The organism is Pseudomonas sp. TE6288, assembly GCF_054062095.1.
On sequence record NZ_JBSSEW010000023.1, the window covers coordinates 1 to 56,043 of the forward strand.

At 66.3% G+C, this 56,043-nt stretch carries 53 protein-coding genes and 2 pseudogenes (1 of these 55 only partly in view); 26 read left to right on the plus strand and 29 right to left on the minus strand.

Annotation, left to right across the window (positions count from 1 at the left end):
* Positions 1–206: 206 nt before the first annotated feature.
* Positions 207–1,700: a CoA-acylating methylmalonate-semialdehyde dehydrogenase gene (locus ACVWY1_RS21730; protein ID WP_457378743.1), complete on the minus strand. Its 1,494-nt coding sequence runs from the start codon at positions 1,698–1,700 to the stop codon at positions 207–209.
* Positions 1,701–1,771: 71 nt separating this feature from the next.
* Entirely contained in the window at positions 1,772–3,118 is a 1,347-nt protein-coding gene (locus ACVWY1_RS21735; protein WP_046854153.1) for an aspartate aminotransferase family protein, read from the minus strand.
* 119 nt (positions 3,119–3,237) lie between these two features.
* On the opposite strand from ACVWY1_RS21735, the gene ACVWY1_RS21740 reads away from it, so the two are divergent.
* The 5 genes from ACVWY1_RS21740 (at position 3,238) to ACVWY1_RS21760 (ending at position 7,669) form a co-directional block, all read left to right on the plus strand.
* Entirely contained in the window at positions 3,238–4,155 is a 918-nt protein-coding gene (locus ACVWY1_RS21740; protein WP_110703785.1) for a LysR family transcriptional regulator, read from the plus strand.
* A gap of 85 nt (positions 4,156–4,240) precedes the next feature.
* The gene (locus tag ACVWY1_RS21745; protein ID WP_102684830.1) at positions 4,241–4,903 is read left to right on the plus strand and encodes a TetR/AcrR family transcriptional regulator; all 663 of its coding nucleotides are present in this window, start codon (positions 4,241–4,243) and stop codon (positions 4,901–4,903) included.
* A gap of 9 nt (positions 4,904–4,912) precedes the next feature.
* Positions 4,913–5,497: an IMPACT family protein gene (locus tag ACVWY1_RS21750; protein ID WP_102684829.1), complete on the plus strand. Its 585-nt coding sequence runs from the start codon at positions 4,913–4,915 to the stop codon at positions 5,495–5,497.
* Between the two features lie 447 nt (positions 5,498–5,944).
* Complete coding sequence (locus ACVWY1_RS21755; protein ID WP_111533376.1) at positions 5,945–6,631, plus strand: SDR family oxidoreductase; 687 nt, start codon at positions 5,945–5,947, stop codon at positions 6,629–6,631.
* Positions 6,632–6,718: 87 nt separating this feature from the next.
* A complete protein-coding gene (locus tag ACVWY1_RS21760) occupies positions 6,719–7,669 on the plus strand; it encodes an adenosine deaminase (protein ID WP_102684827.1) in 951 nt (316 codons plus the stop codon).
* On the opposite strand, the gene ACVWY1_RS21765 is transcribed toward ACVWY1_RS21760, so the two are convergent.
* From ACVWY1_RS21765 to ACVWY1_RS21775, 3 genes are all read right to left on the minus strand, one after another.
* Positions 7,666–8,376, minus strand: a complete 711-nt coding sequence (locus tag ACVWY1_RS21765; protein ID WP_457378744.1) for a transcriptional regulator — start codon at positions 8,374–8,376, stop codon at positions 7,666–7,668. The two genes, ACVWY1_RS21760 and ACVWY1_RS21765, sit on opposite strands and share 4 nt — an antisense overlap.
* A gap of 640 nt (positions 8,377–9,016) precedes the next feature.
* Positions 9,017–10,198, minus strand: a complete 1,182-nt coding sequence (locus tag ACVWY1_RS21770; RefSeq protein ID WP_139668455.1) for a multidrug effflux MFS transporter — start codon at positions 10,196–10,198, stop codon at positions 9,017–9,019.
* A 158-nt stretch (positions 10,199–10,356) separates the two neighbouring features.
* The gene (locus ACVWY1_RS21775) at positions 10,357–10,554 is read right to left on the minus strand and encodes a heavy-metal-associated domain-containing protein (RefSeq protein ID WP_023632213.1); all 198 of its coding nucleotides are present in this window, start codon (positions 10,552–10,554) and stop codon (positions 10,357–10,359) included.
* A gap of 146 nt (positions 10,555–10,700) precedes the next feature.
* On the opposite strand from ACVWY1_RS21775, the gene ACVWY1_RS21780 reads away from it, so the two are divergent.
* From ACVWY1_RS21780 to ACVWY1_RS21800, 5 genes and pseudogenes are all read left to right on the plus strand, one after another.
* Positions 10,701–11,087 carry a hypothetical protein gene (locus ACVWY1_RS21780; protein ID WP_102690719.1) on the plus strand — a complete coding sequence of 129 codons (387 nt, stop codon included), beginning with the start codon at positions 10,701–10,703 and terminating at the stop codon, positions 11,085–11,087.
* Positions 11,088–11,141: 54 nt separating this feature from the next.
* Positions 11,142–13,541, plus strand: coding sequence for a heavy metal translocating P-type ATPase (locus tag ACVWY1_RS21785; protein WP_457378745.1), 2,400 nt, complete (start codon positions 11,142–11,144; stop codon positions 13,539–13,541).
* Positions 13,538–13,942 carry a Cu(I)-responsive transcriptional regulator gene (gene cueR, locus ACVWY1_RS21790; protein ID WP_023631307.1) on the plus strand — a complete coding sequence of 135 codons (405 nt, stop codon included), beginning with the start codon at positions 13,538–13,540 and terminating at the stop codon, positions 13,940–13,942. Before ACVWY1_RS21785 ends, cueR begins: the two co-directional genes overlap by 4 nt.
* A gap of 353 nt (positions 13,943–14,295) precedes the next feature.
* Positions 14,296–15,228: pseudogene (locus ACVWY1_RS21795) on the plus strand (HAMP domain-containing protein); the annotation flags it as partial.
* Between the two features lie 129 nt (positions 15,229–15,357).
* On the plus strand, positions 15,358–16,086 hold the full coding sequence (locus ACVWY1_RS21800) for a methyl-accepting chemotaxis protein (RefSeq protein WP_371918152.1): 729 nt from the start codon (positions 15,358–15,360) through the stop codon (positions 16,084–16,086).
* Positions 16,087–16,152: 66 nt separating this feature from the next.
* Here ACVWY1_RS21800 and ACVWY1_RS21805 read toward each other — a convergent pair whose 3' ends face one another.
* Together ACVWY1_RS21805 and ACVWY1_RS21810 are read right to left on the minus strand one after the other, a co-directional pair.
* Complete coding sequence (locus ACVWY1_RS21805) at positions 16,153–16,929, minus strand: AraC family transcriptional regulator (RefSeq protein ID WP_102684820.1); 777 nt, start codon at positions 16,927–16,929, stop codon at positions 16,153–16,155.
* A 59-nt stretch (positions 16,930–16,988) separates the two neighbouring features.
* Complete coding sequence (locus ACVWY1_RS21810; protein WP_046854143.1) at positions 16,989–18,266, minus strand: acetyl-CoA C-acetyltransferase; 1,278 nt, start codon at positions 18,264–18,266, stop codon at positions 16,989–16,991.
* A 115-nt stretch (positions 18,267–18,381) separates the two neighbouring features.
* On the opposite strand from ACVWY1_RS21810, the gene ACVWY1_RS21815 reads away from it, so the two are divergent.
* The 7 genes from ACVWY1_RS21815 (at position 18,382) to ACVWY1_RS21845 (ending at position 25,034) form a co-directional block, all read left to right on the plus strand.
* On the plus strand, positions 18,382–19,734 hold the full coding sequence (locus ACVWY1_RS21815; protein ID WP_457378746.1) for a 3-oxoacyl-ACP reductase: 1,353 nt from the start codon (positions 18,382–18,384) through the stop codon (positions 19,732–19,734).
* A gap of 2 nt (positions 19,735–19,736) precedes the next feature.
* Positions 19,737–20,588: a MaoC family dehydratase gene (locus tag ACVWY1_RS21820; RefSeq protein ID WP_198754753.1), complete on the plus strand. Its 852-nt coding sequence runs from the start codon at positions 19,737–19,739 to the stop codon at positions 20,586–20,588.
* Positions 20,589–20,644: 56 nt separating this feature from the next.
* Positions 20,645–20,950, plus strand: a complete 306-nt coding sequence (locus ACVWY1_RS21825) for a MazG-like family protein (protein ID WP_102684835.1) — start codon at positions 20,645–20,647, stop codon at positions 20,948–20,950.
* Positions 20,947–21,696 carry a methyltransferase domain-containing protein gene (locus ACVWY1_RS21830; protein WP_102684816.1) on the plus strand — a complete coding sequence of 250 codons (750 nt, stop codon included), beginning with the start codon at positions 20,947–20,949 and terminating at the stop codon, positions 21,694–21,696. The genes ACVWY1_RS21825 and ACVWY1_RS21830 overlap by 4 nt, the downstream gene beginning before the upstream one ends.
* 20 nt (positions 21,697–21,716) lie before the next feature.
* A complete protein-coding gene (locus ACVWY1_RS21835; protein ID WP_110703760.1) occupies positions 21,717–22,349 on the plus strand; it encodes a DUF4136 domain-containing protein in 633 nt (210 codons plus the stop codon).
* 19 nt (positions 22,350–22,368) lie between these two features.
* A complete protein-coding gene (locus ACVWY1_RS21840) occupies positions 22,369–22,929 on the plus strand; it encodes a DUF4136 domain-containing protein (RefSeq protein ID WP_023630953.1) in 561 nt (186 codons plus the stop codon).
* 149 nt (positions 22,930–23,078) lie between these two features.
* Positions 23,079–25,034: a pilus assembly protein TadG-related protein gene (locus tag ACVWY1_RS21845; protein ID WP_457378747.1), complete on the plus strand. Its 1,956-nt coding sequence runs from the start codon at positions 23,079–23,081 to the stop codon at positions 25,032–25,034.
* Here the strand turns inward: ACVWY1_RS21845 and ACVWY1_RS21850 are convergent.
* Entirely contained in the window at positions 25,019–27,655 is a 2,637-nt protein-coding gene (locus ACVWY1_RS21850; RefSeq protein ID WP_457378748.1) for an ATP-binding protein, read from the minus strand. The two genes, ACVWY1_RS21845 and ACVWY1_RS21850, sit on opposite strands and share 16 nt — an antisense overlap.
* Positions 27,652–28,095, minus strand: a complete 444-nt coding sequence (locus ACVWY1_RS21855; protein WP_023632045.1) for a TadE family protein — start codon at positions 28,093–28,095, stop codon at positions 27,652–27,654. Before ACVWY1_RS21855 ends, ACVWY1_RS21850 begins: the two co-directional genes overlap by 4 nt.
* A gap of 75 nt (positions 28,096–28,170) precedes the next feature.
* Between ACVWY1_RS21855 and ACVWY1_RS21860 the strand changes: the two genes are divergently transcribed.
* The gene (locus ACVWY1_RS21860) at positions 28,171–28,641 is read left to right on the plus strand and encodes an A24 family peptidase (RefSeq protein WP_038706832.1); all 471 of its coding nucleotides are present in this window, start codon (positions 28,171–28,173) and stop codon (positions 28,639–28,641) included.
* 113 nt (positions 28,642–28,754) lie between these two features.
* On the plus strand, positions 28,755–29,537 hold the full coding sequence (locus ACVWY1_RS21865; protein WP_431196981.1) for a response regulator: 783 nt from the start codon (positions 28,755–28,757) through the stop codon (positions 29,535–29,537).
* 180 nt (positions 29,538–29,717) lie between these two features.
* On the opposite strand, the gene ACVWY1_RS21870 is transcribed toward ACVWY1_RS21865, so the two are convergent.
* From ACVWY1_RS21870 to cpaB, 8 genes are read right to left on the minus strand one after another with little or no spacing between them, the layout of a single operon-like run.
* Positions 29,718–29,978, minus strand: a complete 261-nt coding sequence (locus ACVWY1_RS21870; RefSeq protein ID WP_430944507.1) for a DUF3613 domain-containing protein — start codon at positions 29,976–29,978, stop codon at positions 29,718–29,720.
* A 12-nt stretch (positions 29,979–29,990) separates the two neighbouring features.
* Positions 29,991–30,692, minus strand: a complete 702-nt coding sequence (locus ACVWY1_RS21875; protein ID WP_102684813.1) for a tetratricopeptide repeat protein — start codon at positions 30,690–30,692, stop codon at positions 29,991–29,993.
* A 37-nt stretch (positions 30,693–30,729) separates the two neighbouring features.
* Positions 30,730–31,617, minus strand: coding sequence for a type II secretion system F family protein (locus ACVWY1_RS21880; RefSeq protein ID WP_102684812.1), 888 nt, complete (start codon positions 31,615–31,617; stop codon positions 30,730–30,732).
* A gap of 2 nt (positions 31,618–31,619) precedes the next feature.
* Positions 31,620–32,501 carry a type II secretion system F family protein gene (locus tag ACVWY1_RS21885; RefSeq protein WP_198754750.1) on the minus strand — a complete coding sequence of 294 codons (882 nt, stop codon included), beginning with the start codon at positions 32,499–32,501 and terminating at the stop codon, positions 31,620–31,622.
* The gene (locus tag ACVWY1_RS21890) at positions 32,498–33,754 is read right to left on the minus strand and encodes a CpaF family protein (RefSeq protein ID WP_038706838.1); all 1,257 of its coding nucleotides are present in this window, start codon (positions 33,752–33,754) and stop codon (positions 32,498–32,500) included. The genes ACVWY1_RS21885 and ACVWY1_RS21890 overlap by 4 nt, the downstream gene beginning before the upstream one ends.
* A complete protein-coding gene (locus tag ACVWY1_RS21895; RefSeq protein WP_102684810.1) occupies positions 33,751–34,941 on the minus strand; it encodes a pilus assembly protein in 1,191 nt (396 codons plus the stop codon). The genes ACVWY1_RS21890 and ACVWY1_RS21895 overlap by 4 nt, the downstream gene beginning before the upstream one ends.
* The gene (locus tag ACVWY1_RS21900) at positions 34,938–36,230 is read right to left on the minus strand and encodes a type II and III secretion system protein family protein (RefSeq protein WP_139668429.1); all 1,293 of its coding nucleotides are present in this window, start codon (positions 36,228–36,230) and stop codon (positions 34,938–34,940) included. Before ACVWY1_RS21900 ends, ACVWY1_RS21895 begins: the two co-directional genes overlap by 4 nt.
* A 19-nt stretch (positions 36,231–36,249) precedes the next feature.
* Positions 36,250–37,197 (minus strand): Flp pilus assembly protein CpaB, encoded by a 948-nt coding sequence (cpaB, locus tag ACVWY1_RS21905; protein WP_457378749.1) that lies wholly within the window; start codon positions 37,195–37,197, stop codon positions 36,250–36,252.
* 289 nt (positions 37,198–37,486) lie between these two features.
* Between cpaB and ACVWY1_RS21910 the strand changes: the two genes are divergently transcribed.
* On the plus strand, positions 37,487–37,669 hold the full coding sequence (locus ACVWY1_RS21910) for a Flp family type IVb pilin (protein WP_111533356.1): 183 nt from the start codon (positions 37,487–37,489) through the stop codon (positions 37,667–37,669).
* A gap of 47 nt (positions 37,670–37,716) precedes the next feature.
* Entirely contained in the window at positions 37,717–38,124 is a 408-nt protein-coding gene (locus ACVWY1_RS21915; protein WP_046854132.1) for a response regulator, read from the plus strand.
* Between the two features lie 157 nt (positions 38,125–38,281).
* Here ACVWY1_RS21915 and ACVWY1_RS21920 read toward each other — a convergent pair whose 3' ends face one another.
* The 4 genes from ACVWY1_RS21920 to pcaH all read right to left on the minus strand — a co-directional run bounded on the left by ACVWY1_RS21920 (position 38,282) and on the right by pcaH (position 43,164).
* Positions 38,282–39,952 carry a ShlB/FhaC/HecB family hemolysin secretion/activation protein gene (locus tag ACVWY1_RS21920; RefSeq protein WP_457378750.1) on the minus strand — a complete coding sequence of 557 codons (1,671 nt, stop codon included), beginning with the start codon at positions 39,950–39,952 and terminating at the stop codon, positions 38,282–38,284.
* 91 nt (positions 39,953–40,043) lie between these two features.
* Entirely contained in the window at positions 40,044–41,585 is a 1,542-nt protein-coding gene (locus ACVWY1_RS21925; RefSeq protein ID WP_457378751.1) for a collagen-like triple helix repeat-containing protein, read from the minus strand.
* 242 nt (positions 41,586–41,827) lie between these two features.
* Positions 41,828–42,433 (minus strand): protocatechuate 3,4-dioxygenase subunit alpha, encoded by a 606-nt coding sequence (gene pcaG, locus ACVWY1_RS21930; RefSeq protein WP_102684466.1) that lies wholly within the window; start codon positions 42,431–42,433, stop codon positions 41,828–41,830.
* Between the two features lie 11 nt (positions 42,434–42,444).
* Positions 42,445–43,164 (minus strand): protocatechuate 3,4-dioxygenase subunit beta, encoded by a 720-nt coding sequence (gene pcaH, locus ACVWY1_RS21935; RefSeq protein WP_457378752.1) that lies wholly within the window; start codon positions 43,162–43,164, stop codon positions 42,445–42,447.
* 199 nt (positions 43,165–43,363) lie between these two features.
* On the opposite strand from pcaH, the gene ypfJ reads away from it, so the two are divergent.
* From ypfJ to ACVWY1_RS21950, 3 genes and pseudogenes are all read left to right on the plus strand, one after another.
* Positions 43,364–44,248 (plus strand): KPN_02809 family neutral zinc metallopeptidase, encoded by an 885-nt coding sequence (gene ypfJ, locus ACVWY1_RS21940; protein ID WP_457378753.1) that lies wholly within the window; start codon positions 43,364–43,366, stop codon positions 44,246–44,248.
* 360 nt (positions 44,249–44,608) lie between these two features.
* Positions 44,609–45,490, plus strand: a pseudogene (locus ACVWY1_RS21945) (methyl-accepting chemotaxis protein); the annotation flags it as partial.
* Between the two features lie 198 nt (positions 45,491–45,688).
* Positions 45,689–46,393 (plus strand): methyl-accepting chemotaxis protein, encoded by a 705-nt coding sequence (locus ACVWY1_RS21950; RefSeq protein WP_371918342.1) that lies wholly within the window; start codon positions 45,689–45,691, stop codon positions 46,391–46,393.
* A gap of 235 nt (positions 46,394–46,628) precedes the next feature.
* Here ACVWY1_RS21950 and ggt read toward each other — a convergent pair whose 3' ends face one another.
* The 3 genes from ggt to ACVWY1_RS21965 all read right to left on the minus strand — a co-directional run bounded on the left by ggt (position 46,629) and on the right by ACVWY1_RS21965 (position 50,101).
* Positions 46,629–48,296, minus strand: coding sequence for a gamma-glutamyltransferase (gene ggt, locus ACVWY1_RS21955; protein WP_139668418.1), 1,668 nt, complete (start codon positions 48,294–48,296; stop codon positions 46,629–46,631).
* Between the two features lie 118 nt (positions 48,297–48,414).
* Positions 48,415–49,311 carry a LysR family transcriptional regulator gene (locus ACVWY1_RS21960; RefSeq protein WP_046854125.1) on the minus strand — a complete coding sequence of 299 codons (897 nt, stop codon included), beginning with the start codon at positions 49,309–49,311 and terminating at the stop codon, positions 48,415–48,417.
* Between the two features lie 199 nt (positions 49,312–49,510).
* Entirely contained in the window at positions 49,511–50,101 is a 591-nt protein-coding gene (locus ACVWY1_RS21965) for an NAD(P)H-dependent oxidoreductase (RefSeq protein ID WP_457378754.1), read from the minus strand.
* 157 nt (positions 50,102–50,258) lie between these two features.
* Between ACVWY1_RS21965 and ACVWY1_RS21970 the strand changes: the two genes are divergently transcribed.
* Positions 50,259–50,573 carry a putative quinol monooxygenase gene (locus ACVWY1_RS21970; protein ID WP_457378755.1) on the plus strand — a complete coding sequence of 105 codons (315 nt, stop codon included), beginning with the start codon at positions 50,259–50,261 and terminating at the stop codon, positions 50,571–50,573.
* Here ACVWY1_RS21970 and ACVWY1_RS21975 read toward each other — a convergent pair.
* Positions 50,563–51,327 (minus strand): sulfite exporter TauE/SafE family protein, encoded by a 765-nt coding sequence (locus ACVWY1_RS21975; protein ID WP_110703727.1) that lies wholly within the window; start codon positions 51,325–51,327, stop codon positions 50,563–50,565. The two genes, ACVWY1_RS21970 and ACVWY1_RS21975, sit on opposite strands and share 11 nt — an antisense overlap.
* Positions 51,328–51,405: 78 nt before the next feature.
* On the opposite strand from ACVWY1_RS21975, the gene ACVWY1_RS21980 reads away from it, so the two are divergent.
* Positions 51,406–52,293, plus strand: coding sequence for a LysR substrate-binding domain-containing protein (locus tag ACVWY1_RS21980; RefSeq protein ID WP_457378756.1), 888 nt, complete (start codon positions 51,406–51,408; stop codon positions 52,291–52,293).
* A gap of 97 nt (positions 52,294–52,390) precedes the next feature.
* Here the strand turns inward: ACVWY1_RS21980 and speA are convergent, their stop codons facing one another.
* From speA to ACVWY1_RS22000, 4 genes are all read right to left on the minus strand, one after another.
* The gene (gene speA, locus ACVWY1_RS21985; protein WP_023631655.1) at positions 52,391–54,304 is read right to left on the minus strand and encodes an arginine decarboxylase; all 1,914 of its coding nucleotides are present in this window, start codon (positions 54,302–54,304) and stop codon (positions 52,391–52,393) included.
* Between the two features lie 152 nt (positions 54,305–54,456).
* Positions 54,457–54,828, minus strand: coding sequence for a translation initiation factor Sui1 (locus ACVWY1_RS21990; protein ID WP_023631654.1), 372 nt, complete (start codon positions 54,826–54,828; stop codon positions 54,457–54,459).
* A gap of 184 nt (positions 54,829–55,012) precedes the next feature.
* Complete coding sequence (locus tag ACVWY1_RS21995; RefSeq protein ID WP_102684473.1) at positions 55,013–55,549, minus strand: NUDIX hydrolase; 537 nt, start codon at positions 55,547–55,549, stop codon at positions 55,013–55,015.
* A gap of 1 nt (position 55,550) precedes the next feature.
* Positions 55,551–56,043, minus strand: partial view of a DUF2333 family protein gene (locus ACVWY1_RS22000; protein ID WP_102684474.1) — the 3' portion only. 575 nt of this gene lie beyond the right edge of the window; the window shows 493 of its 1,068 coding nt (coding positions 576–1,068); the start codon falls outside the window, past its right edge; it ends in the stop codon at positions 55,551–55,553.

A 56,043-nucleotide genomic window follows, 5' to 3' on the forward strand; every position in this document is an offset into this window, starting at 1 on the left:
GCCGATCAGATGACCGAAGCACTTCCGGAACCTTTCCAAACAATCAACTCTTTGATATTCAAGGAGTTTTTCGTTCCGATGTCGCTGGAAGTGGGCGCATTATAAGGGGATCTGAAACCCCGTCAACCTTTATTTCAGTTATATAAAGCAAAACCTCAAAACAAAGCGGGGCGGCCTCTCGGCCGCCCCGCTTTCATCCCTGCGCCTTACAAGCTAGGGAAGGCAAACTGCGACGCCTCATGGCTGGCCCGCTGCGGCCAACGCTGGGTGATCGCCTTGCGACGGGTATAGAAACGCACACCGTCCGGCCCGTACGCATGCAGGTCACCAAACAGCGAACGCTTCCAGCCACCGAAGCTGTGATACGCCACCGGCACCGGCAGCGGCACGTTGACGCCAACCATGCCCACTTCGATCTCGTCGCAGAACAGCCGCGCCGCCTCACCGTCACGGGTGAAGATGCAGGTACCGTTGCCGTACTCATGCTCGTTGATCAACTGCATGGCCTGCTCCAGGCTGTTCACCCGCACCACGCACAGCACCGGCCCGAAAATCTCTTCCTTATAGATGCGCATTTCGGGGGTGACCTTGTCGAACAAGGTGCCACCAACGAAATAGCCATCTTCATTACCGGGCACACGGAAACCGCGCCCATCGACCACCAGCTTGGCGCCAGCGGCAACGCCGTCGTCAATGTAACCCACCACCTTGTCACGGGCAGCGGCAGTCACCAGCGGGCCCATATCCAGGCCGCAGGACGTACCGGCACCGATCTTCAGCGCCTTGATCTGCGGCTCCAGCTTGGCAATCAGCGCATCGGCCACCTGGTCGCCGACACACACCGCCACCGAAATGGCCATGCAGCGCTCGCCGCAAGAACCATAGGCGGCGCCCATCAGCGCGCTGACCGCGTTGTCCAGGTCGGCATCAGGCATCAACACCGCGTGGTTCTTCGCGCCGCCCAATGCCTGCACGCGCTTGCCGCGCTTGGTGCCTTCGGCATAGATGTATTCGGCGATCGGGGTCGAGCCGACGAAGCTCAGGGCCTTGACCTCTGGCGCCTCGATCAGCGCGTCAACCGCTTCCTTGTCGCCATGCACCACGTTGAGGATGCCCTTCGGCAGGCCGGCCTCCAGCAGCAACTGGGCGATATAGAGGGTCGAGCTGGGATCACGCTCGGACGGTTTGAGAATGAATGCGTTGCCGCAGGCGATGGCCAGCGGGTACATCCACAGCGGCACCATGGCCGGGAAGTTGAACGGGGTGATACCGGCGACGATGCCCAGCGGCTGGAAATCGGACCAGGCGTCGATGTTCGGGCCGACGTTGCGGCTGTATTCACCCTTGAGCAGCTCCGGGGCGCCGCAGGCGAACTCGACGTTCTCGATGCCACGCTTGAGTTCGCCCGCAGCGTCCTCCACGGTCTTGCCGTGTTCCTCGCTGATCATCTGCGAGATTTTCGCTTCGTTCTGCTCAAGCAGCTGCTTGAAGCGGAACATCACCTGGGCGCGCTTGGCTGGCGGGGTATTGCGCCAGGCCGGGAAGGCGGCCTTGGCCGAATCGATGGCCTGCTGGATGGTGGCGCGGCTGGCCAGCTCGACCTTGCGCACGGCCTGGCCGGTCGACGGGTTGAAGACATCGGCGGTGCGCTCGCCCTTGCTGACCAGCTCGCCGTGGATCAGGTGCTGAACAATGCTCATGCATAACTCCAGATAAAGAAGGTAGAGACAGGCGCGTGGTACTCACACGCCCGACGTCAAAATCGGAAAAATCAGTCGACCTTGTTCAGGGCTTCGCCCACGGCGTCGAACAGACGGTCCAGCTCTTGTGGCTGGGTGTTGAAGGTCGGCCCAAATTGCAGGGTGTCGCCACCGAAGCGTACATAGAAGCCGGCTTGCCACAGCTTCATGGCCGCCTCGTACGGACGGACGATGGCATCACCGTCGCGCGCGGCAATCTGGATCGCGCCGGCAAGGCCGTAGTTGCGGATGTCGACGACGTTCTTGGTGCCCTTGACACCGTGCAGCAGCTTCTCGAAGTGCGGCGCCAGCTCGGCGGCGGACTGCACCAGGTTTTCCTTCTGCAGCAGGTCCAGCGCGGCGATGCCGGCGGCGCAGGCCACCGGGTGCGCCGAATAGGTGTAGCCGTGGGGGAATTCCACCGCGTACTCAGGGGTCGGCTGGTTCATGAAGGTCTGGTAGATCTCGCCGGTGGCGATCACCGCGCCCATCGGGATGGCGCCGTTGGTGACCTGCTTGGCGATGCACATCAGGTCCGGGGTCACACCGAAGGCTTCAGCACCGGTCATGGCGCCCATGCGGCCGAAGCCGGTGATCACTTCGTCGAAGATCAGCAGGATGTTGTGCTGGCTGCAGATCTCGCGCAGGCGCTTGAGGTAGCCCTTCGGCGGCGGCAGCACACCGGCGGAACCAGCCAGCGGCTCGACGATCACCGCGGCGATGTTCGAGGCGTCATGCAGCTCGATCAGCTTGAGCATCTCGTCGGCCAGGGCGATACCGCCCTCTTCCGGCATGCCCTTGCTGAACACGTTGGCCGGCAGCACGGTGTGGGGCAGGTGATCGACGTCCAGCAACTGACCGAACAGCTTGCGGTTGCCGTTGACGCCACCCAGGCTGGTGCCGGCGATGTTGACCCCGTGATAGCCACGGGCACGGCCGATGATCTTGGTCTTGGTGGCCTGGCCTTTCAGGCGCCAGTAGGCACGAACCATTTTCAGCGCGGTGTCGGCGCACTCGGAGCCGGAGTTGGTGAAGAACACGTGGTTCAGGTCGCCCGGTACCAGGTTGGCGATCTTCTCGGCCAGCTGGAACGACAGCGGATGGCCGAACTGGAAGGCCGGCGAGTAGTCGAGGGTGGCGACCTGGCGAGCCACTGCCTCGCTGATCTCCTTGCGGGTATGCCCGGCGCCGCAGGTCCACAGGCCCGACAGGGCGTCGAACACCTTGCGGCCCTTGTCGTCGACCAGGTAGTTGCCTTCGGCCGCCACGATCAGCCGCGGGTCGCGCTGGAAGTTGCGGTTGGCGGTGTACGGCATCCAGTGAGCGTCCAGCTTGAGCTGGCTGGCCAGGCCGGCTTGAGCGGATTCGGGCATGTTCATCGGGCGGTTCCTCGAAAGACGATTAGGCAACGATGGGTGTTGTTGCAGCTAAGTTGTCACGGCGATAAAGTTCGAAAAACCCAGCTTTTCTAACCTTCAGTCAGCGGATAACTAAACTAATGAGCCGACGCCCCGATCCCCTCGCCCAGGTCAGCGATTTTGACATTCGCCTATTGAAGATCTACCGCAGCGTGGTCGAGTGCGGCGGCTTTTCAGCGGCGGAAAACGTCCTGGGCATCGGCCGCTCGGCCATCAGCCAGCAGATGAACGACCTCGAGCAACGCCTGGGGCTGCGCCTGTGCCAACGCGGCCGGGCGGGTTTTTCGCTGACCGAGGAGGGGCGCGAGGTCTACCACTCGGCGCTGCAACTGCTCAGCGCCCTGGAGTCGTTCCGCACCGAGGTCAATGGCCTGCACCAGCACCTGCGCGGTGAGCTGAACATCGGCCTCACCGACAACCTGGTCACCCTGCCGCACATGCGCATCACCCACGCTCTGGCCGAACTCAAGGACCGCGGCCCCGATGTGCGCATCCAGATCCGCATGATCGCCCCCAGCCAGGTCGAGCAGGGCGTGCTCGACGGCAGCCTGCACGTGGGCGTGGTGCCGCAGACCAGCCCGCTGTCGGGGCTTGAGTACCAGCCGCTGTACAGCGAGCGCTCCCTGCTCTATTGCGCGGTCGGCCACCCGCTGTTCTACGCCGACGACCTGCAGATCGATGACGATCGCCTCAACGCCCAGGACGCGATCGCCCCGACCTTCCGCCTGCCCGCCGACATCCAGGCGCACTACCAGGCCCTGCACTGCACAGCCAGCGCCTCGGATCGCGAAGGCATGGCCTTCCTGATCCTGACGGGGCGCTACATCGGCTACCTGCCCGACCACTACGCCAGCTTCTGGGTGCAGCAAGGTCGCCTGCGCGCGCTGAAGCCCACCCAGCGCTTCTATGACCTGGGCCTGAGCTGGGTGACGCGCAAGGGCCGGCGGCCGAACCTGGTGCTGGAAAGCTTCCTCGAGAGCCTGGCTGCGACACGCTGATGCCTGTCCCTGACGCTAATGCTTGTCACTTCGCCACAGGCAGGTAATCTGTCGGACATCCGTAACGACCCGCCCGGAATCGTCCATGACCCTAGAAGTCCCTGCGCATCGCTCCCCCACCTCGGGCAAGCCCGCCGGCCGCATCCGCCAGAAGAACGAACAGGCCATCATCCAGGCCGCCGAGGACGAGTTCGCCCGCCACGGCTACAAGGGCACGAGCATGAACACCATCGCGCTCAAGGCCGGGCTGCCCAAGGCCAACCTGCATTATTACTTCACCAACAAGCTGGGCCTGTACATCGCGGTGCTGAGCAACATCATCGAACTGTGGGACAGCACCTTCAACGCCCTGAGCGTGGAGGACGACCCGGCCGAGGCGCTCAGCCAGTACATCCGCACCAAGATGGAGTTCTCCCGGCGCAACCCGCAGGCCTCGCGGATCTTCGCCATGGAAGTGATCAGCGGCGGCGAGTGCCTGAGCGAGTACTTCAGCGCCGACTACCGCGAATGGTTCCGTGGCCGCGCCGCGGTGTTCCAGGCCTGGATGGACGCCGGCAAGATGGACCAGGTAGATCCGGTGCACCTGATCTTCCTGCTCTGGGGCAGCACCCAGCACTATGCCGACTTCGCCACCCAGATCTGCCAGGTCACCGGCCGCAGCCGCCTGACCAAGCAGGACATGGAAGACGCCAGCAACAATCTTATCCACATCATTCTCAAAGGCTGCGGCATCAGCACGCCTGCCTGACCCGGACTTATGCCTTCTACCCTGCTCGAGCTCTGCGAATGGCGCGAAGAAATCCGCAAGAGCCGCTTCATCACCCTCGCCGGCCCGATCGACAGCCCCGCCGAGGCCATGGCCTTCATCGAACGCCACAGCGACCTGGCGGCCACCCACAACTGCTGGGCCTGGAAGCTCGGCGCCCAGTACCGCAGCAGCGATGACGGCGAACCGGGCGGCACGGCCGGGCGACCGATCCTCGCCGCCATCGAAGCCCAGGACTGCGACCAGGTGGTGGTGTTGGTGATCCGCTGGTACGGCGGCATCCAGCTGGGCACCGGTGGACTGGCCCGGGCCTACGGCGGCGGCGCCAACAAATGCCTGCAGCAGGCACCCAAGCGTGTGCTGGTGCAGCGCAGCGCGTTCAGTTGCAGTTGCACCTTCAGCGAACTGGCGCTGCTCAAGCTGCGCCTGGCTGAGGTGGACGGCGTGGTGCTGGACGAGCAGTTCACCGCTAACGGCGTCGACCTGCGCATCGCCCTGGGTGAGATCCACCTCGCGTCACTGCAGCAGCAACTCGCCGACCTGAGCCGCGGTCGCATTCTGCTGGAAAGAGAGTGAGCGTTGCCCACAACTACTGTGGGCCTGCCTGTGGATAAGCTTTGGGCAAGCTGATACAGGCCTTGTGCGACAAGGCCTGCGAAGCATTGAGCATATTTTGATCACATTCGTGTGACACCGGCACAAGTGACTGAAAGACTGTGAGTTATCCCCAGCTTTCAATGTAAGCCCGCCCCCAAACCACCATTTTCAGGCCCGCTGCGCTTGCACACAATTACTGTGGAGCGGCTTGTGGATAACCCGTGAACTACAGCGCCAGGCCCAGCCCCCACAGGCTTTCCAGGCAATCGATCGTTTTTTGATCAGTCTCCACAAGGCGAGCGCCAGGTACCTGGTTTATGCTCGTCACCCAGGCCTTTCCCGGTGGAGGGCAATCACCCCGTTGTCGCGCGGCGAGCGAAACTATGCACAACAGCGCTCGCCCAGCCTTTGATATGGAGTATCGCAATGACCGCAAACAAGAACGCCCTGATCATCGGCGCCTCCCGAGGCCTTGGCCTGGGGCTGGTGCAACGCCTGCAGGAAGACGGCTGGAATGTCGTCGCCACCGTGCGCGACCCGCAACAGCCAGGCGCTCTGCGCGAGGTTTCCGGTGTGCGTATCGAGCGCCTGGAGATGAACGACACCGCCCAGCTCGACGGGCTCAAGCAGCGCCTGCAGGGTGAAGTGTTCGACCTGGTGTTCGTCAACGCCGGCGTGATGGGCCCGCTGCCGCAGGACCTGGAAAGCGTGCAGGTACAGCAGATTGGCGAGCTGTTCATGACCAACGCCGTGGCGCCGATCCGCGTGGCCCGGCGCCTGGCCGAACTCATCCGCAAAGACAGCGGCGTGCTGGCGTTCATGAGCTCGATCCTGGGTAGCGTGACCATCCCCGACGGCGGTGAGATCTGCCTGTACAAGGCCAGCAAGGCCGCCCTCAACTCGATGATCAACAGCTTCGTGGTCGAGCTGCAGCGCCCCGACCTTGCCGTGCTGGCCATGCACCCGGGCTGGGTGAAGACCGACATGGGCGGCGAGAATGCCGAGATCGACGTGCTCACCAGCACCCGTGGCATGCTCGAGCAGATCAAGGCGCAGAGCGGCAACGGCGGCCTGCGCTTCATCAACTACAAGGGCGAGCCGCTCACCTGGTGATCCAGGGCCTTGCGGGCCTGGGTGGGCGCATTGCCCGGCCAGGCCCTGTAGAATGGCGGCCAACCGTACCTGATCGAGATTGCACACATGTATGACTGGCTGAACGCCTTGCCCAAGGCGGAACTGCACATGCACCTGGAGGGCTCGCTGGAGCCCGAACTGCTGTTCGCCCTGGCCGAGCGCAACAAGGTTGCGCTGCCCTGGGCCGATGTCGAAACCCTGCGCGGCGCCTATGCCTTCAACAACCTGCAGGAATTCCTCGACCTCTACTACCAGGGCGCTGGCGTCCTGCGTACCGAGCAGGATTTCTACGACCTGACCTGGGCTTACCTGCAACGCTGCAAGGCGCAGAACGTTATCCACACCGAGCCGTTCTTCGACCCCCAGACCCACACCGACCGGGGCATCCCGTTCGAGGTGGTGCTCAATGGCATCACCGGCGCACTCAAGGATGGCCGTGAACAGCTGGGCATCTCCAGTGGTTTGATCCTCAGCTTCCTGCGCCACCTGAGCGAGGACGAGGCGCAACAGACCCTCGACCAGGCCCTGCCCTTCCGTGAGGCGTTCGTCGCCGTAGGCCTGGACAGCTCGGAAAAAGGCCATCCGCCCAGCAAGTTCCAGCGCGTCTTCGACCGCGCCCGCAGCGAAGGCTTCCTGACCGTGGCCCATGCCGGCGAGGAAGGCCCGCCCGAATACATCTGGGAGGCACTCGACCTGCTCAAGATCCAGCGTATCGACCACGGCGTGCGCGCCATCGAGGACGAACGCCTGATGCAGCGCATCATCGACGAGCAGATCCCGCTGACTGTCTGCCCGCTGTCCAACACCAAGCTGTGCGTGTTCGACCACATGAGCCAGCACAATATCCTCGACATGCTCGAGCGTGGCGTGAAGGTCACGGTCAACTCCGATGACCCGGCCTACTTCGGCGGCTACGTCACCGAAAACTTCCATGCCCTGCACCAGCACCTGGGCATGACCCAGGACCAGGCACGCCGCCTGGCGCAGAACAGCCTGGACGCACGCCTGTTGCGCTAACCGGCCTGGCGCGAGGGCAGGCAGGCGATCGCGTTGATCTGCTGCTGGCCGAGCGGTGTAAGGTGTACCGCCCGGCTGCCCTCCTGCTCACGCACCCAGCCCGACTGGGTGAACAACCTGAGCAACGCCTTGCCCAGGCAACCGCCCAGGTGCGGGCCCTGGTCGTTCCACTTGCTGCAGTGGCAGATCACGCAGCCACGCCGGTCGGCGGCGGCCAGTGCGTCGATGAACACCCCCAGCGCCTCCAGTTGCCCCTTGCCCTCCTGGCTCACGGCCAGTTGCTGTTCGCTGCCCTCCAACCAACCCGCTACATGCAGCCGATGCAGCAACGCGGCAGCCACCTCGCCGCCCAGATGGTCGCCGCACAGGCGCGCCTTGCGCATTGACAGGGGGATTTGCAGCGAGGTGCTCTGCCCCACGGCTGAGCGGCTGGCCAACTGGACGCTGGCAAGGGCCTCCACCGCGGTGCCGACCTCCGGCGTTGCCAGGCGGAAGAAGCGTTTGCGCCCACGCGCCTCCTGCCTGAGCAAGCCGGCACTGGACAGCAGCGACAGGTGCGCGCAGGCCGACGAAGTGCTCAGGCCGGTGATCACGGCAAGCTCGTCCGCCGCACGCGGGGTGCCATCGATCAACGCCCACAACATGGCGCTGCGCTTGGGTTCGGCCATCAGGCTGGCAACCTGACTGATGCTGCGGACTGCGGTCATGAAACTGAAGCTCCCTGATGTATCTCGTCTGGCGGCGACAACCGCTGACGCCCTGCCGCCTGTGCGGGCAAGCACGGGATTGTTCGTGTGCCGGATGGTCAGCGCCAGGCCAGGAAGGATCTCACGCTGGCATTGGGCGCCTGAGGCAGTATAAGCCGCTGGAGGGGGCTCGCCTTGAGGGGGGTATGCCCGGAATGGGTCGGCGTTGGTCCCCCGAGCACCGTTCTGAAAGATGCGTCTGTCAGTGCGCCACACCGCAGACACGGCTGATGCCCCCGTTCTACTGTGGCTGCGCCAGGAACGTGGCTGATAGCGATTATCAAGAAGCTAGAAAAGTCCGATAGGCACGGTGAAAACTTCTGCCCTGCAAAACAGAAGGTCTCCCTACTTCAGGCCACCATGACCGTCAGTCAGGGGACTGATCCTGGCCATGGCGAGCGGCGGGGGCGGCGCTACACTAGTTCCGCTCCCGCTCACTGGAGGTGGATCGCGATGAAGATTGTCGTCAGTGCGTCGAACCGAAATCCCGCTTGCCCCTGGCAAGTCCAGCTCGATCAGCATGTGGTGAGTTTCCGCAACGAGGCCGAGGCGCGGTCATTCGTCGCCCTGCTCGAGGCGCGCCTGAACGCGCCCCACCCGCTCACGCAGGCCGGCTGGCCTGCAGCCGCCGGGTCAACATTGCGACACTGACCACCAGCGCGCCACACAGGCTGATCACCAGCGCCATGGGCACCGCGCTGCCATCGTGCAGCACCCCGACCAGCGCTGCCGCACCCGCGGCGACGCTGAACTGCAGGCAGCCCATCAGCGCCGAGGCGCTGCCTGCCCGCGTGCCCTGCCCGCTCATGGCGCAGGCCGAGGCGTTGGGGATGATGCAACCAAGGCTGGCGATGCATACGAACAACGGCACCAGCAACGGCCACAACTGCGCTGGGCGCAGCGCCGCGACCACCAGCAGCGCCAGCGCCGCCACCAGGTACAGCCACACTGCCCGCGCCAGCAGGAACGCCGGGCCACGCTTGGCCAGCAGACGCGCATTGACCTGGGCCATCAGGATGAAGCCTGCGGCGTTGGTGCCGAACAACCAGCCATAGTGCTCGGCGGGCACCCCGTACAACTTGATGAACACGAACGGTGAACCGGCAATGTAGGCGAACATCCCGGCGATGGCGATGCCGCCGGTCAACGCATGGCCGACAAATACCCGGTCACCGAACAGCCGCAGGTACTGGCGCAGCGCCCCCGACAAGGGCTGGCGCGGCACATGTGCCGGCAGGCTCTCCGGCAGTCCCAGGCCGACGGCCACCAGGCAGGCCGCGCTGAACAGGCTCAGGGCGAGGAAAATCGACTGCCAACCAGACACATTGACCAGCACGCCACCGAGCATCGGCGCGAGAATCGGTGCCAGGCCCATCACCAACATCAATTGCGAAAACACCTTGGCCGAGGCCACCGCGTCGCACTTGTCGCTGACGATCGCCCGCGACAGCACCATGCCGGCGCAGCCACCCAGGGCCTGGACGAAGCGCGCCACGATCAAACTGTCGAGGTTGGGTGCATAGGCACAGGCCAGGGAGGCGATGGTGAACAAGCCAACCCCAAAAAGCAGCGGAATACGCCGGCCGAAACGGTCGGCCACTGGCCCGTAGGCGAGCTGGCCCAGGGACAGGCCGAGGAAATAGGCGGCCAGGGTCGTCTGCACATGCTTTTCGTCGGTGGCGAAGGCATGCGCCATGGCCGGGAAGGCTGGCAGATAGAAGTCGATCGCCAAAGGCCCGAACGCACTGAGGGCGCCGAGAATCAGCAAGGTTCGCAGGTTCATGGAGAATCCATAGCAGGCTAAGCAAGTCGGTTAGTCTACCCGCACTGGATCATTGGGCGTTGAAAACCTTTGTAATAATTGGCCTGCATTTCTGTAGACGCGGACTTGCCCGGGCAGCCCGCTTCTACAGAAATGCTTTAGCTGGACAATCCAGCCGTTCAGGCCACCTCGGCCTGATATCCCTCTTCACGAATCGCCGCCAGGATCTGATCCGCCGCCAGCGCACTGTCCACCCGCACCTGCTTCGCCGCCAGGTCCACTTCCACTCGCGCCGCGGCGTCCTGCTCCTGCACCGCACGGGTCACGCCTTTCACGCAATGGCCACAGGTCATGCCTTGTACATTGAACACTTGCATAGGGGTTGCCTCCTTGTGGGTTTTGTCCACTTTCAGCCTTGCCATCGGGGCAAGGTCAAGTTCCGCGTCAAACGGCCGGGCTGGAAATCCTTGCGCGGCTCGGCCAAGCTGCGCCTTTGACGATTTTGGCAAGCAGGAGATTCTTCATGATCAGGGCAGCAATGAGCCTAGTCGGACTGCTGGGCGCGCTGGCCGTGGTGCCACCGGCCAGCGCCGAAGGCAACTCGGACTACAGCGTGCTGATGATTTCCCGGGAACGCCTGGAAGTGGCCAGCAGTTGCGAGATCGGTATCTACCTCAACGATCAGTTGGCCGGCCGGCTGTTCCAGGAGCAATCGACCTCGTTCAACCTGCCACCGGGCCCTGTCGATGTACGCTTGCGCCTGCTCCCCGGGCAGATGCCCGGTTGCGCCCCGGGTATCGAGGACCAGCGCAGCACGCGCCTGATGTTGCAGGCGGGGCAGATCAAGAAGTACCGCATCGCCACAGGGCACAAGGGCCTGGAATTGAGGCAAGCCAACCTGGGCTATTGACCTTGCCCGCATGGCAAGGTTGATGCTGAAGGCCTATCCACGGAGGAGAGAGCCATGCCCGCATCCACCACCTTCGACCTGCCGATCAGCGGCATGACCTGCGCCAGTTGCGCAGGTCGGGTCGAACGCGCCCTGCGCAAGGTCACCGGCACCGAACATGTCAGCGTCAACCTGGCCACCGAGCAGGCCCGTGTCCAGGCGCCGGCCGACAGCCTGCCGGCATTGGTCGGCGCGGTGCGCGACGCCGGTTACAGCGTCCCCACCCGTACCCTCGAACTGCTGATCGGCGGCATGACCTGCGCCAGCTGCGCCGGCCGTGTCGAACGCGCCCTCGGCAAGCTGCCGGGGGTCGAGCAGGTCAGCGTCAACCTGGCCAGCGAACGCGCCCACCTCGAAGTTTTGCAGGCCGTCGATGACGGCGTGTTGATCGCCGCAGTGGAAAAGGCCGGCTATAGCGCCAGCCTGCCGCGCACCGCCGACGATGACCAGGCCCAGGCCCAACGTCGCCTGCGCAACGAACGCCTGGCGGTCGGCGCCGCCCTGCTGCTGGCCCTGCCATTGGTACTGCCGATGCTGGCGCAACCCTTTGGGGTGCACTGGATGCTGCCGGCCTGGGCGCAGTTCCTGCTGGCCACGCCGGTGCAGTTCATCCTCGGCGCACGCTTCTATGTCGCTGCCTGGAAGGCCGTGCGCGCCGGTGCCGGCAACATGGACCTGCTGGTCGCCCTGGGCACCAGCGCCGGCTACGGCCTGAGCCTGTACCAATGGGCCAACGCCCACAGCGGCATGGAACCGCACCTGTATTTCGAAGCCTCGGCGGTGGTCATCGCCCTGGTGCTGCTGGGCAAGTACCTGGAAAGCCGTGCCAAGCGCCAGACCGCCAGTGCCATCCGGGCGCTGGAGGCGCTGCGCCCGGAACGGGCGGTGCGGGTCATCGAGGGGCGCGAGGAAGAGGTGGCGATCAGTCAGTTGCGCCTGGGCGACCGGGTGCTGGTCAAACCCGGCGAGCGCTTCCCGGTCGATGGTGAAGTGCTCGAAGGCAGCAGCCATGCCGATGAAGCGCTGATCAGCGGCGAAAGCCTGCCCGTGCCCAAGGCGCCTGGCGACTCGGTAACCGGTGGAGCCATCAACGGCGAAGGCCGGCTGCTGGTAAAAACCCAGGCCTTGGGCGCCGAGACCGTGCTCGCCCGCATCATCCGCCTGGTCGAGGACGCCCAGGCGGCCAAGGCGCCTATCCAGAAACTGGTCGACCGGGTCAGCCAGGTATTCGTGCCAGCAGTACTGGTGCTGGCGCTGATCACCCTGGTCGGCTGGTGGCTGGCCGGCGCGCCGCTGGAAACCGCCCTGATCAATGCCGTCGCCGTGCTGGTGATCGCCTGCCCATGCGCCCTCGGCCTGGCCACGCCCGCCGCGATCATGGCCGGCACCGGCGTCGCCGCCCGCCACGGCATCCTGATCAAGGACGCCGAAGCACTGGAGCGTGCCCATGCGGTGAACAGCGTGGTGTTCGACAAGACCGGCACGCTCACCTCGGGCAGCCCGCGCATCGTCCACAGCCGGGCCAGCAGCGGCGACAACGGCGAGTTGCTGCGCCTGGCCGGTGCCCTGCAACGCGGCAGCGAGCACCCATTGGCCAAGGCGGTACTCGACGCCTGCGCCGAGCAAGGCCTGCACGTGCCGCAGGTCGCTGCCAGCCAGTCGCTCACCGGTCGCGGCATCGCCGGCCAGGTAGATGGCCGTGAACTGGCCCTGGGCAACCGTCGCCTGCTCGACGAAAACGGACTGCCGCCGGGCGACCTGGCCAACAGTGCGCAGGCCTGGGAAGCCGAGGGCCGCACGCTGTCCTGGTTGATAGAGCGTGGCCAGCAGCCACGCGTGCTCGGCCTGTTCGCCTTCGGCGACAGCCTCAAGCCCGGCGCCGGTGCGGCCATCGACGCGCTGCATGCGCGTGGCATCAGCAGCCACCTGCTGACAGGCGACAACCGTGGCAGCGCCAAGGTGGTGGCCGACGCCTTGGGCATCGATGACGTGCATGCCGAAGTGCTGCCGGCGGACAAGGCAGCTACAGTCGCCGCGCTCAAACAGGAAGGCGTGGTGGCCATGGTCGGCGACGGCATCAACGACGCCCCGGCACTGGCCGCAGCCGATATCGGCATCGCCATGGGCGGCGGCACCGACGTGGCCATGCAGGCCGCCGGCATCACCCTGATGCGCGGTGATCCGCGCCTGGTGCCCGCGGCATTGGACATCAGCCGCAAGACCTATGCGAAGATCCGCCAGAACCTGTTCTGGGCCTTCATCTACAACCTGGTCGGCATCCCCCTGGCCGCCCTCGGTTACCTCAACCCGGTACTGGCCGGCGCCGCCATGGCCCTGTCCAGCGTCAGCGTGGTCAGCAACGCCCTGTGGCTGAAAACCTGGAAACCCACCGCCATCGACCAGGAGGCGCCATGAACATCGGCCAGGCCGCCCGCCGCAGCGGGCTCAGCGCCAAGATGATCCGTTACTACGAGTCCATCGGCCTGTTGCGCCCTGCCACGCGCAGCGAAAGCGGCTATCGCCTGTACCAGCAGGAAGACCTGCACAGCCTTGCGTTCATCAAGCGCTCGCGGGACCTGGGCTTCTCCCTGGACGAAGTCGCCAAGCTGCTGACCCTGTGGCAGGACCGCCAGCGCGCCAGCGCCGACGTGAAGGCCCTGGCCATGCAACATATCGACGCGCTGAACCAGCGCATCGAAGAGCTGGTGAGCCTGCGCGACACCCTCGGTGAGCTGGTGGCGCACTGCCAGGGCGATGACCGCCCGGACTGCCCGATCCTCAAGGACCTGGCCAATGGCAGCGGCTGCTGTCACTGAGGGCATCGTCTGCGGGAGCGGCAGTATGCCGTTCCTGCGGACACCTTTTGGTATGCCATATTAGCCAGCCTCGACCGATATCCCCTTGAATAGCCTTTTCACCCAATAAATACGGGAGTTCGCCTACATAAAACCCAGGCTTTGCCGATGCACTGTTACAGCCTCGTGCAACGACAAGAACAACTCTGGGAGCGTGGATGAACATCAAGCAGAAACTCACCTGGGCCTTCGCCATCATCGCCGGCCTGCCCATCGTCCTGGTCGCCACCCTGGTGGTGCTCAACCTGCGCGGCGAAGCCCGCGACGATTTCCTCGACAACAGCAGCCGGGAGATTCGCCAGGTCGGCAACGCCATGGACATCTTCTTCCAGGGCATCACCCAGAACGTCGACTACCTCGCCGCGCAACCCTTGGTGGCGGCCAGCGCTGACAACGTCAAGAAGCACATCAGTGCCGATGCCGCCAACATCGCCCCCGGCGAGCAGGACAAGGCGCTGTTCGACCTGTTCAGCCGCCTGGCCCAGAGCCACCCGGACTACGCCTATGTGTCCTACGGCCTGAAGGACGGCGGCTACGCGTTCTGGCCGGGCGATCCGAAAATGGCCAACTACGACCCGCGTACCCGCCCCTGGTACCAGGCGGCCATGGCCAACCCCGGCAAGACCCTGCGTACCGCACCCTACTACTGGGCCGGCGACGACGCCGTACTGGTCAGCACCGTGCGCGCCGTGGCCAACACGCTGGGCAACCCGGGCGGCGTGGTCAATATCGATGTGTCGCTCAAGGGCCTGACCGAGATCGTCAAGCAGATCAAACTGGGCGAGAGCGGCTACCTGATCCTCATGGAAAACAACGGCAACGTGATGGTCGACCCGCGCGACGCCAGCCACAACTTCAAGCAGCTCGCCAGCCTGGGCGACGGCTACGCCGAGCTGGCCAAGGCCGGCAAGGGCCTGGCCGAAGTACAGTTGAACGGCGAGCGCTACATGGCCAACGTCTACCCCGACGAGAAACTCGGCTGGACCTTCATCGGCCTGATCCAGCAAGACGAAGTGATGCAGACCACCACCCGCCTTACCTGGCTGATCGGCGTCGTCGCGTTGATCCTGGCCGCCGTGTTCGCCGTGGTGGGCGCGGCGTTCGCCAAGCTCATCGTGCGCCCGATCAACAGTGTCACCAGCGGCCTGGAGGACATCGCCCAGGGCGAAGGCGACCTGACCCGCAACCTGGAGATCCGCGGCCGCGACGAAACCGCCCAGCTGGCCAGCTGGTTCAACCAGTTCCTCGGCGCCATCCGCAGCCTGATCCAGCACATCGGTGGTGCGGCAAGCAAGATCCTCAGCACCTCCAACAGCTCGACCCGCGTCTCCGGCGACATGGCCGAAGCCGCCGGGCGCCAGCGCGAGGCGGTGGACATGGTTTCCACCGCCTTCCATGAGATGGTCGCCACCGCCAACGAAGTGGCCCGTTCCTGCAGCCAGGCCGCGCAATCGGCCGACAGTGGCCAGCAGCAGGCCCGCGAAGGGCAGCAGCAGATCGACGCGGCGGTACAGAGCGTCGATCGCCTGAGCCAGGAAATCGAGCAGTCGGCGCAGTCGATCCAGCAACTGGAACGCGACAGCAATGCCATCCAGTCGATCCTCGGCACCATCCGCTCGATTGCCGAGCAGACCAACCTGCTGGCGCTCAACGCCGCCATCGAGGCAGCCCGCGCTGGCGAGCAGGGCCGCGGCTTTGCCGTGGTCGCCGACGAAGTCCGCGCCCTGGCCAAGCGCACCGCCGACTCCACCGCCGAGATCGACGGCCTGCTCGGCAACCTGGCCAGCCGCACCGCCCAGGTGGCCGAACAGATGCACGCCAGCATCGAGGTGTCGCAGCAGTCGGTCAGCCGTATCGGCCTGGCCCGCGACAGCTTCGGCCAGATCCGCGAATCGGTGGATGTCATCCGCGACATGAACACCCAGATCGCCACCGCCGCCGAGGAACAGCACCAGGTGGCCGAGGACATCAACCGCCACATCAGCCAGATCCATGGCGATGCGCAACTGGTGGCGGAACTGGCCCAGGCGGCGCGTCAGGACTCCGAGAGCCTGGCCGGGTTGTCCAACGAGCTGGATGCGCTGGTGCGCAGGTTCAGGACCTGAGTCGCCGTCGGTGGGCACGCGCGCTCTTGTAGATGCGCGGTTGCCCACCGACCGGCCTTTTACCTGCTACAGGCGAAGCTCTCCCGGCGTCGCCCCGAACAATTGCTTGAACGCGGCAATGTAGGCCGAGGTCGAGTCATAACCGCAACCCAGCGCCGCCTGGGTGACGCTCTCCCCCGCTTCCAGCAGCGCCAGCGACGTCAGCAGGCGCATGCGCTGGCGCCAGTTGCGAAAGCTCAGCCCCGTCTCGCGCTGGAACAGGCGCATCAGGGTCTTTTCCGACACCCCCAGTTGCACGGCCCACTGCTGCAAGGTCTGCACCTGGTCGGGCGCGGCGATCAGCCTGTTGCACAACGCCAGCAAACCCGGATGGCGCGGCAACGGCAGCGAGAAGCCCACCTGCGGCAGAGTGCGCAGTTGGTCCAGCAACACCGCCACCAGCCGCGCCTCGGCACTGTCGCCTTGCGGATAGGCCACCGCGAAGGTGCAGAACTGCTTGATCAGCTCGCGCGCCAGCGGCGTGACCTCCAGCACCCGGCATTCGCTGGGTGACCATGGGCAGGCATCGCTGCGCACATACAGGCTGCGCATCTCGGCCTGCATCGAGGTCACCACCTCGTGCTCGGTGCCGGCCGGGATCCACACGCCCCATTGCGGCGGGGCGAAGTAGCTGCCGTCGCTGGTGTACACGCCAAGCACCCCGCTGATGGCGTAGGAGAACTGCACCCAGTCATGGCGGTGGCGGGTGGTCCAGGAGCCAGCGCCGAGGCTCTCGGCACGGGCGTAGAGCGGCCTGGGCAAGTGGTCCAGCGTGGGGATGGGGCGTGGGCCGATAGTCGACATGATGGGGCCTGGTGTCTCGGGACGGACAAGGGTATCAGCCATCGCAGTCAACGCCGAACCTATCGCTCGATGATCGCCGTCACCCCCTGTCCGCCCGCCGCGCAGATGGAGATCAGGCCGCGCCCCTTGCCCCGCTCGCTGAGCAGCTTGGCCATGTTCGCCAGAATCCGCCCGCCCGTCGCGGCGAACGGGTGCCCTGCAGCCAGCGAACTGCCCTTCACGTTCAGCCTGGTACGGTCAATCGCACCGAGCGGCGCATCGAGCCCCAGCCGTGTGCGGCAGTAGTCGGCATCTTCCCAGGCCTTGAGAGTGCACAGCACCTGGGCGGCAAAGGCTTCGTGGATTTCGTAGAAATCGAAGTCCTGCAAGGTCAGGCCGTTGCGTGCCAGCAGCCGTGGCACCGCGTACACCGGCGCCATCAGCAGGCCCTCCTGGCCATGGACGAAATCCACCGCCGCCGCCTCGCCGTCGACCAAGTAGGCCTGCACCTTGAGGCCATGTTCCTCAGCCCAGGCCTCGCTGCCGAGCAGCACCAGCGAGGCACCATCGGTCAGCGGCGTGGAGTTGCCCGGGGTGAGCGTGCCGAGGCCGCTGCGCTCGAACACCGGCTTGAGCTTGGCCAGCTGTTCCAGGGTGAGGTCGGCGCGCAGGTTGTTGTCGCGGGTCAAGCCCAGGTAAGGCGTGAGCAGGTCGTCGTGCCATCCCTCACGATAGGACGCCGCCAGATGCTGATGGCTGAGCAGCGCCAGCGCATCCTGGTCGCCACGCTCGATCTGCCAGGTCTGCGCCATGCGCTCGCAATGCTCGCCCATCGACAGCCCCGTGCGCGGCTCGCCGTTGCGCGGCAGCTCGGGTTTGAGCAGGCCCGGACGCAACTTGAGGAAAGGCTTGAGACGCTCGCCAAGGCTCTTGCCACGGTTGGCCTGCAGCAGGATCTGGCGCAGCCCTTCGCTCACGGCGATGGGGGCGTCCGAGGTAGTGTCGACGCCGCCGGCGATGCCACTGTCGATCTGCCCCAGGGCGATCTTGTTGGCCACCAGCAACGCCGCCTCCAGCCCGGTGCCGCAGGCCTGCTGGATATCGTAGGCCGGCGTCTGCGGCGACAAGCGCGAGCCGAGCACGCACTCGCGGGTCAGGTTCATGTCACGCGAGTGCTTGAGCACTGCCCCCGCCGCGACCTCGCCCAGGCGCAGCCCATGCAGGCGGTAACGCTCCACCAGGCCTTCGAGGGCGGCGGTGAGCATCGCCTGGTTGCTGGCCTTGGCGTAGGCGCCATTGGAGCGGGCGAAGGGAATCCGGTTGCCCCCCAGGATCGCGACCCGGCGAATTGACTGCATGCCTGTTCCTCCTGAAACAATTTGAGCCTTAAGACTAGGTTCTTTTCGGCTATTCGAACGACCCTGCCACAAAGTTGGTCCACACTTGCATGCTTGCCTTCAGGGAGAACCGTACATGAGCGACCGCTATCTGGGCTTTGCCAACTCCACCCTTGGCCGCAAACTCGTCGATGCCCTCGGCCTGCCGCGCCCGGTGCCGCTGGAGCGCTGGCAGGCCGGGCGCCTGCGCCCCATCGAGGGCGCGCTGGTGCTCGGTGGCGGCCCGCTGGCCAGCCAGGTGGCGGCAATCGCCCCACGCCTGACCGCCGATTGCTACGGCTTCGACGCCGAAGCGCTCGACGCCCCCGCCTGGGTCGCGGGCCTGGGGCCGAAAATCAAGGCCGTGGTGTTCGATGCCAGTCACTTGTCCGACAGCGATGCGCTCAAGCAGTTGCGCGAATTCTTCCAGCCCTTGCTGCGCAGCCTGGCCCCCAGTGCCCATGTGATGATCCTGGGGCGCGCCCCGGAAAGCCTGGACGATGCGCAAGCCAGTGTCGCCCAACGCGCCCTGGAGGGTTTCAGCCGTTCGCTGGCCAAGGAGTTGCGCAATGGCGCCACGGCAAACCTCTTGTATGTCGGTGACGGCGCCGAAGACCAGCTCGAAGGCGCGCTGCGCTTCTTCCTCTCGCCCAAGAGCGCCTTCGTTTCCGGGCAGGTCCTGCGCCTGTCGGCATGCGCCGCCCAGGTCGAAGACTGGACCCGCCCGCTGGCCGGCCGTCACGCCCTGGTCACCGGTGCCGCGCGCGGTATCGGCGCTGCCATCGCCGAAACCCTGGCCCGCGATGGCGCCGAAGTGACCTTGCTCGACGTGCCCCAGGCGCAGCGCGACCTCGACGCCCTCGCCGCGCGCCTGGGCGGCCGTGCCCTGGCCCTGGACATCTGCGCCGCCGATGCCGCCGCGCAGTTGCTCGAAGCCTTGCCGCAAGGCCTGGACATCGTGGTGCACAACGCCGGCATCACCCGCGACAAGACCCTTGCCAACATGACCCCGGAATACTGGGACGCGGTGCTGGCCGTCAACCTCAAGGCCCCGCAGGTGCTGACCCAGGCGCTGTTCGAGGGAGGCAAGCTGCAGCGCGACGCCCGTATCACCCTGCTCGCCTCGGTCAGCGGCATCGCCGGCAACCGCGGCCAGTCCAACTACGCGGCCAGCAAGGCCGGGCTGATCGGTTTCGCCCAGGCCTGGGCACCGCGCCTGGCCGAACAAGGTGCCAGCATCAACGCGGTGGCGCCGGGCTTTATCGAGACGCACATGACCGCGGCCATGCCCATGGGCCTGCGCGAGGCCGGCCGGCGCCTGAGTTCACTCGGCCAGGGCGGCTTGCCGCAGGATGTCGCCGAGGCCATCGCCTGGCTCAGCCAGCCAGGTTCCGGCGCGGTCAACGGCCAGGCCCTGCGGGTCTGCGGCCAGGCCTTGATGGGAGCCTGACCATGACCCGACCTTGGCACGACCTGCACAGCCCCGACTCACGCCTGAACCTCTACCTGCGCGCCCTGGGCAAACGCAAGATCCGTGGCAGCCAGCTACCGGAGACAGGCCTGCGCTGCTACCTGCGGGTCGATGGCGCCAACCTGGCGGCCTATCGCCGGCTCTGCCACTTCGCCGATGACGGCCGCCTGCCGGGCACCTACCCGCACGTCATGGCCTTCAGCCTGCAATTGCAGTTGCTTACCGGGGACGACTTCCCCTTCCCCCTGCTCGGGCTGGTGCACCTGCACAACAGCCTGCAGGTGCTGCGCCCACTGGGCGGCATCGATGGGTTGCGCTTCGCGGTGTACGCCGACAACCTGCAGCCCCACGAAAAGGGCGGCACCTTCGACCTGGTGACCGAGGCCGAGGACGGGCTCGGGCTGCTCTGGCGCGAGACCAGCCGCATGCTGGTGCGCGGCCTCAAGCTCGAGCAACAGGCCGCCAGCGCCACCACAGAAGCACCCGCCGCGCTGCCGGAGGCCACCCGCTGGTACGCCGATAGCGGCATCGGCCGGCACTACGCCAAGGTGTGCGGCGACTACAACCCGATCCACCTGAGCAGCCTCAGCGCACGTCTGTTCGGTTTCCCCAAGGCCATCGCCCATGGCATGTGGAGCAAGGCCATGGCGCTGGCGGCGCTGCAGGGACACCTGCCTAAAGCCGGATATGAATTCGCGGTGGACTTCCACAAGCCGGTGCGCCTGCCGTCGGAGGTAGTGCTGAGCGCCAGCGAGGCAGGGACGGCCGGCGAGCTGCGCCTGGATGGCCACGGCGGGCTGGTGCACATGGTTGGCAGCTGGCGCGCACGCTGATCGGGCTTGCTTTGCAAGGAACCTCGCCGGAAGCTATGCGCCACGAGGAGACCCCGATGAACCTGCAAGAACTGACCGAACGCCTGCACCGCATCCGCGACACCAACGACTGGCGGGTTTTCCACAGCCCGAAGAACCTGGCCATGGCCGCCAGCGTCGAAATGGCCGAGCTGGTGGAGATCTTCCAGTGGCTGAGCGAAGACCAGTCCCGCCAGCTGCCTGCCGACCAGCTTGCCCACGCCGGCCAGGAAGTGGGCGATATCGTCCTCTACCTGCTGCTGTTGTGCAGCGAGCTTGGCCTGGACATGAACGAGGTGGTGCGGGCCAAACTCGCCGACAGCGAAAGGCGCTTCGCCAAATGAACGACCGTCATTTCGATGAACTGGCCAGCCGCTTCGCCGAGAAGATCTATGGCGGCGCCAAGGGGGCGATCCGCCTGGCGGTGCTCCAGGCCGACCTGGCCGAAACGTTGCCCGAGCGCCCGTTGCGGGTGCTCGACATCGGCGCCGGCCTGGGCCACATGGCCCTGTGGCTGGCCCAGCGTGGCCACCAACTGACTCTCGCCGAGCCCGCCGCGCCGATGCTCGACGGCGCCCGTGCGCGCTTCGCCGAGGCCGGCCAGCAGGCAACGTTCATCCAGGCGCCCTGGCAAGACCTGCTTGGCCAGCTCACCGAGCCCTACGATCTGGTGCTGTGCCACGCCGTGCTCGAATGGCTGGCCGAACCCGAAAGCATCCTGCCGGTGCTGCACCAGCTGACCGCGCCGGGCGGCTGGCTGTCGCTGGCTTTCTACAACCGCGATGCGCTGGTCTACCGCAACCTGCTCAAGGGGCATTTCCGCAAGCTGCGGCACAACCGCCTGGCCGGCGAGAAGCAGAGCCTGACGCCACAGAAACCACTTGATCCACGCGAGCTCAAGGCGCAACTTGATCCCATGTGGCAGGTCGAAAGCGAAAGCGGCGTGCGGGTGTTCCACGACTACATGCCCAAGGAGTTCCAGGCCAAGGCCGAGCTGCTCGACCTGCTGGAGATGGAGTTGGCGCACCGCCGCCACCCCAGCTTCGCCGGTCTGGGCCGCTACCTGCACTGGATCTGCCGGCCCCACTGACCCGCCCGCCAGGAGGATACATGCCGTACCGTCTGTTCTGCCTGGCCCTGCTCCCCCTTGCCCTGGCCGCCTGCCAGGGCAGCAATCCCTATGTCGCCAGCGGCAAGCCGCTGCCACCGGCACCGCCCCAGGCCGCCGGCACTTTCGACGCCAGCGCCTACCCCACGCCACCGCGCGACTATGGCCGTTACCGCAGCTGGAGCTGGCGCAACAGTCAGCCCCCCGGCGGCCTGGCGAACGCCACGCCGGGCCAGCTGGCCGACGCGGTCAGCAGCGCCCTCGACCAGCACGGCCTGCGCCCGGCCCACAATGCCCCTGCCGACCTGCTGGTCAGCGCCGACGTGCGCCTGGAGCGGCGCCTGCGCCAGGTGCGCGACTACGACTACGATCCCTATTACGGCCCCTACCCCTATGGCAGCGTCGGCTACGGCGGCTACCGCAATGGTTATGGCGCCTATGGCAGCGTGCCGATCGTGCGCACCTACCAGGTCGAGGTGATGGTTGTGCGCATCGACCTGTTCGATGCCCGCAACGGCCAGCCGGTGTGGAGCGCCAGCGCCGAAAGCGGCAGCGACAAAGACTCGCCGCGTGAACGCGAAAGCGCCCTGCGCGAGTCGGTGAGCAAGGCGATGAGCGGCTATCCTCCCAGCTGACCCTTTACGGAGAACCATCATGTTGCGCCGTCTCGTACTTCTGTCCTTCGCCCTGCTGCTGGCGGCCTGTTCGAGTAACAACGTGCAGCAGGACTTCGATGCCAGCCGCGACTTCGCCGCCTACCGCAGTTGGGCCTGGCAGGAGCCGGCCCTGCAATACCGTCCGGACGATCCACGGATCAAGAGCGACCTGACCGAGCAGCGCATCCGCCAGGCGGTCGCCGGGCAGCTCGACCAGCGTGGCCTGCGCCCGGTCCAGGGCAGTGCCCGGGCCGATGTGAAGGTGCGCGCCTACCTGATCGTCGAAGACCGCCAACAGCAGATCACCACCAACTACGGCGGCGCCTGGGGGGGTTACTGGGGAGGCTACTGGGGCGGGCCGATGTACAACGAGACCCGCAGCGTCGACTATAAGGTGGCGACCATCCAGGTCGACCTGTTCGACGGGCGTGACGGCAAGCTGGTGTGGCGTGGCAGCGCCGAACAGATCATGAACAACTACCCGCCCAGCCCGCAGGAACGCAACGCGGCGATCCAGAAGACCGTGACCCAGGTACTGAGCAACTACCCGCCACATTGAGTCCCTGATCGCGGGGCAAACCCGCTGCCCCGCCCCTGCGATGCGCCGCTTGGGCGAGGCACTTCGATCAAGGCAACTTGCCATCACCTTGACTACACTCCTTGCACCGCCGCCGCGCTGCCGGGCCACAGGCCGGCAAAGGAGTGCCCGTGGTTCCCCGTTCCGTTGTGCGCCAACGCGGCGCGATCGGCCTGATGGCCGCGCTGACCATGGGCCTGGCCCTGGTGTTCATGCTCCTGACCGTCGACAGCGGCCGCCTCTACCTCGAACAACGCAAGCTGCAACGCATCGCCGACATGGCTGCGCTGGAAGCCGCCGAGCATGACGGCGCCTGCACCGGCAGCGGCCCGCAGGCATCCACCCTGGCCCGCACCGCCGCCACCCGCAACGGCCATTCGCCGCTCAACCCGCTGATCGCCAGCTGCGGCTACCTGCGCACCGGCAATGACAACCTGCGCACCTTCACTGCCGACAACCAGCGCAACGAGGCGATCAAGGTCGAGGTCAGCAATGTGGTGGTCACCAGCTTCGCCGGTGGCATCTACGCGCTGGTGCAGGGCGGTGCCATCGCCCGCACCACCACCCTGCGCGCCAGCGCGGTGGCCGCAAGCCCAGGGCCGCCCCAGGCAATGCTGAGCATTCGCAGCACACTGCTGCAGGTCAGTTCGATGCAGTCGGCCATTCTCAACGCCCTGCTGAAGGCCATCGGCGCCAGCACGCAACTCACCGTGCTGGGCTGGCAAGGCATCGCCGATACCCAGCTCAACCTGCTCAACTACCTCGATGCACTCTCCACCGAACTGAAGCTGAACCTGGGGGATTACCAGCAACTACTCGACTTCCAGACCACTGCCGAAAATCTGCTGAAAGTCGCCGTCAAGGTTCTGCAGCAAAGCGGCGCCGCCGTGGAGGTGACCGGCGATCTGCTCAAACTCGCCGCGGACCTGAAAGGGCCGATCACCCTGGGGCAGTTGCTCAACCTGCAGACCGGCACCGTCCAGGCTGGCCTGGACGCGAACGTGCAAGTGCTGCAACTGGTCCAGGCGATGATTCAGCTGGCGGCTAATCGACAAGCCGTGAATGCCGAGATCCCTATCACCGCACTGGGTTTGATCAATGGCCGCGTGTACCTGAAGGTGATCCAGCCCCCGCAGAACTCCGCCGTGGGCGACCCGCGCAGCGATGAGTTGCGCGTTCATACCGCACAGATCCGCGCGCTGGTATCACTGGACCTGCCCCTGCTGACCGGCATCGCCGGGTTGCTCAATGCCGTGCTGGATCTGGCGGCGCCCTTGACCAACGTGCTCAACAACCTGCTCAGCCTGAACCTGCTGGGCACCGTGCAGTCGCTGACCTGCGCCCTGGGCATCCCGTGCAAGGTCAGCGACATCAAGCTGCTGGACAGCCAGGTGCATATCGATATCGGCATCGAAGTGGCCGAAGGCACCAGCCGCTTGCCCCCGGCGCCACCCGACAACTACAGCTGCGCGCCCAAGAGCCTGACCACCCTCACCCAGCGCTCGGCGGCGAGGATCGCGATCGGCAAGTTCGACTCACCGGCCGAGTTCCTCAGCAATGGGCCTGACTTCGTCAAGGTACAGGCCCTGCCGGTCATCGATATCGGCACCAATGTCTGCAGCCGCCTGCTGATCCTGCCGCCCTCCTGCGGCACACGCGTGCCCTATGCCGGCGGCGGCATCGGCCTGCGGGTGGACACCAAGCTGCTCGGCAGCAGCCCGACGGAAAAACCACTGGTCTTCGCCGACGACCATGCACCGCGAAATATCGGCCAGGATCCGATGTTCCAGCCCATGGATAGCGACCAGGCCCAGGTGGTGGGCAGCCTGTCCGGCACACTTGCCGGTGTACATCTGGAAGCCTACAGGCCCACTGCCAACAGCGGCCTCGGCCAGGTGCTGGTGCTCACCGCCGGCCTGCTGGACGGGGTGAAGAACATCCTCGAGCCGATCATCAGGAACCTGCTCAGCCCCCTGCTCGATCCACTGGTGAACGGCTTGCTCAAGGTCCTGGGCATCGACCTGGCCAGCGCCGAGGTCGGCGCCAACCTCAGTTGCTCCAGCGGCCACGCTCAGCTGGTGCAGTGAACCGGCAGGTCGATGCAGAAGCACGCGCCCTCGGGCGAGTTGCTCACTGTCAGCTCGCCGCCCATCTGGCTGACGATGCCGTGGCTGACCGATAGCCCCAGGCCGGTGCCAACACCGGCCGGCTTGGTGGTGAAGAAGGGTTCGAAGATCCGCTCGTGCAGCCGCGCATCGATGCCGCCGGCATTGTCCTCCACCAGCAGCCACAGCCGCTCGCCATGCAGCGCCTGGCGCACGCGGATCCAGGGCTGCGCCACCTGTTGCTCGAGCAAGGCATCGCGGGCGTTGACCATCAGGTTGATCAGCACCTGCTCCAGCTGGTCCTGATGCCCGAGCACTTGCGGCATCGCCTCGGGCGACTCGAGGTGCAGCGCCACGCCCTTGCCGCGCAAGCCCTCCTCGAGCAACCCCCGGGCGCCCTGCACCGCGCCCCACGCGGCGAAGCGCTCGCACTCGACCGTCGAACGCCGGCCATATACGCGCATGTGCTCGACCAGCCGGGCAGCGCGCGCTACCTGCGCCTCGATACGGCGCAACTTGTCCTCCAGGTAGGCCGGATCGGCGGCGCCGTTCTCCAGGCGCTTGAGCGCATTGACCACCGCCATGCGCATCACGTTGAGCGGTTGGTTGATCTCGTGCAGCAGGCCGGTGGCCAACTCGCCGAGGGTGGCCATCTTGGCACCCTGCAACAGCTGCTGCTGGCTGCGCCGCACCTCGGTGTTGTCGCGGCCCACGGCCTGCACCTCGAGCAGGCGGCCTTCGCCGTCGAACAGGCCGCGGTCGGCCCAGACCCACCAGGCATGCTCACGGCCAGGCAACTGCAGGCAGATCTCCGCGCTGCTCACCGGTTGCTCGGGCGTCAGTGCCCGCAGGCGCTGGAGAAATGCATCGCGCTGGTCGGCGGACAACCATTGCCCCAGGTCGGCACCCTGCAACTGCTCGGGCGTGCAACCCAAGTAATCGGCCAACGGCCGGTTGCCGAACAGCACGGTGAGGTCCGGGCGATAGCGGCAGATCATCGCCGGCGAGTCCTCCACCAGCACCCGATAGCGTTCCTCGCTCTGGCGCATGCGCTCGGCGGCCTCGGTGGCTTCGCTGACGTCCAGCCACAGGCCGACCACTTCCAGCGGCTGGCCGAGGTCGTCACGCAGCAGTCGGGCCTCATCGAGCATCCAGTGGTAACCACCAAGGTGGTCACGCAGGCGATAGCGGCAACGCACCAGGCCATCGCGCAGCAGGCTGCGGGTGCGCTCCAGCCACAGCGGCCGGTCATCGGGGTGCACCGCCAGGCCCGGCTGGCGGGCGAGTTCGCCGTCGGCCTCCCAACCCAGCAACGGCGCCAGGCTGGCACTGTAGAAATCGCCGTGCAGCGCGCCCTCGGCATAGCGTTGCACGTAGATCACCGCGGGTGAGCGGGCAATCAGGTTCTCCAGCCGCGCCCGGGCCGCGCCGGCCTGCTGCTCCTGGGCCTTGAGGGCGCTGATATCGAGCAGGAAACCGCGCAGTTGGCCGCCCCGGCCTTGACCGGCCCAATGGAACCAGCGCGGCGCCGCGAGCGGGTCACGGTCCAGCAGGCGCACGCCCAGGCTCAACGCCTGCCCGGCACGGGCCTGGTCCAGGGCCAGCTGCGCCGGCTCGCGGTCGGCCGGGTGCAGGCGAGCAAGCCACTGGGCCTGCCCGACCCGGGCGTCGAAACCCAAGGTCGCGGCCAGGGCCGGGTCCAACTGCAGGTCGCCGTGCGCTGGCCACTCCCACCACCCCGCGCCCAACTGCTGCTGCAGGTCGTCGAGATGATGGGCCTGGTGCTGCAGTTGCTGGCGGCGATGCCGTACCAGCAGCGGCTCGGTCAAGCTGCGCACCAGGGCCATGGCCATGTCGACCGCAGGCACCTGGTGCGCCCCGGCGCACAACATCCAGGCCTCGGCCTCCAGCCCTTGCCGATAGGGCACCAGGAACAGCGAGGCACCTCCGCACAGGGCGAGCAGTTCAGGGTCGTCGCGCACCTCGATCAGGGTCTGGGCCGGCCACTGGTCCAGTCTGTCCCGCAACCGACGGTCATCGGGCCAGGGCCAGGCATCGTCGCTACTGGCGAAGTGGCGCCAGCCGCCCGGTTCGCGCAGCACCAGGCGCAATGCGGCGGCCTGCCAATGTTCAGCGAGGCTGCGCAACTGCTCGCGCACCGTCTGCGCCAGGCGCTCGGCGCCGCATTCGCGCAGGGCATGGCCGATCTCTCCGAGCAGCGGCCGCTGGCGATCCCAGCGCTGTTCGCGGAGCAGGTCGCCGATATCGAACAGTTGCAGCATCCAGCCCTGCTCGTGGCGTTGCAGCCAACCGCGGGTGTGCAGGGCGTGGCCCATGACCGTATGGAAATCCAGGTCCAGTGGCTGCCCCTGCCAGTCGGCGGGGTGGCCTTCGAGCACCAGCCAGCTGTGTCGCTCAAGGTAGTCGTGCACCCGCGCGCCAGCCTGGCCGGGCAATGCCAGCAGGCTGCGCAGCGGGCCGGCCAGGCGCAGCACCCGCGCCTGGTCATCGAGCCACAGTTGCAGGCCCACGGCGGGTGTCGCCTCGGGCACCTGGGCGGGGGTCGGCGCGGCGAACCAGCGGTCGAACAAGCCACCACTCACAGTTGCAGGCTCGCCTGGGCCTGCAACCGCGCGGGCAGCTTGGGCACGTCACCGATCACGGGCAGCAACAGCGTCGGCAAGACGCGATTGAGGCGTTCGCGGGGATAGTCGATCACCACCGTCAGCACCTTGTCCGTGCCCACGGTAACCCGGGTATCGGTATTCACATTGAAGCCCAGCGCATTGGGCATCCACGCCAGTTGCTGGCCGATCACCTGACGAGCCAGCCCCTGCACGTCCAGCTCGTAGGTCTGGCTGCTCGGGTCCACGGCCACGCAACGGCGCACCGCTTCGCTGCTGGCCTGGTTGAACGACTGCAGCATGAGCATCGGCAAGGCGTAGCTGACCAGGCCGTAGAACACCGCGAAAAACACCATGAATACCGCGACAAACTCGATGGCAGCCGCGCCTTTTTGTTGTCCCGCCGGGCCTGCTTTCATGTTCGCGTCTACCCTGACTGTGAGACCTGTCTGAAAGCATAGAACCGTTCAACGAATAGGGATGGCATTTTGCCAATGCAAAGCATTGTTCTCCTGCTGTGGCTTGCCTTGTGCACCGAACAAGATGTCCGTGAACGACAAATCTCCAACGCCCTGACCCTGGGCGTCGCGGCGTGCGCCCTGGCCTGGCTGTTCGCCACCGGACGCAGCTGGATCGGTGCCGACGCCAGCGAGGCCGGCTGGGGCCTGGCCATCGTCATGCTGCTCACCCTGCCCGGCTACATGCTCGGCCGCTTCGGCGCAGGCGACGTGAAACTGATGGGCGCCCTGGCCCTGGCCACCAGCCCGCAGTACGTGCTCGGCACCTTCATCGGCGCCGGGGTCACCGTCCTGGCCTGGATGTTCGGCCGCCGGCGCCTGTGGACCCTGCTCAACCCCAAGGTGAAGAAGCGCCTGCAGGCGCTGGCCGAACAGGTCGGCGACAAGCAGCCTTTTGCCCCCTACGTGCTCGCTGGCTTCCTTCTGACAGCGGTATGGATCCAATAAGCGACCGAAGGGTCGGATTATGGAGTAGGACCGATGTACATAACGGCAAAGTGCGACTACTTTTCTAACTGCCAGAGCGTCTGGCCCGGGAGCAGGGCCGATACAACAGGGAGTTGATCGTGAACAAACCCGTCAGTGAGGTGAAAGTGCTGGTGGTCGACGACCAGCCAGTGATCGTCGAAGAGTTGTGCGAATTCCTCGAAAGCGAGGGCTACCGTTGTGTCCCCGCCCACTCCACCGGCCAGGGCATCGACTGCTTCAAGGCGGACGAGACCATCGGCCTGATCCTGTGCGACCTGCACATGCCCGAGCGCGATGGCATCGAACTGGTGCGCACGTTGAAGCAGATCGCCGGGCCGCAGCGCATGTTCGAGGCGATCATGTTGACCGGCCGCGCCGACAAGCAGGACGTGATCCGCGCCCTGCGCGAGGGCTTCGCCGACTACTACCAGAAACCCATGGACCTGGACGAGTTGCTCGAAGGCGTGCGGCGCCAGGAGACCGCGCTGCTGGAGCGGCGCCGCAACTTCCGCGAACTGGGCAGCCTCAACCAGCGTTTGCAGGAGCTGGCCGAGTCCATCGACGACCTCTACCAGGACCTGGAAAAAGCCCGGGGCCAGGGCGCCCATCGGCGCGCCGGCGATAGCGAGGAAGGCGAGCCGGAGCTGCCGGCGGCGTTCGAGAAACTTTCGCCGCGGCAACTGGAAGTCGCCCGGCTGGTGAGCAAGGGCAAGACCAACTACCAGATCGCCTGCGAACTGGGCATCACCGAGAACACGGTGAAGCTGTACGTGTCCCAGGTGCTGCGCCTGACCCACATGCACAACCGCACGCAACTGGCGCTGGCGCTGACCCCACGTTCTTCGCCGGTGCATCAACGCTTTACCACCCATTGATCTGCTGACGACCGCCAACTAGCGTTACTGGGGCTGCTGCGCACCCCATCGCCGGCAAGCCGGCTCCCACAGATTTGCGCAAACCTCAGGCAGTGCGCGGCCCTTGTGGGAGCTGGCTTGCCAGCGATGGGGCGCAGAGCGGCCCTTATCGTTTTGCTGACTGTATCAAGCTGTGTGCTCTCAATTGTTCGACGAACTGATCTTGGTCCAGCGGTAGAAATCCGGGATCGGATACTTGTAGCTGTCCAGCCAGCGCTGCATGGCCTGGTCACGTTCCTTGTCGGTCTGCACCTGGCGCACGCTGGACGCCTGGCGGTTGCTCGCCTGCACCTGCAACAGGGCTTCGGTGGCGGTCTGCGGGCGCGGCTGGCGCGGCGGGTCCTCGGCCAGCGCCAACAGTGGCGTGGCCAGGCAGGCGAGGACGACCCAGGGCTTGAACATGTTCACCTCCGCTCAGTTGATGGCCGCGGCCGGGGATTCGGTGGCGGCCAGCGGGCCACGCCCGTTGGCAAGAATGCGCTGCGCCCGGGCCTGGGCCTCGGCGAACTGCTCGGGCTTCAGGTGCAGGCGATTGACCAGGTCCTCCGCCTGGCGCCAGTTGTCCTGCACCAGCGACAAGGTCACCAGGTTGATGGCCGGCAGCGGGTTGTCGTCCTTGAGCTCGATGGCGGTGAGAAATTCGAAACGCGCCTGTTGGTGATTGCCCAGGTTCATCTGCACCACACCCAGGTCGTTGCGCACCTTCTCGTCGGTGGGCGCCAGCCGCGCCGCCCGTTGCAGGTTGCGCAGGGCCTGGGCGTCGTCACCACGGGCCGAGGCCAGTTGCCCCAGGCCGTGCTCGCCTTCGGCGGCCAGGCAACCGCCGAGCAGGCTGCGGTAGAGCGGTTCGGCCTCGGCGCGCCCGAGCAGGCGCAGCACCTTGGCCTTGCGCAGGCGCACCTGGTCGAGCTGATCGGGCAACTGCTCCAGGTGGGCCAGCCCGGCGTGCGGGCGACCTTCGCTGATCATCTGGTCGGCCATGTCCAGGCTCAATTGCTGGTCGGCGTCGGGCTTGCCACAGGTGCCGCCGCCGAGCAGGCGCGCCAGGCCTTCGGGGGGCTGCCCGGCGCAGCCGCTGAGCAGTAGCAGGCTGATGAACGTCAGGATGGCTTTCATTGTGCGTCTCCCCTATCAATGCCCGAATGTTCGATGCTTATGAACCCAAGGCCCGCGCCAGGGCGGAAAACCCTGGCCCGGCCAGAACGATGAGCAGGGCCGGGAACAGGAACAGCATCATCACCGCCGACATCTTCGCCGACATCTTCGACACCCGCTCCTGCAGGCCGGTCAGGCGCCGGTCATCAAGCAGTTCCTTGAGCGCCAGCAACGACTTCATCGAGCCACTGCCCTGCACCAGCAGTTGCTGGAGGATGACGCAGGTGTCGATGAACTCGTCCACCGCCAGCAGGCGCGCGGTCTTTTCCAGCTCCGGGCCCAGGGCCAGGCCGGAATCGACCCGCTGCAACACCAGGCGCAACTCGTCGCTGATGTTCGGCACCAGGCTGCGGCCTTCCTGGGCCAGCACGCGCAGGGCCTGCTCCACCGCCAGCCCGGTTTCGAAGAGGATGCGCAGCAACGGAATCAGCAGGCTCACCTCCTCGGCGATGCGCCGCTGACGCCGGGCCGCCGCCACGACCAGCAGGCGCTTGGGCAACAGGTAGCCCGCGCCCAGCGCACAGAGCACCAGCACGCCCCAGTGCCCGCGGTTTTCCCCGGGCAGGCCATGGACCAACAGCAGCGCCACGCCCACCGCCAGCAACGGCAAGCCCAACTGCACGGCGGCGAACAGTGCGCGTTGCCGGCTGCGCCGCCAGCCCAGGCGGTCAAGCAGCGCCTGGGTCTCGCCGTCCAGCCGTTGCAGGCGCCGCCCCCAGGGGCTGCTGCCCAGCCACTGCAACCAGTCGCCCAGGCGCTCGTCACGGTCCAGCCGCCCCTGCAGGCGCCGCGCCACGCGCTGGCGAGCGCGCCACTGGCCGATGGCCTGCGCGGCCAGCAGGGCGAACGCGGCGAACAGGCACAGGGCGCTGAGCATCAAGGCCATGGTCACAGGCTCCTCATCATGCGCCACAGCACCAGACAGCCGACCGCCTGCATGACAAAGGCGAATAGCAGCATCATCTGGCCGCTGGCGTCGCGCCACATGGCCAGCAGGTAGGTGGGGTTGGCGAACAGGAAGTAGCCGACCATCACCAGCGGCAGCGCGCCGAGGATCCACGCGGTGATGCGGGTCTCACCGGTCATGGCGCGCAGTTGCCGGTCGCCCTGCTCGTGTTCGCGGATCAGCTTGATCAGGTTCTCCATCAGTTCGCTGGCGTTGCCGCCGTGGCGCTGGTTGATGCGCAGCCCCAGGGCGAACATGCGCAGTTCGGCCTGACCGTAGAGTTCGGCGAACTCGCTGACGGCATCTTCCAGCGGCACACCGAGCTGCACGTTGCGCCGCACCCGCAGCATCGCCGAGCGCAACGGCTCGCGGGTGCTGTCGACGCCGCCGAGCACCGCCTCGTTGAGGGTGCGCCCGGCCTTGAGGCTGCGCACGCTGTAGTCGAGCAGGCCGGGCAACTGCTGGACGATCTGCTGCAGGCGCCGCCGGCAGCGCCAACTCAGGTACAGGTGGCCGAGCAGAGGCAGGCCGGCCAGCACCATCAGCGCCGCCACCCAGCCGGCCAGCACGCCGGCCAGTACGGTCAGCGCCAGCCAACCCAGCAACCAGGGCCGTGGGGAGAAATCGGCATGGACAAGCCCCGCCCGCTGCAACAGCGGGTCGAGCCAGTCACGCCGGGCCGTGCCGCTGCGCACGGCGCGGTAGGCCCGGCCCATGCGGTCGAGGATGCGCTCTTCGCCGCGCTTGTACAGGCCCAGGCGCCACAGCAGCAAGGCCATGCCCAGGCACAGGGGCGACAGGGCCAGCAGCAGCGGCCCCATCACAGCACCCCTTCGTGGCGCAGCTTGCCGCCGGCGGGGTTCGGCGCCTCGCGCAGAAAGCCTTCGCCACTGCGCCGGTCCAGGCGGAACAAGGTGTTGGTGACATACACATCGTCGCGCACCCCGACCACTTCGAGCACCTCGCTGACGCAGCGCCGGCCATCGGCCAGGCGGGTCAGCTGGATCACCACGTCCAGCGCGGCGCAGATCATCTGCCGCAGAGTCTTCTCGGCAATCTGCCGGCCGGTCAGGCCGACCAGGGTCTCCAGGCGCAGCAGGGCGTCCTGGGCGGTGTTGGCGTGCACCGTGCTCATCGAACCGTCATGGCCGGTGTTCATCGCGGTCATCACATCAAGCACCTCGGCGCCGCGGATCTCGCCGAGGATGATGCGGTCGGGGCGCATGCGCAGGGCATTGCGGATCAGCTCGCTGGCCTTGATCTCGCCGTGGCCCTCGGCATTCGGCGGGCGGGTTTCCAGGCGTACCACATGCGGGTGGTGCAGCTGCAGCTCGGCCACGTCCTCGATGGTCACCAGGCGCTCCTGTGGCGCGATCATCTGGCTGAGGATGTTGAGCAGGGTGGTCTTGCCGGTGCCGGTGCCGCCACTGACCAGGATGTTGCAACGCCGGCCCACGGCGCGTTCGAGAAAGTCGTAGATGGGCTGGTCGATGGCCCGGGTGGCCAGCAGGTCGGCGCTCTTGAGCATGTCCTGGCGAAACTTGCGGATCGACAGGCACGGCCCGTCCAGGGCCACCGGCGGGATGATCGCGTTGACCCGGCTGCCGTCGGGCATGCGCGCATCGACCATTGGCGACGACTCGTCCAGGCGCCGGCCCAGGGGCGCCAGGATGCGCTGCATCACCCGCTCGACATGGTGCGCGTCGATGAAGCGCAGGTCGGTCTGCTGCAGCAAGCCAGAGCGCTCGACGAACACCCGGTACGGGCCGTTGACCAGGATCTCGGTCACGCTCGGGTCGCGCAGCAGCACCTCCAGCGGACCATAACCGGTGAGCTCGTCGACGATCTCCTCGGCCAGGCGCTCCATCTCGTAGCGCGACAGGGCCAGGCGCAGACGCGCCACATAGTCACCCACCTGCTCGAGGACGAACTGCGCCAGCACCGGCCGCGCGCCCTCCAGCAGGTTGCGGCCGCTGTCCTCGATGGCATCGATCACGTGCCGGTGCAGGGCGCGCTTGAGCGCCTGCGGGTCACTGGCCGCATGTCGGGGCCCGCCAAAGGGTTCTTCGCTGATCATCGGTTGCCCCACAGCCGGCGCAGCCAGCTCTGGCCCGGCGGTGCGAGGTTTTCCGAGCGCCGCGCCAGGCGCTCGCCAAGCCCGCGCAGGGCCTGGGTAAGGCTTTCACGCGGGGCCAGTTCGAACAGGCTCAGGCCCTGGTTCTTGGCGTTCAGGCGCACTTCCGGGCTGTAGGGCATGACCTTGAGCAAGGGCAGCCCGTAGCGCTTGGCCAGGGCCTCGGCATCCGGCGCCACCTGGCGCAGGTAGCGGTCCACCAGCAGGCTGGCGTGCTCGAGCTTGATGCCACGGTCGCGCCACTGCTCGAGCACATCCAGGTTGCGCCGGCAGTCGAGGATGTTCTGGTCGGTGTAGACGATCAGCTTGTCGCAGTGGCTGACGAGGGTCCGCAGCGCCTCGCTGTCGGCCTGCCCGGTGAGGTTCACGACGATGTGCTGGAAGTGCTGGCGCAGGGCGCCGAGGAGCATGTGCAGCTCGGCGGCGCTGGACTGTTGCAGGGCCTCGTCGTTATCGGCATAGGCGAGGATGCGCAGGCCACCCTTGTCGCGGGTGAAGGCGCTGTCGATCAGGGTGGCGTCGAGCCGGCGCAGGTGGCGCAGGGCATCGCCGAAATGGAACGACGCCTCCAGGCCGAGCAAGGCCAGGCTGTCGCCACGGGGCAGGCCGAGGTCGAGCAGCAGGGTCTGCTGCCCGCTCTCCTGCACCACCCGCGCCAGGTGGGTGGTGAGCAGCGCGCCGTCGGCGCCGCGCTGGGCGCCGTAGAGCACGGTGAGGCCGCCCAGGCTGGGGTTGCTGGTGGCTGTCGGCAAGCGCTTGCCCAGGCGCCGCACCAGCCCCGCCACCTCGCTGGCGCGCGAGCCGTAGGCGACGAAGTCGCGGGCGCCGGCGCGCATGGCGTGCAGCACCAGCTGGTTGTCCATGCCGTCACCGAGGGCGACGATGGCCAGCATCGGCTTGGCTTCCAGCAGGCCTTCGATCAACGCGCACTGGCCGATCAGCTGTTCGCGGTCCAGGCCGATGAACACCAGGTTGCTGAAGGTCATGTCGACCAGCGCCAGCAACTCGTCGAGGTTCGGACTGCTGGCGCCGATCACCTGCCCCAGCGGTGCCAACGCGCCCTGCAGCCAGTGCAGGTCTTCGTCGTTCCGGGTCAGGGCCAGGTAGGTCTGGTTCAGGCTTTCGCTCATTGGGACAACCCGCCACGGCCTTCGAAATTGCCGTTTTCCATGAAGAACAGGCGGCCCCAGCTGGGGTCGTAGGTGCGCAGCGCCTCGCCCGGCAGCTCCGGCAGGCGCGCATTGGCGGCCAACGGCTGGACCAGGTGCGGGGTGACGATCATCAGCAGCTCGGTCTCTTCGCGGTTGAGCGCCGACTGGCGGAAGAACGCGCCGATGATCGGCAGGTTGCCCAGGCCCGGCATCTTGTCCACGGCCGAGCGTACGTTGCTGCTGATCAGCCCGCTGATGATGAAGCTCTCGCCATCGGCCAGCGAGATGCTGGTGTCGGTGCGGCGCACGCTCAGGCCCGGCACCTGGGTACCGGCGATGACCACCGCGTTGTTGTAGTCGAGCTCGCTGACCTCGGGCGCCACCTTCAGGGTGATGCGGTTGCGGCTGACCACGGTCGGGGTCAGCGCCAGGCGCACGCCGAACTCCTTGTACTCGATCGACACGTTGTCGCTGCCGCTGCTGGGCACCGGGATGGGGATCTCGCCGCCGGCCAGGAAGCTCGCGGTCAGGCCGCTGAGCACGGTCAGGCTGGGGCGGGCCAGAGTGTAGGCGAAGCCGCTGTTCTCCAGGGCGTTGATCATCGCCAGGAAGCGGCTGCTGCCGCCGCCCCAGACGATGTTGAAGACGTCGTTGTCGAGCGGGATGCCGGGCCGCACATCGGCGTAGGTCACCGGGTTGGTGCCGGTGGCGACACCCGGCACGTAGCCGGGGCGCACCACGGTGTTGGGCACGGTATTGGGCGAGCCGATCAGGCTGTTGTTCGAGCCCTTGAAGAACAACCTAGCGCCGGCCTCCTTGTACTTCAGGCGGCGCACTTCGACGAAGCGGATATCGGCCTGCACCTGCACGGGCAGGTCCTCCTGGGCCGTGGGCAGTTGCGCGGCCTCTGCCATGTCGGCGCTGGCCCGGCCCTTGACGAACAGCATGGCCCGATGCGGCTGGGCGGCGCAGTCGGTCCACAGCATCAGGCTGGTGGTGCCCTGCCCCACCGCCGTGAGCAGCACGGCCCGCTCGCCGCTGGGCTGCACATCGGCCACCTTGGGCTCGCCGACCGCCGCCCGGGTGATGGCCACCGGCAGGCGCAGCTCCTGCTGCAGGCCCTGATCCATCTCGATGACCGAGGGCAGTTGGCCGAAGGCCGCGCAACCCGTCGCGGCCGCCTGCGCCGTCGGTGCGAGCAAGGCCAGGGCCAGCAGCGCCGGGGCCAGCCAGTTGCCTCGTGGAGTAACACGCAAAGAACTACGCATGGATCGCATCCTTGCCGGTTCAGGGAGTCTTGTTGTTGTCGCCGTTCTGCGCGCCGCGGATGATCTGCATGGTCGGCGCGCCAGCCGCCGCGGCCGCCGCCTGGCTGGCCAGGGGCACCTGGGACAGCTGGCTGAAGCGGTAGAGGTTGCGGTTGGCCGTTTCCAGTTGCGGGCTGGCATCCTGGCCGGACCAATACCCGGCCAGCAGCGGCTCGTCGGCACTGCGCACCGCCAGGCGCAGCGTCCCGGCCTGGGCCGCCAGCATCAGCCGGCTGGCCAGGGCCTCGGGCACGGCCAGGCCCACGGTGCGCACAGGGTTGCTGGCAATGGACTGCTGGTCGCGGCGGGCCTTCTGCTCTTCGGCGCTCTGGGCCGGACGCCCATCGTTGGCCAGGCCCGTCTGCTGGTCGACACTGAGCACGCGCAAGGCCGGCAGCACGACCTGGGCGGAGGCTTGCGGGTTGTTGTTTTCTTCACGCAGGAACAGCAGCACGTCGACATAATCGCCTGGGCGCAGTTGCCCGGCGGCACCTATCACATCGTCGATGGCCACCGCGACCGCCCGTTCGTGGGGGCGAATCATCCGCGCCAGGGGGCCGCCAGCCTGGAAGCTCGACTCGTCGAGCCAACTGCCCGCCGCAAGGGGGCGGGCACTGCTGCGCCCGAGCACCTGGTCCAGTTGCTGGAAAGCACCGGCCGGCACCACCTGCAGACGCTCGAGGAGCACATCCTCCTCGCTCAAGGGCGTGTTGGCCGCGACCGCCCTGCGCAGGACCACGATGGGCGAGCGTGGGGGTTCCGGGGGCGCGGCGGGTACGGCAGCGGCCGGGATGGCGGCCTCGCCGGGTGGGGTGAGAGGGGCCGGCGCAGGCTCGGGCGGACGGCTAAGGCGCAGACCCCAGTACCCCGCGAGCAAGGCCGCGAGCAGGAACAGGCCGGCGAGGATCATGGTCAGGCGACTGCTCATCTGCGCTCTCCCTTACGCCCGGGACCAATGATGGCAAAAAGTAACTATTTCGCTATTGGACGGTAGCTGAGGCGCAATCTTTCGCCATTACCTGTGCTGGTTTTTTCGAGCCACGAAATTGACGCACCGACAAAACAAAAACTTAGCGCCGCCAATTCCAACCAATACTTTTGGATTAATGCTTTTTTACATTTGCAGGCCGCCACGGCTTGGCGATGCTCTGATGGCAAAGGGGTATCACTTATCAAGCCCCTCCGACCGGCGCCCATCGAGCGCAAGGAGACGTGCCATGCTGCTGCAACAGATCCTCCTCCACGTGAAGACCTTCCTCCAGCGCAAGGACGGCGCCTCCGGTATCGAATACGCGGTGATCGCGGCCATGGTCGCCGTGGTACTGGCCGGCTTCGTCACCCCCATCTCCACCGAAGTGTCGGAGATCATGACCAAGATCCAGACCGCGATCACCCAGTGACCGCACCGCGCCAGCGAGACGTGTAGTCCAACCGCCCGGAGCCAAGCATGCCGACCTCTTCCTTGCGTCAACAGATCCTGCTGGTGGACGACGAGGAGGAGGCCTTGCTGGAGCTGGCCGAGCTGCTGGAAAACGAAGGCTTCTGTTGTCACACCGCCACCTCGGTCAGGTCCGCCCTGCAACAGCTGACCCGCCACCCCGATGTCGCCCTGGTGATCACCGACCTGCGCATGCCCGAGGAAAGTGGCCTGGGCCTGGTCCAGCGCCTGCGCGAACATACCGCGCGCCAGCATTTGCCGGTGATCGTCATGTCCGGGCATGCCGACATGGACGATGTCAGCGACCTGCTGCGGCTGCAGGTACTCGACCTGTTCCGCAAGCCGATCTATCACGCCCGCCTGCTCGAGACGCTGGAGAATCTGTTTCCCAAGCCGTTGATGCAGGCGGTGAAATAACGCCGGACTTGGCACCGTACAACGCCCTTACAGAAGGCGCCGCTGACGCGGCGCATCGCCGGCAAGCCGGCTCCCACAAGGAAAGCGCTCGACCTGAGACGGTGCGCGATCAGTGTGGGAGCCGGCTTGCCGGCGATGGGAGGGCCACAGCTCCCCCTTACAATTGATAACTGAAACTCAGGTTCAGCCGTGGCCGCCGGTTGAAGCTGTCCAGCGCCATGTCCGACATCGGCTTGGCCACCTCCACCGCGATGTTGTAGTAGCGCATATCGCCAAAGCGCAGCCCCAGCGCCGCCGACGACATCTTCGAGTCGCGTACGTCCAGCGCGTTGAACCAGGCCCGCGCGGTGTCGAGCGCCACGTAGGGCTGCACGACCTTGAGCCAGCCAGTGTCGCGCCGGAAACTGTAGTTGAGCTCGTAGGCCAGCCCCCAGCCCTTGTCACCGGAGCCCTGGTCGCTGGGGTAGCCGCGCCCGAAGTTCTGCCCGCCGAACACTGCCCGCTCGCTGTCGGGCAGGCTGTCGTTGCTCCAGTAGGCCGCTGCCGATGCCACGCCCTGCCAGTTGTCGCTGAAGTTGTCGCTCTGCACGCCCGAGACCCGCAGGCGCAGGAAGTCCAGGTCGTAGTCGGCATTGGTGTTGGCGCCAAGGCGATCCAACCCCTGGTAGACACCGGCACTGATAATCCGCAGGCGGCGCGCCTCGGCCTTGCGCCAGTCGCCTTCGAAGGACAGCGCGCGGATGTCGGTCTCGCTGTCCAGGCGCAGGGGGAAGCCCACCACCTGGTAATCGATGCGGTCGTTGACCACGTAGAAGCGCCCGACCACCTCCAGCCATTCACTGGGCGAGGCGATCAGCGATTGGCTGATGCCCACCGAGTAGCGTTCGTTCTCGCGGTGCTGGGTCAGGTCGATGCCATTGTCCAGACGGATGCGCGCCTTGGGGTCGCTGCGATAGCGCGAAGCCGACAACAGCAGCTTCGAGCCTTCGGCATCGAGGAACTGGCTGTAGTCGAGGCGGTAGTAATGCTCCTTGTCCTCGCCGGGCGGTACCAGCACGCTGGCGCTCAATTGTTCGGCGAAGCGGGTCTGCGCGTTGCTGCTGGCGCCCAGCAGCGCCTGCAGGTCGTCGCGGCTGCCGTCATTGAGGCTCAAGGTGGTGGTGATCGGCTTGCGCGAGACCTGGGCGAGCAGGCGGGTCGCGCCGTCGGTGGTCGCCGGGGGCGGCACCTGGGCCTGGAACGTCATCCCGGGGATGCGCCCGGCCAGGCTGGTATAGCGCTCGAAGCTTTCGCGGGTCAGCGGACGCTCGGCTTTGAGCCGGTCCAGCAGTTGCTCCAGATAGGCCCGCGCCGCGCCGATATCACCCTCGATCTGATAGTCGTGGATGTAGCCTTCCACCAGCACCACGCGCACCCGGCCATCGGCGAAGTCCTGGGGTGGCAGGTAGGCGTATGACAGCAGGTAGCCGTCCTGCTGGTAGCGTTGGGTGAGGCGGCGGGTGGTCTCGATCAGCTCGGCGAGCGTGACCTCGCGCCCGATCACCGGCTGGAAATGCTCGCGCAGGTCGCTCAAGGGGTAAACGGTGCCGCCTTCGAAACGCACCTTGCGCACCGCCACCCGGGTATTCATCAGCAACGGTGGTTGCCGCGAAGTGTCCACGCTGGGCACACGCAAGCCGGGCTGGTCGGGACGGTAGGCATCCACCGGCAGGTTGGGCGTGGGCAGGCGGCGTTCGGTCTCGTTGCTGTTGAGGAAACTCGGCAGGGGTTCGCCCCGGGCCAGACAGGCTGCGGACAGCCCCAGCATCGTCAGCAGCAATCGGCGCATTCGGACACTCCATGATCCACGGATGGCGGGATGACCGACCGGCGAACGGCGCGCCGGTCGGTCTCACTCACCTTGAGCGTAGCCCGTGGCGTCAGCGCTGCCCGCCTGCCAGAGCCCCTGACACACCACTCAGCGCGCCACCAAGACCACTGACCGGTGTGCCGCCGCCATTGACCAAGGTGCCCGCCTGACCGAGCGTGGCCCCGACTGCGGTCACTGTCGCACCGACCTGGCTGACGACGGGGCTGCCTGTGGCACCGGCCAGTTGCGTACCGGCAGAGCCCACCGCGCCGCCGACCTGGTTCAGCAACCCCGCCACGGGTGCGCCGACGCCGGTACTGGCGCCGACTTGCTGAGTCACGCTGGATACACCGGCGACCACCGGGTTGAGGCCGCTGCCCACCTGTTGGGTCAGCGCCGCGACCGGCGCCCCGGCAGCACTGTTGGCCACGCCGTTGCCACCGAGCACCGTGCCCAGGCTGGCGACGGTATTGCCCGCCTGCACCGAAGTGCCGCCGATACCGCTCACGGTCGGGCTGGCGGTGCTTGCCGTCAGGCCACTGCCGGCACCGGCCACCACGCCGCCGACGGTTTCCAGCAGGCCGCTGCGTGGGCCGCCGGTAACAGGGGCCAGCCCGCTCGCCGTGCTGACCGCGGTGCCGGTATTGGCCACCGCTTGCCCGAGCGTGCTGCTCAACGGGTTGCCGTTACCCGCCAGTTGCTGGCCGGCCTGGTTCAGGGCACCACCGGTCTGGTTCAGCGCCTGGTTCAGCGGACCGGCGAGCCCGGTCTGCCGCGTGGCATTGGCCGCCGTGTTTTCCACCAGCGAGACCACCGGCACCAAGGCATCGCTCACGCCTTGGGTCGCCCCGGCGAGCGGGCCGCTGGTGCCGACCGGCGACAGGGTGTCACCGAGCATGGTCACAGCCTGGCCGACCCGGTCGACGCCTTGACCGGCCCCGGCAACCAGTTGGTTGACCACCGGCACCTGCTCGACCGGCCCGCTACTGGCCAGCCCGGCCACGCCCTGGCCAAGGCCGGAGACACCGCCGCCCAGGTCGGCGGTGGCCGCACCGACCACGCCCACCGTGGTGCCCACGGCATTGTTGCCGGTACCCAGTTGCCCCAGGCCCTCGCTCAAGCCGCCTCCGACGCTGTTCACGGCGTTGCCGGCGGAAGACACCAGCGTCCCCACGCCACCGGTCAGCGAGGTACTGCCGGCAACGGGCAGCGAACCGATCACCTGGCCGAGATTGCTCACGCCGTCACCGACCCCGGACACGGTGTTGCCCAACTGGTCGACCACCTGGCCGGTGACCAGCGCAGTGGGTGTGGTACCACCGCCCGTGCCACCATCACCGCCACCAGGGGTGCTGCCGCCGCCAGTGCCACCGCCGCCACCGGTACCGGCGCTGCCATCACCGGGGGTCGTGGTGCCACCGCTACCGCCTCCACCACTGCCGCCCGTACCATCGCCCCCGCCACCACCGGCTCCGGCCCCCGCGCCGCTATCGGACGACGAACCATCGACCTCGCTGTGATGCCCGCCGCCGCCGCTGCTGCAACCGGCAAGGCCCAGACTCACGGCCATCGTCAGCGCCGTTGCCGCCTTGATCCACGCTTGAGTGTTCATGGAAGGACTCCCGCTGCTGCTGATTGTTTTGCTTACAACAGCAGTGAAAGCGCACGGCGCCGAATCGGGTAGCTCACAACTTGGTGTTAGTACCTGTGGCAGGGGCAATGAGGGCGGGAAAACAACCAGAATTTCAGTGGTTTGACGACGCGCGCAGCGATGCGACACGAAAGGACTAGTCGTAACTCATTAGTACAAGCGGCAAGCCCGGCCAGTGTTGCCGGGCTTGCCGACCGGGGGCGTCAGAAGTCGAAGAACACCGTCTCCCCCTCGCCCTGGATACGGATGTCGAAGCGGTACGCCGTCTTGCCGTCCACTTCACAGCGCCGGGCGATCAAGGTCTCGCGCCGCTGCGGCTGCTCGATCAGGTTCAGCACCGGACAGCTGGCGTTCGCCTCGGCTTCGTCATCGAAGTACAGCCGGGTATGCAGGTGGATGTTGATGCCCCGGGCAAACAGGCTGATGTTGATGTGCGGGGCCATCGGCACGCCTGCGGCGTTGTTCACCACCCCCGGCTTGACCGTGTGCAGGGTCCATTCGCCGGCATCGAAGGTGGTGGCGGTGCGCCCGAAGCTGTTGAAGGCGTTCTCGAGGTGGTACTCGTCCTGGTAGCGCCCCTCGGCGTCGGCCTGCCACACCTCCAGGAACGAGTCGCGCACCAGGTGGCCATTGCCGTCGTACACCTGGCCGATCAGCAGGATATGCTCGCCCGGGGCATCGGGCCGGGCCAGGCAGTTCCAGATTTCCTGGTCACGGGTCGGGTTGCCGGCCGCCTCCAGGGCAAGGCCGATGTGCACATAGGGGCCGGCAGTCTGCGAAGGGGTTTCCGGCAGCAGTTCGATAGGCATGACGGGCCTCCTCAGCGGTTTTCGAAGTAGGTCTGGCGCTGGCCGCGCAGGACGATGTCAAAGCGGTAGGCCAGGCAATCCATAGGGTTGGCATGGCTCATGTCGAGCCTGGCGATCAGCCGTTCGACGGCGTCCGGGTTGGCGATCGACTTGACGATCGGGCACAGCGGGATCAGCGGGTCGCCCTCGAAGTACAACTGGGTGATCAGCTTGGTGGCGATCGACGGGCCGCTGATGGAGAAATGGATATGCGCCGGGCGCCAGTCGTTGGGGCCGTTGCGCCAGGGGTACGGGCCGGGCTTGATGGTGCGGAAACTGTAGTAGCCGTCGCGGTCGGTCAGGCAGCGGCCGACACCGCCGAAGTTCGGGTCCAGCGGTGCCAGGTAGCGGTCGTTCTTGTGCCGGTAACGGCCACCGGCATTGGCCTGCCACATTTCCACCAGGGTGTTGGGCACCGGCTTGCCGTACTGGTCGACCACCCGCCCGGCAACGATGATGCGCTCGCCGATGGGCAGGCCACCCTGGTTGAAGTTGAGCAGCAGGTCATGGTCGTGCTCGCCGAAGCGCAGGTGGGAAAAGTCCGGGCCGGTGCTTTCGCTGATCGACTGCGGGATGCTGACCAGCGCCTGGCGCGGGGAGCGCGCCACCGAGGTCTTGTAGTCGGGGGTGAAGGCCTTGGGGTGCCAGTTGCGATCACGGATCACGAAGCGGCTGGTGTCCTGGGCGGGCATGCCGGTTTCCTCTCTTGGAATTATCGAACGCCTGGGCGTGGCAGGCGGACTTGCAGTTTCCGGCAGGTGCGAAGGGATGAATATTGAATTCAGCGGTCCATGGCATAACCATTTGGTTATGCATCAGCGACGGGGGATACACCTCGGTCAGCGCTGAACTAATCTTGGACTTCATGTTTCAGCAACCGGAGAGCTCTACATGGAATGGCGAAAAGGCCGACGCAGCGACAACGTGGTCGATGCCCGCGGCGCAGGGGGTGGCGGCGGCATGCGTTTCGGCGGCGGCAAGGGCCTTGGGCTCGGCGCCATCCTGCTGATCGTGGGCATTGGCTGGCTCACCGGGCAAGACCCGCTGCAGATCCTCGGCCAGCTGGCCGGGCAGATGGAACAGCAACAGACCGCCCCGGCCAACGTCGACGGCAAGGCACCGCCGGCCAACGACGAGCAGGCCGAGTTCGTCGCCTCGGTCCTCGGCGACACCGAGGACACCTGGAAGGCGCTGTTCGCCCAGGCCGGCAAACAGTACCGCGACCCCAAGCTGGTGCTGTTCAGCGGCCAGGTCAACTCCGCCTGCGGCTTCGCCTCCTCGGCGGTCGGGCCGTTCTATTGCCCCGGCGACCAGCGCGTGTACCTGGACATGACCTTCTTCCGCGAAATGGAAACCCGCTTCAAGGCCGCCGGCGACTTCGCCCAGGCCTATGTCATCGCCCACGAGATCGGCCACCACGTGCAAACCCTGCTCGGCGTCTCGGCCAAGGTCGACGCCGCACGGCGCAATGGCCAGCGCATGGAGGGCGACAATGGCCTGCTGGTGCGCCAGGAGCTGCAGGCCGACTGCCTGGCCGGGGTCTGGGCCTACCAGGCGCAGAAACGCCTGAACTGGCTGGAGCCGGGAGACGTCGAGGAGGCATTGAATGCCGCCAACGCCATCGGTGACGATCGGCTGCAACAGCAGGGCCAGGGCCGCGTGGTGCCCGACTCGTTCACCCATGGCACCTCGCAGCAGCGCGTGCGCTGGTTCAAGGCCGGGTTTTCCAGCGGCGACCTGAACCAGTGCGACACGTTCAGCGCGCGTAACCTCTGAAATCGCCATCGGCGGCGAGCTGGCTCCTGCCGTGGAGCCGGCTCACCCGCGAATGACAACGTCAAAAACATAAACGTATTCAACAAGTTACAAATTTGCTGAAAAAGCGTTTCAGCTTCTCCCCTCTTTGCCGATAAGTCCTACACAAATCTGCGGGCTATCTGACAACAACAACGCCCAGCTTTTGAGATCAAGTGAGCGAAATCATTCTCTGGGAGAGCGTGCATGAACAGTTGGTTCGCCAATATCAGCGTCAACCTCAAACTCGGCCTGGGCTTCGGCCTGGTCCTGGTCCTGACCGGCCTGCTGGCCCTGACCGGCTGGAACAGCCTGGGCAGCCTCATCGACCGCAGCAACTGGATGAGCGACATCACCCAGCTCAACAGTGACTTGACCAACCTGCGCGTGGCCCGCCTGCAGTGGATGCTGACCAACGGCGACGACGCCTCGGCAGCCAACGTCCAGGCCAAGCTCGACGCCTTCGGCAGCCAGCAGCAGCACCTGGTCAACACCTTCAAGAGCCCCGAGAACCTCAAGCTGCTGCGCGAGCAGGGCCAGAGCATCAGCGAGTACCGGGTTTCGCTGGAGAAGATGCGCCAGGGCTACAAGACCACCCTCGCCGCCCGCGACTCGATGAACCAGGCCGCGGCCCGCGCCAACGACGCCATCGAAGCGATCAGCGGCGCCGTGCTGTCCAGCAGCGAAAGCGATGCCAGCCGCCTGGCTCAATACCTGCTGATCAGCAAGGCCAAGCAGCAGCTGGTGCAGGTCCGCCTGGACGTGCGCAGCTACATCGCCGACCTGACCAGCGAAGCCGAGCAGGCTGCCGTGCGCCAGCTGGAAAACGCCCTCAATGAAATCGACAGCCTCAAGCGCCAGCTGCCAGCCGAAGCCTCGCGCATCCAGCAATTCGAAAGCGCCGTGCTCGCCTACCGCGACGCCGTGCGTCAGTTCCGCGACGCCACTGCCGCCATTGGCGTGGCCCGTGCTGAAATGACCGTGCAGGGCGCCGACATCGTCAAGCGCAGCGACGAGCTGTACAAGATCCAGATCGAGCGCCGTGACGCCGAAAGCGTCCAGGCCCGCAGCCTGCAGACTTCCGCCACCCTGCTGGCGCTGCTGGTCGGCGTGCTCGCCGCGTTCATCATCACCCGCCAGATCACCCGCCCGCTGCGCGAGACCATGGACGTGGTCAACCGCATCGCCAGCGGCGACCTCACCCAGCAACTGCGCGTCACCCGCCGCGACGAACTGGGTGCCCTGCAGCAAGGCATCGCACGCATGGGCACCACCCTGCGTGACCTGATCACCGGCATCCGCGACGGCGTGACCCAGATCGCCAGCGCCGCCGAGGAGCTGTCGGCGGTGACCGAGCAGACCAGCGCCGGCGCCAACAGCCAGAAGGTCGAGACCGACCAGGTGGCCACCGCCATGCACGAAATGGCCGCCACCGTGCAGGAAGTCGCGCGCAACGCCGAACAAGCCTCCCATGCCGCGACCAACGCCGACGACGAAGCCCGTGTTGGCGACAAGGTAGTGGGTGAAGCGATCAGCCAGATCGAGCGCCTGGCCCACGAAGTGCACCGTTCCACCGAGGCCATGACCCTGCTGCAGCAGGAAAGCCAGAAGATCGGCAGCGTCATGGACGTGATCAAGTCGGTCGCCGAGCAGACCAACCTGCTGGCGCTCAACGCCGCCATCGAGGCGGCCCGTGCCGGCGAGGCCGGGCGTGGTTTCGCCGTGGTCGCCGACGAGGTGCGTGGCCTGGCCCAGCGCACCCAGCAGTCCACCGAGGAAATCGAAGGCCTGATCGCCAGCCTGCAGCACGGCACCCAGCAGGTCGCCGAGGTGATGAACGGCAGCCGCAACCTGACCGACAGCAGTGTCGAGCTGGCACGCAAGGCCGGTGGTTCGCTGGAGAGCATCACCCGTACGGTGTCGAACATCCAGTCGATGAACCAGCAGATCGCCGCCGCCGCCGAGCAGCAGAGCGCCGTGGCCGAAGAGATCAGCCGCAGCATCCTCAACGTGCGCGACGTGTCGGAACAGACCGCCGCGGCCAGCGACGAGACCGCCGCCTCCAGCGTCGAGCTGGCGCGCCTGGGTGGCCACCTGCAGACCCTGGTCAGCCAGTTCCGCGTCTGACATAGGTAACAACGGGGCCGCTGCGCGGCCCATCGCCGGCAAGCCGGCTCCCACACCGACCGCGCTGCCTTTAAACCAAGCGCCATCCCTGTGAGAGCCGGCTTGCCGGCGATGAGGCCACTTCAAAGAACACAAGACAGCTGCTCCCACACCGACCGCGCTGCCTTCAAGTCAAGCGCTATCCCTGTGGGAGCCGGCTTGCCGGCGATGGGCTGCACAGCAGCCCCGACTGCTGTTACTTGACGATCATCCCCACCCCACGCCCACGCGGATCAGACGCCGTCTCCAGCTTCTCGCCGGTCACCCGGATCGCCTGGATGTCGCCCATCTCCCAGCCCTGGTCCTCCAGCACGTAGCCCATCTTCTTCAGGTCATCAGCCACCTGCCCCTTGAGCGGCGCATAGCTGTCGAAGTAGATGGTGTCCTTGGGCAGCAACTGGTGATGCACGCGCTGCGCCGCCACGGCCTTCTCCAGCGGCATGCCGAAGTCGTACAGGTTGTTCATCACCTGGAAGATCGAGGTGAAGATCCGCGAACCGCCCGGGGTGCCCAGCACCAGCACCACCTTGCCGTCACGCGCCACCAGGCTCGGGCTCATCGACGAGAGCATGCGCTTGCCCGGCGCGATGGCATTGGCGTCGCCGCCGACCACGCCAAAGGCGTTGGCCGCGCCCGGCTTGGCGCTGAAGTCGTCCATCTCGTCGTTGAGCAGGAAGCCCGCGCCCTTGACCACCACGCCGCTGCCGTAGTCGAGGTTGAGGGTGTAGGTGTTGCTCACCGCGTTGCCTTGTTTGTCGACGATGGAGAAGTGCGTGGTCTGGTGCGGCTCCAGCCCCGGCTTGACCTGGTCGGTTGCGGAAATCGCGTTCGGGTTGACCTGGGCGGCACGCTTGGCCAGGTAATCCTTGGCCACCAGCTGGTCGACCGGGACCTTGGTGAAGGCCGGATCGCCGAGATAGTCGGCGCGGTCGGCGAACACGCGCTTCTCGATCTCGGCCAGCAGGTGGATGTACTTGGCCGAGTTGTGCTCGACGCCCTTGAAGTCCGCCGCGCGGTCTTCCTTGATGCCCAGCAGCTGGGCCAGGGCGACGCCGCCGGAGCTTGGCGGCGGCGCGGTGTAGACCACGTTGCCGCGCCAGCTGATGGCGATCGGGTCACGCCACACGGCCTTGTAGTCCTTGAGGTCGTCCTTGCTGATCAAGCCCTTGTCGGCCTGCATCTGCGCCACCAGCAAGTCGGCGGTCTTGCCCTGGTAGAACTCGCTGACGCCCTTGTCGGCAATGCGCTCGAGGGTCTGCGCCAGCTCTGGCTGCTTGAACAGCTCGCCGACCTTCATGCTGCCGAAGTAGTCGTTGAAATTGGTCGCGGTCTTGAACAGGCCCTGGGCGTCGTCACGGTACTGGTATTGCTTCTGGGCAATCTTGAAACCGTTCTTCGCATAGCCGATGGCCGGGGTCAGCAGCTCGCTCCACTCGAGCTTGCCGAACTTCTGGTGCGCCTCCCACAACCCCATCACCGTGCCCGGCACACCGGCGGCGCGCACGCCGACCAGGCTGAGGTTCTCGATCACCTCGCCCTTGTCGTCCAGGTACATGGTCTTGGTCGCGGCCTTGGGCGCCACTTCGCGGTAGTCGAGGAAGTAGGGTTTGCCGTCGACGAACAGGGTCATGAAGCCACCGCCGCCGATGTTGCCGGCCTCGGGGTAGGTCACGGCCAGGGTGAAGGCGGTGGCGACGGCGGCGTCCACCGCGTTGCCGCCCTTCTTGAGGATGTCGGCGGCCACCTGTGCGCCATATTGATCAGGCGCGGCCACCGCGCCGCCTTCCAGCGTCACGGCAAAGGCGGAGGAGCAGCTCAGGATCGCGGCCCCGAGGGCCAGGGGCTGGAACATGACAATACGCATGCGCACTTCCTTGGTGTTGTTTTTGTTGATCAGTCATTAAGGCCGAAGCCCTGTAACTAAGCAAACACCCCGGTCGTTTCGCGCCGCCGACGGGCAGACCCTGTCGCGTTCAGGCAACTCAGCAGGCGTAGACCGCCAGCTTTTTCTGGATGAAATCGAGGAAGCACTGGATGCGCAGGGCCAGCTGGGTGTTGCGGTAGTAGACCGCGTGGATCGGCTGGCGATAGCCATTGTTGTGCTCGGCGAGGATCACGTTCAGGCGGCCGGCGCGGATGTCCTCGTGGGTCATGAAGTGCGACAGGCTGACGATGCCCTCGCCGGCGATGGCCAGCTGGCGCAGGGTCTCGCCGCTCGAGGCGACCAGCTGCGGGCGGATCGCCCAGCGGTCACCCTGGGCATGGCGCAGTGGCCACTGGTTGAGCGACTCGAGGGAGCTGAAGCCGAGCAGGCAATGGGCCTCGAGGTCCTCGACCCGCTGCGGCGTGCCATGCCGGGCCAGGTAGTCGGGGCTGGCAAGCACCTGCACCGGGCTGCAGCCGAGCGAACGGGCGTGCAGGCTGGAGTCGGCCAGTTCGCCGATGCGGATGGCCACGTCGGTGCTCTGCTCCAGCAGGTCGATGATCAGGTCGTCGGTGTTCAGCTCCAGCTCGATGCCGGGGTACTGCTGACGGAACTCGCCGATCCACGGCAGGATCGCGTGCAGCATGAACGGCGCGGCGGCGTTGATGCGCAGGCGCCCGGTCGGGGTCTGGCGGTTCAGCGACAGGCGCTCTTCCATGTCGTCCATCTGCTCGAGGATCGCCCGAGCGCGCTCCAGGAAGAAGCGCCCTTCCTCGGTCAGGTCCATGCGCCGCGTGGTGCGGTTGACCAGCGTGGTGCCGAGCTTGCCCTCCAGGCGCGACAGGGTGCGGCTGACTGCGGAGGGCGTCTGGCCGATCTGCTCCGCGGCGGCGGAGATCGAGCCGCTGTCGATGACGGCGACAAATACCTGGAGTTCTTCGGATCGGGTTTTCACGCGGATGGCCTTGGCAGGTGGATGCCGTGATTCATAGCGGTTGGGCAGCAACCGCGCAAGGGGCCGCTACGCGCCCCTTTCGCCGGCAAGCCGGCTCCCACACCGTGCGCTTCAGCCTTGAGCCATGCGCCATCTTGTGGGAGCCGGCTTGCCGGCGAGAGGCCCGTGCAGGAACACCAAGACAGTTGGAGCCGCGCTGTCATTGAGCCCTGCCAAACACCTGGTCCAGATGCTGCTCATAAGCCGCCAGCGCCGCCGGCACATCCGGCCGCTTCATCACATCGACGGCGAGGAAGGTCGGCAACCCGCTCATGCCGAGGAACTGGTTGGCCTTGTGGAACGGGAAGTACACCGCGTCCACGCCCTTGCCCTCGAAGAAATCGCTGGGGTCGTCGAACGCCTGCTGCGGCGCGTTCCAGGTCAGCGACAGCATGTATTGCTTGCCCTGCACCAGGCCGCCGCTGCCGTACTTCTGCGAGGCGTCGGAGCGGGTACGGCCATCGTTGGCGTACAGGCTGCCGTGGCCGGCGGTGAACACATCGTCGATGTACTTCTTCACGGTCCATGGCGCGCCCATCCACCAACCGGGCATCTGGTAGATCACCACATCCGCCCAGAGGAATTTCTCTACCTCGGCCTGGACGTCGTAGTCGCCGTCGATAAAGGTTTCCCGCACATCGAAACCGGCGCGGTCCAGATGGGCCAGTGCGGCATCGTGCAAGGTCTGGTTGAGACGGCCTTCGGAATGGGCGAAGCGTTTACCGCCGTTGAGCAGGAGAATCTTTTTCATGGGAGGGTCAGCCCTGTAAGTGAAGTTGCCGGCAGGTTAGGCAACCGGGCGCCGGGGAAACAGCCAGGGCTGGGCAAAATTCTTTTGCCTGCAAATCACGAATGGTAAACATATTGTTGATTTAGAATTTGCTCACTCCCCTTACAGAGCGTTTCCCATGACCGAGCAATACGCCTTCATCCTCAAAGCCAAGACCCGCCCGGAGCAGGCCGAGGCCTTCGAACAACTGTTCCGTCCTTACGTGGAGCCGAGCCGCCAGGAACCGGGCTGCATCGAGTACCACATGCTGCGCGACAAGGCAGACCCGAGCCTGTTCGTGTTTTTCGAGGTGTGGGCCAGCAAGGACGCGCTGGACGTGCATTCGGCACTGCCGCATATGCGTGCATTCTTCGATAAACGCATGGATTACCTGGAGCGCGATTTCGACATCCAGATGATCGACATGCTCAGCGCTTCGTCCGCTAGCCGTTGACCAGCAGGTGCCCGCCCAGCAGCGCAAGGCCGATGAAGAAGCAGCGCTTGAACAGCGCTGCGCCGATCCGTCCGCGCAGCCACTGGCCGGCGAACATGCCCAGCAACGCCGGCGCCAACACCAGCAGTGAAGCCCCCAGGGCTTGGCCACCCAGGGCATCCTGCCCGGCCAGGCCGACCGCCAGGGCCAGGGTCGAGACAGTGAACGACAGGCCCAGCGCCTGGACCAGCTCGTCGCGGCTCAGGCCCAGGCCCTGCAGGTAGGGCACCGCGGGCATGACGAACACGCCGGTGGCGGCCGTCACCACACCGGTGAGCAACCCGCAGAGCGGCCCCAGCCAGGGCTCCCTGGCCGGGGCCACGCGCAGCCCTGGGCCGACCAGCCCATAGAGGGCATAGACCAGCAACGCGGCGCCCAGGCCATGGGCCGCCCACGGACCGCTGTCGATTCCCAGCCAGGCGCTGCCCAGCAGGGTGCCGATAAAGATCATCGCCAGCATCCCGCCGAGGCGGCGCAGCAGCGCGAACAGATGGCCGCCGGCCGCCAGCTGCCAGAGGTTGGTCAAGGTCGATGGCACGATCAGCAGCGCCGCTGCCTGTGCCGGGGGCATAGCCAGGCCAAGCAAGCCCATGGCGACGGTCGGCAAACCGAGGCCGATGACGCCCTTGACCGCGCCGGCCAGGAAGAAGGTCAGGATCACCAGCAATGACAGCGCCGGACCGATGTTCTGATAAAACGCCAGGAAGGTATTCATGACCGCCATCCTGCCGTGCGGCCAGCACGCTGAAAATCTGCCATATACTCAGGCAGACTCTTGCCAGGACAGAGGCAGATGCATTTCGACCTGATCGACCTCAAGCTGTTCCAGCACACCCTCGAAAGCGGCAACATCACCGCTGGCGCCCGGCGCAGCCACCTCTCGCTGCCGGCCGCCAGTGCGCGCATTCGCGCCATGGAAGCCTCGCTGGGCATACCCTTGCTCGAACGCAACCGCCGCGGCGTGCTGCCCACGCCCGCCGGCCAAGCCCTGCTGCAGCATGCGCGGCTGATCGCGCAGCAGGTCGAGCGCCTGCAATTCGACCTCGGGCACTATGCCCAGGGCCTGCACGGCCAGGTGCGCCTGCTGTGCAACACGGCGGCGCTGACCGAGTACCTGCCGGAGCTGCTGGCCGGCTACCTGGCCGAGCACCCGGGGGTGAGCGTGGATATCCAGGAACTGCCCAGCCTGCATATCGTCCAGGCGATCAGCCAGGGCATGGCGGACCTGGGCATCGTCTCGAATGCCGCGCCCTGCGTAACCCTGCAGACACGACCGTTTCGCGACGATCCGCTAGTGCTGGTGATGCCGCGCGAGCACCCGCTGGCCGCCAGCGACCGGGCAGACTTCAACGCCAGCCTTGGCCATGGGTATGTGGGGCTGGGTGCCGACAGCGCCCTGGCGCTGCATCTCGAAGAGCAGGCCCTGCGCCTGGGAAGACGGATGCAGGTACGCGTTCGCGCCGAAGGATTCGATGGGGTGATCAGGATGGTCGGAGGTGGCGCGGGGGTGGCCGTGGTCCCGCTGACCTCGGTGCGACGCTGGGAGCACAGCTTGCCGCTGCGCTGGGTCGCCTTGCAGGAGGCCTGGGCGAAGCGCAGCTTGCTGCTGTGCTCGCGGGACTTCAGCGCGTTGCCTGGCTACGCCGCCTTGCTTGTCGAACACTTGGGCAACAAAGCCTGAAGGCTGCCGCCACAGGTGATCAACCGTGGCGGCAGCCGTGTGCCAGAGGGCCGCGCGGCGGCACCATGCCAAAGGGCCGCGCGGCGGCCCAGTACGATCAGGACGACAGGTACGAGGAGCGGGTCAGCCCCAGGCGCAGCGCGTCGAGGTACTGGGTACGCTCGCGGGCGGTGATCCTGGCGCTGGCGACCTTGTCGCGGTAGTGGGTCATCAACTCCTCCGGCGACAGGTGCACGTAGCGCAGCATGTCCTCGATGGTGTCGTGGGTCTCGATACCGGCGTGGTACACGCTGCCATCGGCGTTCTGGTAGATGTTCACCGAGTCGGTGTCACCGAACAGGTTGTGCATGTCGCCGAGGATCTCCTGGTAGGCGCCGACCAGGAACACGCCGAGCAGGTAGTCCTCGCCTTCCTTGACCGCGTGCACCGGCATGCTGGTCTCGATGCTCTGCTCGTCGACGTACTGGTTGATCTTGCCGTCGGAGTCACAGGTCAGGTCCTGCAGCACGGCACGGCGCAGCGGCTCTTCGTCCAGGCGGTGCAGCGGGATGATCGGCAGTACCTGGCCGATGGCCCAGGTGTCCGGCAGGCTCTGGAACACCGAGAAGTTGCAGATGTACTTGTCGGCCAGCTTGTCGTTGAGTTCGTCCAGCACCTGGCGGTGCGAGCGCTGGCGGGCCTTGAGCGAGTTGTGCAGGCGACGGCACACGGCGAAGTAGCACTGCTCGGCCAGGGCCTTCTCGGCCAGGGTCAGCTTGCCGTCGGCGTACTGCGCGGCCACGTCGCCCATGTAGTGGGTGGCGCGCCAGTAGGTCTCGGTGACCATCTCGATATCGGTCGGGCCGAGCAGGTCGGCCAGCCACTGCACGGTCTCGGGCAGGCTTTCCTTGTTTTCGATGGTCGGCACTTCGTCGTTGTGGCTCTCGACGTCGGTCACCTGGATCACCAGCATGGCGTGGTGCGCGGTGAGCGAGCGGCCACTCTCGGAGAAGATGTGCGGGTGCGGCAGGCCCTGCGCGTCGCAGAACTCCTTGAGCATCCCGACCACCACGCCGGCGTAGTCGTCCATGTCGTAGTTGATCGAGCTGGCGTTGCGCGAGTGGGTGCCGTCGTAGTCGACGCCCAGGCCGCCACCGACATCGATGTGATCGACCGGCAGGCCCAGGGCGCGCAATTCGCCGTAGTAGCGGATGGCTTCCTTGAAGCCGTGCTGGTAGTCGGCCAGGTTGGCGATCTGCGAGCCCATGTGGAAGTGCAGCAGGCGGATGCCCTGGTCGAGCCCGGCGTCACGGAAACGCTGCACCACCGAGATCAGTTGGGCGGCGGACAGGCCGAACTTGGATTTCTCGCCGCCGGTGTCGGCCCACTTGCTCGACGCCAGCGACGACAGGCGCACGCGCAGGCCGACCTGTGGCTTGACCTTGAGCTCCGCGGCCTCCTCGATCACCAGGGCGACCTCGGACTCTTTCTCGATCACGATGAACACGTTGTGGCCGAGCTTCTGGCCCATCAGCGCCAGGCGGATGAATTCGCGATCCTTGTAGCCGTTGCAGACGATGGTGCCGCCCTTCGGCGCCAGCGCCAGCACCGCCAGCAGCTCGGGCTTGGAGCCGGCTTCCAGGCCGATGGAGACGTTCTGGGTGGCGATGATGTTCTCGACCACCGCTTCCTGCTGGTTGACCTTGATCGGGTACAGCGCGGTGTACTGGCTCTGGTACTCCAGACGCGCGATGTTGGCATCGAAGGCGCCGGTCAGCTGGCGCACGCGGTCCTGCAGGATGTCGGGGAAACGCACCAGCAGCGGCAGCGACAGGCCGCTCTGGCGCAGTTCCTGGACCTGTTCGAAGAGGTCGATCGGCGCGCTGTCCGGGCCGTTGGGGCGCACTTCGACGCGCCCGGCGTCATTGATGGCGAAATAACCTGCGCCCCAATGGCGGATGCCATAAACACTGCGGCTGTCGGCCACGGTCCACTGGCTACCATCGTCTTTGCGTGTGCGTCGTACGGACATTCAAGTCCCCTGTATGAAAAGTCGAAACACTGCCCCACCTCGGGGCGCTGGCAGTGTAAATACTGAAAATGACGATTCTTCCGTGTCAGGCATAGACCCTGCCCACGGGAACGAGTTTAGAAAGCGCTGGGCAAAAAATCGCGCGGCTGCACTCAGCCGCCGGATTTCTTCGCCTTGAAACCCTGCTTGATCAGCTCGGCGAGCAACAGCTCGACGTGATCGCCCTGGATTTCAATGACCCCATCCTTGAGCGCGCCACCGGTGCCGCAGCGACGCTTGAGCGTGCTGGCGAGCTCCTTGAGCGGTTCCAGGGCCAGGGGGACGCCCGTGATGGTGGTCACCGTCTTGCCGCCACGGCCTTTGCTTTCACGGCGCACGCGGGCAATGCCATCCCCCTCGGGGATGACCTGCTGCTTGCAGATACAGTCGTCCACCGGTTTGCTGCAGTCGGGACAGTGCCGACCGGCATCGGTGGAAAAGACGAGACCGCCCAGGGCGGAAAAGGAAGAAGCTTTCTTGGCCACTTTTGTTCCTCTGTGCCGAGGACAAAAAACTGGTCGGCGGGAGCCGACCGCGATGCCCCACTCTGGCAGGGGCGGCGCTACTGCCGCAAGGTTGTGCGGCAGCCCGAAAAGGGCGCGCAGTGTAACGATAAATCTGCCTGTTGCTAAGTACAGGATTGCGCCATTTTACAAATGTTTTGCGACCTCATCGCAGGGCAACCTGATAGCGCTGCAGCGCCACCAGCGAGTCCGGGCAATACGGCAGCGTCGCACTTTCCGCCAGGGCCTGCTCTACACTGATGAACCGCGCCTCGCTGACCTCCTCGGGCTGCAGGCGCAACGCCCCGTCCCATACCGCGGAAAACACCGCGCCCCACAGGCGGTTGCCCGGCTGCTCGAAGTAGAACGTCTCGTGGAAGCGCAGCTCGACGCCGCTCACCCCCAGTTCCTCCGCCAGCTCCCGGGCCGCCGATTCGGCATAGGACTCCTGCACCCCGACCATTCCCCCCGCCGCCACATCCCAGTAACCAGGATAGAGCGCTTTGCTCAGGGTCCGCCGGTGCACGCACAGGTCGCCCGCGCTGTTGAACAGCAGGATGAAGGTACAGCGCCCGATCAGGCCACGCTCACGCAATTCGGCCCGTGGCAGGGCGCCGAGCAATTGGTCATGCTCATCGACCCAGGCCACCAGCTCGGCGTCGGAGGCCGCGCGGTGCGCGACCTCGGCAGGATTGACCGGCATCTCAGCCCTGGGACAGCAGTTGGCGCAGGTCGATGACCGCGGCGTTGGCCCGGGAGATGTAGTTGGCCATCACCAGCGAGTGGTTGGCCCACATGCCGAAACCGCTGCCGTTGAGCACCATCGGGCTCCACAGCGCTTCCTGCGAGGCTTCCAGCTCGCGGATGATCTGCCGCACGCTGACCGTGGCGTTCTTCTTCGCCAGCACGTCGGCGAAATCGACCTCGATGGCGCGCAGCAGGTGCGACAGCGCCCAGGCCTGGCCACGGGCTTCGTAGAACACGTTGTCGATCTGCAGCCATGGGGTCTCGACCACTTCCTCGTCGACCTGCGGCGCCTGACCCGGGGCCACGGACTCGGTCTTCAGGGTGTTGTTGAGCTTGACCCGGCCGACACTGGCCGACAGGCGCTGCGACAGCGAGCCCAGGCGGGTGGCGACGTCGCCCAGCCAGTTGTTCAGGTTGTCGGCGCGGGTGTAGAAGATCGCGCCCTGGTCG

Coding starts and splice junctions, on each gene's coding strand:
- ACVWY1_RS21765 (WP_457378744.1), bottom strand. CDS start 8,376: ATGACCGCAGTCCGCAGCATCAGTCAGGTTGCCAGCCTGATGGCCGAA.
- speA (WP_023631655.1), bottom strand. CDS start 54,304: ATGTCCGTACGACGCACACGCAAAGACGATGGTAGCCAGTGGACCGTG.
- ACVWY1_RS21835 (WP_110703760.1), top strand. CDS start 21,717: ATGCCGTACCGTCTGTTCTGCCTGGCCCTGCTCCCCCTTGCCCTGGCC.
- ACVWY1_RS21860 (WP_038706832.1), top strand. CDS start 28,171: ATGCAAAGCATTGTTCTCCTGCTGTGGCTTGCCTTGTGCACCGAACAA.
- ACVWY1_RS21890 (WP_038706838.1), bottom strand. CDS start 33,754: ATGATCAGCGAAGAACCCTTTGGCGGGCCCCGACATGCGGCCAGTGAC.
- ACVWY1_RS21755 (WP_111533376.1), top strand. CDS start 5,945: ATGACCGCAAACAAGAACGCCCTGATCATCGGCGCCTCCCGAGGCCTT.
- ACVWY1_RS21895 (WP_102684810.1), bottom strand. CDS start 34,941: ATGAGCGAAAGCCTGAACCAGACCTACCTGGCCCTGACCCGGAACGAC.
- ACVWY1_RS21735 (WP_046854153.1), bottom strand. CDS start 3,118: ATGAACATGCCCGAATCCGCTCAAGCCGGCCTGGCCAGCCAGCTCAAG.
- cueR (WP_023631307.1), top strand. CDS start 13,538: ATGAACATCGGCCAGGCCGCCCGCCGCAGCGGGCTCAGCGCCAAGATG.
- ACVWY1_RS21950 (WP_371918342.1), top strand. CDS start 45,689: ATGGCCGCCACCGTGCAGGAAGTCGCGCGCAACGCCGAACAAGCCTCC.
- ACVWY1_RS21815 (WP_457378746.1), top strand. CDS start 18,382: ATGAGCGACCGCTATCTGGGCTTTGCCAACTCCACCCTTGGCCGCAAA.
- ACVWY1_RS21810 (WP_046854143.1), bottom strand. CDS start 18,266: ATGCAGTCAATTCGCCGGGTCGCGATCCTGGGGGGCAACCGGATTCCC.
- pcaG (WP_102684466.1), bottom strand. CDS start 42,433: ATGCCTATCGAACTGCTGCCGGAAACCCCTTCGCAGACTGCCGGCCCC.
- ACVWY1_RS21980 (WP_457378756.1), top strand. CDS start 51,406: ATGCATTTCGACCTGATCGACCTCAAGCTGTTCCAGCACACCCTCGAA.
- ACVWY1_RS21800 (WP_371918152.1), top strand. CDS start 15,358: ATGGTTTCCACCGCCTTCCATGAGATGGTCGCCACCGCCAACGAAGTG.
- ggt (WP_139668418.1), bottom strand. CDS start 48,296: ATGCGTATTGTCATGTTCCAGCCCCTGGCCCTCGGGGCCGCGATCCTG.
- ACVWY1_RS21830 (WP_102684816.1), top strand. CDS start 20,947: ATGAACGACCGTCATTTCGATGAACTGGCCAGCCGCTTCGCCGAGAAG.
- ACVWY1_RS21915 (WP_046854132.1), top strand. CDS start 37,717: ATGCCGACCTCTTCCTTGCGTCAACAGATCCTGCTGGTGGACGACGAG.
- ACVWY1_RS21880 (WP_102684812.1), bottom strand. CDS start 31,617: ATGGCCTTGATGCTCAGCGCCCTGTGCCTGTTCGCCGCGTTCGCCCTG.
- ACVWY1_RS21920 (WP_457378750.1), bottom strand. CDS start 39,952: ATGCGCCGATTGCTGCTGACGATGCTGGGGCTGTCCGCAGCCTGTCTG.
- ACVWY1_RS21995 (WP_102684473.1), bottom strand. CDS start 55,549: ATGCCGGTCAATCCTGCCGAGGTCGCGCACCGCGCGGCCTCCGACGCC.
- pcaH (WP_457378752.1), bottom strand. CDS start 43,164: ATGCCCGCCCAGGACACCAGCCGCTTCGTGATCCGTGATCGCAACTGG.
- ACVWY1_RS21870 (WP_430944507.1), bottom strand. CDS start 29,978: ATGTTCAAGCCCTGGGTCGTCCTCGCCTGCCTGGCCACGCCACTGTTG.
- ACVWY1_RS21740 (WP_110703785.1), top strand. CDS start 3,238: ATGAGCCGACGCCCCGATCCCCTCGCCCAGGTCAGCGATTTTGACATT.
- ACVWY1_RS21910 (WP_111533356.1), top strand. CDS start 37,487: ATGCTGCTGCAACAGATCCTCCTCCACGTGAAGACCTTCCTCCAGCGC.
- cpaB (WP_457378749.1), bottom strand. CDS start 37,197: ATGAGCAGTCGCCTGACCATGATCCTCGCCGGCCTGTTCCTGCTCGCG.
- ACVWY1_RS21760 (WP_102684827.1), top strand. CDS start 6,719: ATGTATGACTGGCTGAACGCCTTGCCCAAGGCGGAACTGCACATGCAC.
- ACVWY1_RS21875 (WP_102684813.1), bottom strand. CDS start 30,692: ATGAAAGCCATCCTGACGTTCATCAGCCTGCTACTGCTCAGCGGCTGC.
- ACVWY1_RS21825 (WP_102684835.1), top strand. CDS start 20,645: ATGAACCTGCAAGAACTGACCGAACGCCTGCACCGCATCCGCGACACC.
- ACVWY1_RS21775 (WP_023632213.1), bottom strand. CDS start 10,554: ATGCAAGTGTTCAATGTACAAGGCATGACCTGTGGCCATTGCGTGAAA.
- ACVWY1_RS21970 (WP_457378755.1), top strand. CDS start 50,259: ATGACCGAGCAATACGCCTTCATCCTCAAAGCCAAGACCCGCCCGGAG.
- ACVWY1_RS21780 (WP_102690719.1), top strand. CDS start 10,701: ATGATCAGGGCAGCAATGAGCCTAGTCGGACTGCTGGGCGCGCTGGCC.
- ACVWY1_RS21855 (WP_023632045.1), bottom strand. CDS start 28,095: ATGAAAGCAGGCCCGGCGGGACAACAAAAAGGCGCGGCTGCCATCGAG.
- ACVWY1_RS21730 (WP_457378743.1), bottom strand. CDS start 1,700: ATGAGCATTGTTCAGCACCTGATCCACGGCGAGCTGGTCAGCAAGGGC.
- ACVWY1_RS21750 (WP_102684829.1), top strand. CDS start 4,913: ATGCCTTCTACCCTGCTCGAGCTCTGCGAATGGCGCGAAGAAATCCGC.
- ACVWY1_RS21965 (WP_457378754.1), bottom strand. CDS start 50,101: ATGAAAAAGATTCTCCTGCTCAACGGCGGTAAACGCTTCGCCCATTCC.
- ACVWY1_RS21900 (WP_139668429.1), bottom strand. CDS start 36,230: ATGCGTAGTTCTTTGCGTGTTACTCCACGAGGCAACTGGCTGGCCCCG.
- ACVWY1_RS21840 (WP_023630953.1), top strand. CDS start 22,369: ATGTTGCGCCGTCTCGTACTTCTGTCCTTCGCCCTGCTGCTGGCGGCC.
- ACVWY1_RS21745 (WP_102684830.1), top strand. CDS start 4,241: ATGACCCTAGAAGTCCCTGCGCATCGCTCCCCCACCTCGGGCAAGCCC.
- ACVWY1_RS21975 (WP_110703727.1), bottom strand. CDS start 51,327: ATGAATACCTTCCTGGCGTTTTATCAGAACATCGGTCCGGCGCTGTCA.
- ACVWY1_RS21805 (WP_102684820.1), bottom strand. CDS start 16,929: ATGTCGACTATCGGCCCACGCCCCATCCCCACGCTGGACCACTTGCCC.
- ACVWY1_RS21820 (WP_198754753.1), top strand. CDS start 19,737: ATGACCCGACCTTGGCACGACCTGCACAGCCCCGACTCACGCCTGAAC.
- ACVWY1_RS21770 (WP_139668455.1), bottom strand. CDS start 10,198: ATGAACCTGCGAACCTTGCTGATTCTCGGCGCCCTCAGTGCGTTCGGG.
- ACVWY1_RS21785 (WP_457378745.1), top strand. CDS start 11,142: ATGCCCGCATCCACCACCTTCGACCTGCCGATCAGCGGCATGACCTGC.
- ACVWY1_RS21925 (WP_457378751.1), bottom strand. CDS start 41,585: ATGAACACTCAAGCGTGGATCAAGGCGGCAACGGCGCTGACGATGGCC.
- ypfJ (WP_457378753.1), top strand. CDS start 43,364: ATGGAATGGCGAAAAGGCCGACGCAGCGACAACGTGGTCGATGCCCGC.